Below are 57,671 nucleotides of genomic sequence, written 5' to 3' on the forward strand. Positions count from 1 at the left end.
ACGTCACCAGCGCTGGCGGATGCTGTTGTCTCCCTCGTTGCCGAGATATCCACTCGCGCACCGGTCGTCATCGTCGTCGACGATCTCCAACACGCGGACCAGAGCTCGAAGGAGGTGCTCGACGCACTCGTGATGGCGCGGCTGCCACGTGTGGCGGTGGTGGCAACCGCTCCGGCGCACACGCAGTGCGGGCTCGGCTCGTGCACGGTCATCGACGTCGTGCCACTCGTCGGCGACGCCGCGTCGAAACTCCTCTCTCTGGCCCACCCGAACATGGCACTCGAGGTCCAGCGCCGCATACTGGCACTTGCCGAAGGCAATCCACTCGCGCTGCGCGCGTTGCCCGCCGAACTGCGGCACGACCACCTCGACGGCTCGGCGTCGTTGCCGCCAGTACTTCCAATGTCAACTGTGCTGCGAGACAGACTGTTTCCCGACATGCCGGAGCTTCCCGGTGTGACGCGGCGCCTGCTCTTGATGCACGCGTTGGCGCCCGACATTCCGGTCAACGATCTTCTCGCGGCCCTCGGCAGTCGCACATACTCGGAGGTCGTCACTCCCGCGCTGGACGCGGGGGTCGTCGAAATCAGCGTCTTCGACGGCGAGGCCACGCCCGCGGATTCGCCACGAATCCGCTTCACCCGAGCGCTCTTCGGCTCGGCGCTGATGAGCACGGCAACCGATGACGAGCGTTCGGCGACGTATCGATCGCTGGCTCGGGTTACGTACATCTCAGCCGGGATCGAATCCGACTTTTTCGAATCCGACTTGTCTACGGGAAGAACCAGATTCGACGACGCGCTGGCAACTCGACTCGAAGTGGCCACGGAGGCCGACCTGTGCACCGGCGAGTGGCGTTCGGGGCTGGACCGACTTCAGCGAGCCGTCGAGCTGACCGGTGACCGCGGTGAGCGTCACCGGCGACTGGCTCGCGCAACGCAGGTTGCCGCGCGCGTCGATCGTGAAGTGGCGGCACAGATGTTCGTCGGAATGCAGACAGGGCAGCGGCATTTCGAGAATTCGATCACCGACGCACTCGCCGCGTCGGCTGTCATCGTCATCGACGACGACGGCGATGTCGACACGGCGTATCGAATGCTGATGGATGCCTTCGAACGCACTGCGCCGCACGACGCCGACGATCCGGTGGTTGTCGAGGCCGTCGAGGCCCTGCGCGAATTGTGTTGGCTCGGTGGGCGGGCGGAGTTGTGGGACGGATATCGGCGGGTCGTCGACGAGGTGGCTCCCGAGGCGTCGTCTGCGCTCGGACTTATGGCGGCACTCTGGAGGGGGCCGTCGACGCTGTCAGCCGTGCAGCGGACCACTCTGGACGCGCTGATCGCCGGATTGTCGGTCGATCATTCTCCATTGTGGATCGGCGAGATCGCCGAGATGGCAGCGACATTCGACCGGATCGACGAATGTCGTGCGGTACTCGATGAGCTGATCGACGGCATCGACACCTGCCGCGACGTGACGAGCAGGCCGTCGATCGCGGCGGTGTGGGCGATGCTGCTGCTGGCGCAGGACGCGTTCCACCGTGGTAAATGGTCCACCACAACCGAATTGGCGCGACAGGCCAAGGCGGTCTGCGGCGTCGACGGCCACGATCACCTCGGCTGGCTCGCCGACTACCTGCTCGGTATGGTGGCCGCGGTTCGTGGTGAGGTCGACCTGGTGGAGCAACTCGCGGCGCGCATGCGTGCCTGGGCGATCCCGCGTCGTGCCTTCGTGCTCATCCGGTTCGCCGAACACCTGTGGACGTTGGTCGCCGGTGGGCGAGGGGACGTCGGTTCGGTGTACATACATGCAACGGCGGTCAGTCCGGTCGGTCGGCTCGGACCCTACGTGTCGATGTCGGGAATGATTGCGCTCGATCTCGTCCGATCGGCGACTCGCACCGGTCGTGACGACGACGCGCGGGCGCATGTCGCCGCCATCGAAGAAGCTCAGATCGGTCGAATCTCTTCGCGGCTGAACCTGATTGCGCTGGCGTGCCGGGCGATGATCAGCGGCGACGATTCGGGCCGACTGTTCGAGGAGGCGCTGGCGCTACCCGGAGCCGACCAGTGGGTCTTCGAGTACGCGCGTATCCAGTACACCTACGGGATGGAACTGCGACGTAACCAGGAACTCGTCGCTGCCAGGAGGCAACTGCGAGCAGCATTGTCGACGTTCGTCGAACTCGGTGCCACGCCGTGGGCCACGCGCGCCGAGGCGGAACTCGACGCCACAGCACCGACACGCAACGTGGTGGCCGCAGACTCGGAGCTGACCGCCTACGAGCTGCGCATCGCTGAGATGGCCGCGGCCGGACTCACGAACAAGACTGTCGCAGAACGACTCGACATCTCTCATCGGACCGTCGGCAATCATCTGTATCGGATCTACGCGAAGCTGGGAGTGACATCACGGGTCGAACTGCGAGACGTGCTCGCAGTATCGAAGCCGAGGACCGGCAGCCCCGCCGGCCGACTGGTCAGGTGAAGAGGGCGCAATCACGCAGTGCCGTACGGGATCTGACTCCGACGGTGCGGTATACGTGCGAAAGGTGGCTTCCGACCGTGCTCGGTGCAATGCCCATCCGAGCTGCGATGGCACGGTTCGACATTCCGGATACGGCCATCTCGGCGATGCGATGTGCCGTGGCGGAAATCTGTGGGGATCTACGCGGCGGCGTGAAGGTGGTGACCGACTCGCCGAGCAACCGTAGTTCATCGGCGGTTCGTGCAGACCAGTGGTCGGCGCCGAGCACGGTGAACGTCGAGAGAGCTTGGTAGAGTTCCTCTCTCGCGGCGCGACCGAGGCCGTTCATGCGCAACCGACGCCCGAAGTGTAAGCGCACGCGCGCGACGTCGAACGGCCATCGGTCGGCGCCGGGCGTTGCGATCGCAGAGCGATATGCCTCGACATCGTCGGTGACGATCGCATACGAACCCGCACGCAGGAAAGCGAGCCGGAGATCGGGCCCTGGACCGACTGCGGTCAACGCCTGCGCCACCGACTCTGTTGCCGAACGTGATTCGCATTCGGAGGCGGCCTCGGCGAGGTCGATGATGGCGCGGTCGCCGCGAGTGATGACGTCGGCGGGCCCGTCTTTGGAGGCGCGGAAGATGCGTAGCGCGCTCCGCGGATTACCCGCGCCGAGAGCGGTGACAGCCTGGAGGTGGCCATGGTGTCGCGTGACGCCGACCCCCTTGGATATCCACTCGGGTACCGCGAGGGATGCGGTCGATGTCGAGAGCAGCTCTCCGCGATACGCCGACAACAGTTTTCGTGCACTGACGAGATACGCCTGTGCGTAGAGTTGCAGGCCCGACTCGCGGCAGAGGGCAATCCCACCGTCGAGAATCCGCTGTGCCTCGTCCCAGCGTCCCGCACCGAGATAGTGCGAGCCGAGCATCCACGCGGCACACACCGACGAGGTGACCGACGAGCGGGGGTCGCTCCACACGCGATGCAACGCGGCACGCCACCAGTAGCTGCTGCTGCGCGAGGTTGCGACAAAAGCGCTGCGCACTACATCAGCGCTGTCGGTTGAGTGTTGCAGGGTGTCGATCAGTCGGTCGAGCCGAGTATCGAGGTGCGCATGCGATGCGCGATCGGGCGAAAGTGTCTGCGCCGCAATCAGTGCCCATTCCGGTGCTGTCGCCGCGTGTTGGGTTACCAGGGCGGTGAATTCTGACCAGTGCTCCGGCCGGTCGTCGAGATGGCACAGCTGGTAGTGCGACCAGAGTGCGTCGTCGAGAATGCGGTCGCCCGGAATCGACGGCTGTGCGCGAATCGCCCGCGCGAATGTTCGCTGTGCCTCGCGGATCGACTCCGGCGCCTTCGCCGACAGGTACGAGCGCGCAACGACGGCTTCGAGCGAACGCGTCGCTGTGGCGTCGGTGCTCAGTGCGTCATCGAGAAGTGCACTGGCGGTGGGGATATCGGCGCTCACAGCAGAGACCAGAGCCGACGCCGCCGCCAGTCGTCGAGCCTTGGCGGGCGGGTCTGTCGTGCGGGCGGCGCTGAGCCTGAAATTGTCGGCGGCAGTGTGGGAGTCGCCGTGCCGAAGCGCCTGCGCCGCAGAACGTTGGAGAAGATCTGCGACGTCGTCGTAGTCCAGTCCGACTGTCGAGGAATCGCTCTCGGGAAGTGCTGACTCGGTCGACGCGATGGCGAGATAGCCTGCGCGGACCAGTTCGCGGGGGCGGCCGTCTCCGCGAAGCGTGATGCGACGACGATCAGCGGAATCAAGGCTCGGAAAGTGTAGGCGCAGAAAGCGATCGGACGACGACACGTCGAGCGGATGGACCGCGATCGCGACGTCGACCGCATGGCTGGGAAGGCCTGCGACACCCGGCACGCAGGTGGTGACGAGCTTGACCCGGCTGCCGGTCAGGCGTCGGCACAGGAACGAGAGTGTCTGTGCGGCAGTGTCGTCGAGCTGGTCGGCGTCGTCGAGTCCGATGAGTAGCGAGTGAGATCGCGGCCGACGCGCAAGGCTGAGCAGCGTCTGTCGCAGATCGGTGGCGGCATCGTCCGCGACTGTGTCCGAGTGGGACTCCGATGTGTCGGATTCGCGGAGGTGGGCGGCCAGTTCGGTCAGAACCGACTCGGAGCCGGCGCGGGTGTTCAGCCGCGCGAGTCGGTACCCGGCCTCCGACGCCATACGTTCGGCCGCGGCCAGCAGTGCTGTGCGCCCGGTGCCCGGTGCGCCGACCAGCGCAATCGAATGGTCAGTCGGCGACGAGACGAATGAGCTCAGTGACGCAAGAAGCCGGTCGCGCGCCGTCAGGGTGTGTGACACCACCGCGCGGTGACCTCCCCTGTGAGCTAAGTTACTTGCAAGTACAAACAACAATGTAGCTCACCTCGGAGGCGCCCAGATGTCCGGGTTGCCGGAAGCTGGAGTCGGCACGTCCGGCCTTGCACGGTGGCAGAACACAGCGACGCCCACGACCGTGGTGGTCGTGGGCGCCGCGTTGTTCGTGGAGCTGCTACTTCGAGGCGGAGCCGCTCGTCGACGACGCGTTCGACGCGTTGCTGCTCGAAGCCGACGACGGTGACGACGCGGCGTCGGAGTCGGCCGAGGCGGTGGCGTCGGAACTCGCGGCTCCTCCGGCTTCGGCAGAACCGGCGTCGGCAGAACCAGTGCCCGCAGATCCCTTGCCGGCAGTGTCGGTGCCGCTTGTCGTGCCGGGGTCGGCTGCGGGGGAGTCGTCGGTCGCTCCGGCCGCGTCGTCGCCTGCGGTAGCAGGTGCAGACGCGCCGCCTGAACCCGTCACGCCATCCGTGACACCCGGCCCCGTGACGCTCTCGCTCGGCGGGACCGCACCGGCGTCGGACGAACCGGAGTCGGTGGATTCCGACGAGGTAGCGGTCTCCGCGAGATCGGTTGCGGTCGTTGCGTCCTGGGCATCGGACGCTACCGGTGTCGCAGCCCTGACGATCGGCGCGCTCGCGACCGACGAGGCATCGACGGTGTACGACGTCTTCGGAGGTAGCGGAGCGAGCGCACCCGCGATCGACGTCACGATGTGCTGCAGGGCGCCGAGCGTGCCCGGCAGGAGGATGTTGAGCTGACCGTCCTCGTCGAAGCTGCTGTCGAGCGCGGGGTGCAGCAGACCGCCATTGATGACGGGGAAGTCACCGAGACCGATGATGTTGCCGACGCTCGGGCCATAGCCGCCGTTGAGGAGGCCGTCGAGCATGACGCCCGGAGCTTGCATCAGCGCGGTCGCGACCTGCCCGATATCACCGGCTTCGGCGCCGTCGACCACGCTCTGGACAGCATGCCCGACCGCCCCGAGGCCGCCGGCCAGCGGACTGATGATGCCGATTCCGGCGAAGAGCACGACCTCGGGCACCTGATAGACCAGGCGCTTGCCCGCGGCGAACGGCTCCGACAGCGCAGCGCTGATTCGATCGTTCGGGATCGCCCCGGCGAGCGCCAGTCCGGCGTCGAGCGGCACGTCGAGGATCTTCATCAGTGCGGGCATCACCGATCCGGTGGACGGATTGATTGCCGCGTAGATCGGCGCGACGGCGACCAACAGGATGTTGTTCATCGCCGACTCGATGTCGCCCGCCTTCAGTGCTGCGGTGACGGCGGCGAGCAACTGCGGAACGTCGTTGCGCAGTGCGTCGGCAACGTCGTTGACCGCGCCCGACAGCCCTGGTCCGACGCCGGCGGCGGCCTCGGACGCCTGCTTCCACAGCGCGGCGAAATCGGGGCTGGTGCCCGCCTTCCACTCGCCGTTCGCAGCGCCGTCGGCGACGCCCTTGACGAGATTGAGCTGGTTCTCCAACACCTGGCTCAATATCGGCAGCGCTTTGTCGGGCGAATTGGCTTGCAGCGTTTCGATATTCGTGAGCGCCCGCTGGATCGCGTCCGCGTAGATCTGCGTCGGGTCGGCATCGGCGGCCAGGGTGGTCAACGCATGCGCGCCGACGGTTGCGGTGTCGGCGACGAGCTGCGTCGTCGACGCTGCTCCCTCGGTTGCGGCCACCGTCGCGGCCTGGCTCATCGCCGGGACGGCTGCGATCACTGCGGCACTCGCGATGGACATCCCGGTGAGGGCCAACGCGCCCACCCCCGGGCGAACGACAGCGTTCTTCATGGTCACTCCTTGTCAGTGGCGGCACCAGAACCTCGTCCGCCCCCGAGCGACCCGATTGCGGCGCGCACCACCACCCGACGCGCCGTCGTCGAGGGTGCCTCGTTCGCACAGCGAAATGACGGGATACGCGCAAGCCGGTAGCCGCGTGACTCAGCTTGTGACGCGGAACACGGCGCACAAAAGCGCTCGGCGCCCGCGGAGTAAGTGTCCGCGGGCGCCGAGGCGTCGTGAGTGGTGTGTCGGATCAGAGCGTTAGCTTTCGCTCGACGCTGAGCTCCCTGCCGCGTCGGATCCGGACTTCGACGTTGCGGAGTCCGCAGACTCCGTGGTGTCTGCCGCGTCGGCGTCAGCATCGGCATCAGCGTCGGCAGCCGAGCCGGTTCCCTTCGACTCCGCAGAATTCGAACCCGTGCTGCTCGAACCCGCGCTGCTAGATCCCGCAGAGCTCGAACCCGTGCTGCTCGACGTCGAGTCGGTAGCGGACTCCGAAACGTCTGCGGTGCTGGATGATTCGACGCTGCCCGACTTATCGCCGGAAGACTGCGCGGGTGCCTCTGTGGAATCGGCAACCGTTGCCGTCGGCGCAGCCGCATCCGAAGCAGCCCCATCGGACGCGGTCGCAGCCGCGTCGGAAGCAGTCGCGGTCGAGTCGGTCTGGGCCGCGACCAGCGTGGCCATGTCGGCGCTCACGGTCTTCGGCGGCACCGGCGTGATGGCCTTGAGGATGTCCGCCTGAAGGCGCTGAAGCACCCAGCCCGTGCCCGGAATGATGGTGGCGCGGTTGCCGTCGGCGTCCTTGCCGAAGAGCTGCAGCCCGCCTCCGAGCAGGCCGCCGCTGACGACGCGCACTCCGTTGACGCCCACCAGTCCGCCGACGCTCGGTCCGTAGCCGCCGTGCAGGAAGCCGTCGAGCGTGATGGCAGGCGCCTGGACGAGTGCTGTCAGTGCGCCTTCGAGATCGTTGGTGCCCAGGGCGTCGATCACGTTCTGCACGCCGCGACCGAAGCCGCCGATCCCGCCTGCGACCGGGCTGATGATCCCCATCCCGATGTAGGCGAAGTCGGAGCCGATCACGTTGTTCACCTTGATGGCGTTGCTGATCGGTGTCGAGATGGCGGCGGCGATGTCGGCGTTCGGGATCGCACCCGCGGCGATGAGGCCGGCGTTCAGCGGAACGTTGAGCAGCTTGACGAGCGTCGGGACGACTCCGCCGCCTGCCTTGGTCGGCTTGATCACGGAATACACCGGCGTGACCACGGCAAGCAGGAGGTTGTTCATCGCGCCTTCGATGTCGCCTGACGAGAGCGACGTCGAGACGGCTTCGAGCAGCTTGGGGAGCTGATCGGAGAGTGCCGCGGTGACGTTGACTTCGATGCCCGCGGAGTCCAAGCCGTCGAGTGCGGCCTGGATCTGGGTCCAGATCGGCGAGAAGTCGGCGGCCTTGCCCTCTTTCCACTCACCGGCGACAGCACCGTTGATGATGCCGTTGACCAGCGCGGTCTGGTTCGCCAGCAGCTGGTTGAGGATCGGGTACTCGGTCTTCGACGCCGTCTTCTTCAGCTTCTCGATGGCAGCCTGTGCCTTGGTGAGCACCTGCTGGTAGATCGCGAGCGGATCGGTGTCGGTAGCGGAAGGTGTTGCGGCAGAGGGTGTTGCTGCAGAAGATGTTGCGGAAAGTGGCGTCGCCAGCGCTGCGGCGGCCGCAACAGCGGCGTCCTGCGTCACGGCCGTTGGCGTTGCTGCGGCATACGTGGCTGCCTGGCTCATCGACGGGACGGCCCCGATCACCGCGGCACTCGCCACGGAGAACCCGGCGAGGGCCATCATGCTCGCCCGTGGGCGAACGGCAGCGTTCATCATTGTCACTCCTAGAAACCGGTGGCGAGCAGTCGTGAGTAGTCGGGGTGGCCAGGTGGACCCCGCAGGTGGACGCCGTCGCCACTCGCCGGCGCTCACCGCCGATGACTGTGCATGCCGAATCGACAAAAGGGACGAATCGTCGCAACGCCGTGGACAAATGACTCAGCTTGCGAGGTGGGTCATATCCCGCAGCAGGTGTGTGATAGATCGCAGCACGCTCAGGGCTCCCGCCTTGTCGAGCGGTTCATTACCGTTGCCGCATTTCGGCGACTGCACGCACGACGGACATCCCAGCTCGCAGCCGCATTCGGAGATGGCGTCCGCGGTCGCTGCGATCCACGTCGCGAACTGCGCGTACCCACGCTCGGCGAATCCGGCTCCGCCGAGATAGCCGTCGTAGACGAAGACGGTCGGAAGTCCGGTGTCGGGGTGCAGGTTGGTCGAGAGCCCTCCGATGTCCCACCGGTCGCACGTCGCGACGAGGGGCAGCATGCCGATCGCCGCATGCTCCGCGGCGTGCAGGGCACCGGGCAGGCGCGTGGCGTCGATACCCGCGTCGGACAGCGATTCCGGCGTCAGCGTGTACATGACCGCGCGCGTGTGCAGGGTCTGACGCGGCATGTCGAGTTCGACGGCGTCGAGAACCTCGCCAGACGGAAGCGACCGCAGATATCCGACGACCTGATGGCTGACGTCGACGTCGACGAACGCCACCGATAGCGGCCCGTAGGTGTTCGACGAGACCACGGACGTCACCGACACGTCCGTGGTCTCACGCGCCGACGTCGTCCAGTCCGGCTCCTCGGGATGAGCCAGCGCGAGTCCCTCGTCGAGATCGAGTTCGTCGACGACATAGCTCTCGCCCTGGTGGATGTGTAGCGCTCCGGGATGCACCGTGGCGGGTGCGCGACCGGCGTCGACGGTCCCGAGCAGCTCCGACGTCGTCGCATCGACGATGAGGACCTGCCCGCCGATTCCACCGCGAATGTCTATGTCGCCGTGGGGTTCTACGCCCGCGGCCGGATACCAGCCCGCCTTACGCTTTCGGAGTAGACCGTCGGCGGCGAGTTGCTGCACGGCGTCGCGCGCGCCCCAGCGCTCGATCTCGTTGTCCCCCAACGGGTACTCGGTGGCTGCACACAGCAGGTGCGGCGCGAGGATGTACGGGTTGGTCGGATCGATCACGGGCGCCTCGACCGGCGTGGCGAGTAGCGCGTCGGGATGGTGGACCAGATACGTGTCGAGCGGGTCGTCGCGTGCGATCAGGACGACGAGCGCATCGCCGGATTCACGTTGGCGCCCAGCACGTCCCGCCTGCTGCCAGAACGACGCGATGGTGCCCGGGTAGCCCGCAATGATCACTGCGTCGAGTCCGGTGATGTCGACGCCGAGTTCGAGTGCGTTGGTGGTCGTCACCCCGACGAGCCTGCCGTCGGAGATCGCGGCTTCGAGTCGACGACGATCGTCGGCGAGATACCCCGCGCGATACGCGGCCACCTTGTCGACGAGGTCGGGAGCGCTGTGCGACAACAGATCACGAGCCCGCAGCGCTGCGATCTCGACGCCCCGCCTGCTGCGTCCGAAGCACAGTGTGCGAGCGCCCTCGACGACGAAGTCGGCCAGCAGGCGGGATGCCTCTGCATCTGCGGATCGTCGTACCGGAGCATTGTTCTCGCCGGTCACGCCCGGCACGAAGTCGGGTTCCCACAGCGCGACTGTCCGCTCACCTCGCGGCGACCCGTCGAGTGTGACCCCGACCGCGGGTTCGCCGATGAGTCGTTCGAGTGCGGCGGCGGGATCGGCGACGGTCGCGCTGGCCGCGATCACCGTCGGCTCCGAACCGCACGCACGTGCCAGACGCAACAGTCGACGCAGCACCATCGCGGTGTTGGAGCCGAACACTCCACGGTAGTGGTGACATTCGTCGACGACGATGTATCGCAGGTGTGCGAAGAACTGTCGCCATTGGCCGCGCGACGGGCCGCCGGTGTGTGTGCCGGGCGTTGCGACGCCGGTGAGTATCCCCAGGTGCAGCATGTCGGGATTGGTGAAGATCCACCGTGAATGTGCGCGAGCCCACTGTCGGATCTCGGAATCGGTGTCGCCGTCGTACGCGCACGGTTGGAGGTGGGAAAAGTCGCGGCGCCCGGAGATGATCGACGTGAGTGCCTTGAGTTGATCGGCGCCGAGAGCTTTTGTCGGGCTGAGATACAGTGCGGTCGAGTGTGGTTCGGCGAGAAGTGTCGTCAGAATTGGCATTTGGTACGACAACGATTTGCCAGATGCAGTTCCGGTCGCAATCGATACATGTCGGCCTGCGAATGCGTGGTCGGCGGCCTCGGTCTGATGAATCCACGGTCGTTCGATTCCGCTATCGACGAGAGCGGAGCGGACCTCACTCGAAATCCATTCCGGCCAGGGCGCGAAAGTTGCTGAGCGGGAATCGATTACCGAGAGATGGGTTACCGGACTGGAGTCCGGATCTGTTCCAGCCAGTGAGCGACGAAGAAGTTCGGTGCCGAACGTGGAGTGGTGCATAGACGAAATGTCGTGCTGATCGGGCGATCTCGGTTCGCGAGGCCCCAATCGGTGCGAGTGCGTGATTGTGTCCTAGAGCCAGCCGGTTTTCATTGCATACGATGTTACCTTTCGGTCTCGAACGTCGAAAAATCGGGTGCTTTTGGCTCAGAGTGATTGCGACGACTATCCAAGTCGCCTCGAACATGATTGACTGAGTTCGGCCGCAGCTCCCGGGCGGCCATCGCTGATTGCGGTGATCGCGCGGGATCGGGTTGCAGCCGTGGTACTGAAGTTGTCAGGCCGAATGGTGTTCGTCCACGAACTCTTCCAATCGGCGTTCTCCGAGGTATGGCGGTACGACCGGCCGCGACACGTGACCAGCGTGTCGGGACAGTTTGAATGTATGTAAAGGATTGCAGGAATGGCACAGGGGACTGTGAAGTGGTTCAACGCGGAGAAGGGCTTCGGCTTTATTGCTCCCGATGAGGGCAATGACGACGTGTTCGTCCACTACTCGGAGATCCAGGGCAACGGCTTCCGTACCCTCGAGGAGAACCAGCGCGTGGAGTTCGAGGTCGGACAGGGCACCAAGGGTCCGCAGGCGACGGGCGTCCGCGCCGTCTGAGACTTCGGCTCAACAGACGAGCTTGATCGATGCAACGCTCCCGTCCTCTTTCGAGGGCGGGAGCGTTCGTCTGTCAGCGTTCCTTTATCTCCGAAGACGATCGGTGACGCGGCGTTCGACGTCCCTCTGTTCGACGCCCCAGTAGGCAAGGCACCAGTATTGTCTGGTGCGTGGGCCAATTGGCGTTCTTCTCCGCCGAACTCGACGAGCCGTCGCTCGACGACCTCGGTGGTCTTCTCGCAGCGCACGGACAGTCGTCGCGCATCGCAGGTAGCGGGTCGGGCGCGGGTGGTACGCGCGTATCGATCGTGCTGTCGGCGCCATGGCGCGCGTCGGCCGTCGTGGAGGAGCTGAAGGCCTGCGGTGTCGACACCGAGCGCGCCGAGTCCGACGAGGGCAATCCGCTCGCACGCACCGCGCTCACTCCGCTCCTCGACACTCTGCATGCAGCCTGGTCGCGCGGCGCGGTCAAGGCAGTTCCCGCAGGCTGGGTACCCGGCCCCCGTGCGCTGCGACTCTGGACGATCGCGGCGGGATCGTCGGATGCCGGGCACTACCAGCTCGGACTCGATCCACATGCGCCCGATACCCATGCACAACTCGCGACTGCGCTGATGCGGAGCGGGATTGCACCTACTCTTGTTGGCACGCGAATCCATTCGCCCGCACTGCGGATCTCGGGTCGTCGTCGACTCGCTCGTCTCTGCGAGTATGTCGGCGAGGCGCCGCACTTCGCGGGAGCGCGTGCGGACTGGCCGGACGTCGGGGACTGACGAACGACACACATCGTTTCGCGCTCGGCATATTCAGCGTTGACCTGGCGTTATGGTCGGCAGCGTCGTCGAATCGCGTGGTGGATACCCGCCCATCGTGAATTCCGATGTGCAAATGGCGCTATACATAAGGTACAAACCTCAAACGAGACGAGACCCCACCCGCCGGCCAACCGGCACGCGGCGGGCGGGTCCAAACCGAAGGACACCCGTTGGCCGAGACCAGCACCACCGCACCCGCAAAAGGAGAAGCGATCCGACGACTGGTGATCGTCGAGTCGCCGACCAAGGCGCGCAAGATCGCGGGGTATCTGGGGGGCAACTACGTCGTGGAGTCCTCGCGCGGTCACATTCGTGACCTGCCACGGGGTGCCGCCGACGTTCCGGCGAAGTACAAGGGCCAGCCCTGGGCGCGGCTCGGTGTCAACGTCGACGACAACTTCGAGCCGCTGTACGTGGTCTCGGCAGACAAGAAGTCGACGGTTTCCGAACTGAAGTCGTTGATGAAGGATGTCGACGAGCTCTATCTCGCGACGGACGGCGACCGCGAGGGAGAGGCCATCGCCTGGCATCTGCTCGAGACGCTCAAGCCGAAGATCCCGGTCAAGCGCATGGTGTTCCACGAGATCACCGAGCCTGCGATCCGCGCCGCAGCCGAGAACCCGCGCGACCTCGACATCGACCTCGTCGATGCGCAGGAGACCCGACGCATCCTCGACCGCCTCTACGGCTACGAGGTCTCACCCGTGCTGTGGAAGAAGGTCATGCCGAAGTTGTCGGCGGGCCGTGTGCAGTCGGTGGCAACGCGCATCATCGTCGAACGTGAACGCGAGCGCATGGCGTTCGTGTCGGCCGAGTACTGGGACGTCGACGCCACGCTCGACGCCGGTGAGTCGACGACCCCACGCACCTTCTCGTCGCGGCTCGTGTCGGTCGACGACGCGCGGGTCGCCGCCGGTCGCGATTTCGACTCACGCGGCAACCTGAAGCGCGCCGACGGCGTCGTCGTACTGGATCGGGAGCGGGCGACAGCCCTGGCCACGGCCCTCGACGGTGCCGACATGACAGTCACCTCGGTCGAGGAAAAGCCCTACACGCGCAAGCCGTATGCGCCGTTCATGACCTCGACGCTGCAGCAGGAGGCGGGTCGCAAGCTGCGCTTCACCTCCGATCGCACGATGCGCATCGCGCAGCGGCTGTACGAAAACGGCTACATCACCTACATGCGTACCGACTCGACGACGCTGAGCGAGTCGGCTATCAACGCCGCACGAGCACAGGCTCGCGATCTGTACGGCGCCGACTTCGTGCACGCCACGCCGCGTCAGTACACCCGCAAGGTCAAGAACGCTCAGGAGGCGCACGAGGCGATCCGACCGTCGGGCGAGACGTTCCGGACCCCCGGCCAGGTTGCCGGTCAGCTCGAAGCAGACGAATTCCGGTTGTACGAGCTGATCTGGCAGCGGACCGTCGCGTCGCAGATGGCCGACGCGCGCGGCACCACGCTGAGCCTTCGCATCGCCGGAACCGCGAGCGGGCAGGGCGGCAACGGTGAGCGCTGCACGTTCGCGGCGTCGGGTCGGACCATCACGTTCCCCGGCTTCCTGTCGGCGTACGTCGAGACCGTCGATGAGCAGGCGGGCGGCCAGGCCGACAACGCCGAGACACGGTTGCCGCAGCTCACCGAGGGGCAGCACCTCACCGCCACCGACCTCGAGGCCGACGGTCACTCGACCAACCCGCCCGCCCGCTACACCGAGGCGTCGCTGGTCAAGGTGCTCGAAGAGTTGGGCATCGGCAGGCCGTCGACCTATGCGTCGATCATCGGGACCATCCAGGACCGCGGTTACGTGGTGAAGAAGGGCAGCGCGCTCGTCCCGTCGTGGATCGCATTCGCTGTCGTCGGGTTGATGGAGGCGTACTTCGAGAACCTCGTCGACTACGACTTCACGGCGTCGCTCGAGGACGACCTCGACCAGATCGCGAACGGCAACGAGAACCGCACCCGCTGGCTGACCGAGTTCTACTTCGGCGACAAGGCGGCCGACGAGTCGTCGAGCGGTGATCAGGGCGAAGTGCCGGAGATCGCAGGCTCCGACATCGCCAAACACGGCGGATTGAAGAAGCTCGTCGGCGTGAATCTCGAGGAGATCGACGCCCGCGAGGTCAACTCGATCAAGCTGTTCGACGACGAGCAGGGCCGACCGGTGTATGTCCGCGTAGGCCGGTTCGGGCCGTACCTGGAACGCAATGTGGCGACGTCGCCCGACGCAGAACCGGATCTCCAGCGCGCCAACCTGCCTGCCGATATGACTCCCGACGAGCTGACGCTCGAGGTTGCGGAGAAGCTGTTCTCGACGCCGCAGGAGGGGCGCTCGCTCGGCGTCGACCCGGTCAGCGGACACGAGATCGTCGCGAAGGAAGGACGATTCGGACCGTACGTCACCGAGATCCTGCCGTCCGACGACGACGAGGACGGCTCGGGTGGCGGCGCTGCGCCGTCCACGATTCCCGCAGGTCCGACCCCGCGTGACGGCGGCGAAGGCGGTGTGGTGCCGCTCGACGACGCGCCCGCGGGCGGTGGCACGGCCACCAAGACGGTCGCGAAGAAGACTGCCAAGAAGGCCGCGAAGAAGGCGGGACCCAAGCCGCGGACCGGTTCGCTGTTCAAGTCGATGGACATCTCGACGGTCACACTCGACGACGCACTCAAACTGCTCTCACTGCCGCGGGTCGTCGGCGCCGACCCGGAATCCGGCGACGAGATCACCGCGCAGAACGGCCGCTACGGGCCGTATCTGAAGAAGGGCACCGACTCGCGGTCGCTGGCCAACGAAGACCAGATCTTCGGGATCACGCTCGACGAGGCGCTCAAGATCTACTCCGAGCCCAAGCGTCGGGGACGGCAGGCCGCAGCACCCCCGCTGCGTGATCTCGAGAAGAACGACGAGGTCAGCGACAAGCCGATGGTGATCAAGGACGGCCGATTCGGCCCGTACGTCACCGACGGCGAGACCAACGCCAGCCTGCGCAAGGGCGACGACGTCGCGACCATCACCCCCGAGCGGGCGATGGAACTCCTCGCCGACCGCCGCGCCCGCGGCCCGGCGAAGAAGGCCACGAAGAAGAAGGCCACCGCGAAGAAGACGCCTGCGAAGAAGACCGCCACCAAGACGGCCGCGAAGAAGACCGCGGCCAAGAAGACCACGGCTGCGAAGAAGACGACCGCGAAGAAGACCGCCGCGAAGAAGAGCGCCCCGCCGGCCGAGGAGTGATCTCGACAAGCTCGATCAGCGGGTGGGCGCTCGATCAGCGGGTGCACCCCGCTGGGTGATCTCGACAGGCTCGATCAGCGGGATGCCACCTAGCGCCGGTACGGCGTCAGGTGCGGACGGGCGAGCAGCGTCTCGATGCCGCGGCCACGTAGCTCGACGCCTTCGCCGATGTCCCAGTTCTTCGCCTCTTCGCTCGAGGCGAGGAACACCGCGCGGGCCGAGCCGAGCACGCGGGTCGGTTCGTCCTTGGCCAGTTCAGTGAGGCGGGCGGCCTCGTTGACCGGGTCGCCGATCACCGTGTACTCCAGCCGTTGCTCCGAGCCGATGTGGCCGGCGATGGCCTTGCCTGCGGAGACGCCGATGCCGATGTCGGTGTCGCCGAGTGTCTCGTACAACTCCTGGCGCATCTCCCGCGCCGCGGCGAGTGCCTGACCGGCGAAGTCGTCGAGGTTCAGCGGTGCGCCGAAGATCGCGAGCGCGGCGTCGCCCTGGAATTTGTTCACGAATCCGCCGTGACGTCCGACGACGGCCACCACCACCCGGAAGAACTCGTTCAGCAGGTCGACGACCTCTCGCGGTGGCCGATTCACGGCCAGCCGCGTCGAGCCGACGATGTCGACGAACAACACCCCGACGTAGCGTTCCTCGCCGCCGAGTTCTGTTCCGGTCTCGATGGCCTTGCGCGCGACATCCTCGCCGACGTACCGGCCGAACAGGTTGCGTAGCTGCTGCCGCTCGCGCAGGTCGGCGACCATGTCGTTGAAGCCTGCCTGCAGGAGCCCGAGGTCGGAGCCGTCGTAGATCTTGACGGCGGTGGTCAGGTCGCCTTCGCTCACGCGTGTCTGGGCGGCGCGGAGTTGCTTGATGGGGTCGTTGATGGCGCGTACGACGCGCACGATGGCCAGCAGACTGAACGCCAGCGATGCCAGGCACATCCACAGAATGGGGCGCAGCAGCCCGGTGGCGTCGGTCGCGATGAAGTGGATGCGTTGCAGCAAGATGAGGCCGACGATCACGACCATCGGCGCGACGACGCTGATGACCCAGAAGACGGCGATGCGTGTGGTCACGCCCGGCGCGATCGCGTCGTCGGGGTTGTTGGCCATCGCTGCGACGGTGATGGGGCGCAGCACCTTTTCGGACTGCAGGAAGCTGAGCACGCAGGTCACGAGGGCGCCGATCGCGCTGGCGACGGCAACGATGAACGCATCCTTGTGTGAGACGGTCAGGTTGACCGCGGTGAACAGCACACCGCCGATGACCCACAGACCCAGGTTGACCAGCGACAACGTCACCGGCAGACGCAGCGCTCGCTTGCGGGCCATGTCGTTGTCGAGTCGCGTTCGACGTCGGTGCCACACGAGTACCGGCAGCGACAGTTTGATACTCAGCGCGCCGCCCACGATCATCGCCAGGAGGAGATAGGCGAGGAAGATGCCCTGATTGAGTGCGGTGATGTCGTTGAACTGGAACGAATCCTGCGACGGCATACCGAAGCGAAGAAACGCGAAGGTGAACAGCGCGCCAACGAGATTTGCGCGCAACAGGTCGAGAGCGAGGATCGGCCACGGCGTGCGCGCAAGCCATTTGGCCAGGTGCAAGCCGTAAGACAGCCTGGATCGACGTTCAACCACGACCTTTACGGTATCTGGCTGCTTGCAATTGTTAAACGTTCATCCACAAGCCGGGGTGTCCGAACTGCGGATTACGCTGGTGATGTGACAAATGTCTTCGACCGGCTCACCGGGCAGCGGGCTGTGGCGCAGGAGCTGACCGACGCCGCAACGGCGGCCAGGGTCCTCGCCACGCGCCTCGACGCAGGCCCATCCACCCCCGCTGCTGACTTCGACGCCGCAGAGCTCGACGCGTCGGTCCTGGACGCTGCCGACATCGACGAGCCAGACTTCGACGAGCCAGACTTCGACGACCCGACCTTCGACGGCCCCACTCCGGCGTCCCTCGTCGTGCCGCGGGCGTCGATGACGCATGCCTGGCTGTTCACCGGTCCGCCCGGGAGTGGTCGATCGGTGGCAGCGACGTGCTTTGCGGCCGCGCTGCAGTGCCAACATCCCGACGTCGTCGGATGCGGTGAGTGTCGCGCATGCGTGACTGTCATGGCCCAGACGCACGCCGACGTCCGCCACATCGTGCCGCAGGGGCTGAGTCTTTCCGTCGACTCGATGCGCGAGATCGTGCAAGCCGCCGCGCGTCGACCGGGTACCGGTCGCTGGCAGATCGTTGTCGTCGAAGATGCCGACCGGCTGACGGAGCAGGCGGCCAACGCGCTGCTGAAGGTCGTCGAGGAGCCGCCGTCGCGCACGGTCTTTCTGCTGTGCGCGCCGTCCGTCGACCCGGAGGACATCTCCGTCACGCTCCGCTCGCGATGCAGGCATGTCCCGCTGGCAACGCCGACCGTCGCCGACATCGAACGCGTCCTCATCGACCGCGACGGACTCGACGCTGAGGCCGCGCGGTGGGCGGCGTCGGTCTGCGGCGGCCACATCGGACGTGCCCGACGCCTCGCCACCGACCCCGAGGCTCGCGAGCAACGCGACAAAGCATTGGCACTCGCACGCGCGGCCACCCGCGATTCGACGGCCTACGCGGCCGCGGAGGAATTGGTGAAGTCGGCCGACGCCGCCGCGAAGGCGATCAGCGCCGAACGAGACGAAGCCGAAACCGAGGAGATGAAGACCGCCCTCGGCGCCGGCGGCACGGGCAAGGGGACAGCCCGACCGCCCCGCGGAACGGCGGGCGCACTCAAAGAGCTTGAGAAGCGCCAGAAGTCGCGCGCCACCCGCGTCGGACGCGACACCCTCGACCGTGCACTCGTCGACCTCGCGGCTCTCTACCGCGACGCCCTCGTCGTCTCGATGGGTGCACAGGTCACTGCGATGCACCCGGACAAGGCTGCCGACATCGCTGTTCCGATGGCCGCGTATGCCTCTCCGGAGCAATTGCTCCGCTGTGTCGAAGCCGTGCTGGAATGTCGTGAAGTCCTTGACCAGAACGTGAAGCCGAAGTTCGCTGTCGACGCGATGGTTGCCACCATCGGACAGGTCATGCGCCCGAGCTGATCTCCGGGGCTGCCACTTGTCGCGCTCGGCGCCCGGAGTAACCGCCGGGTAATCACGGTGAAACACAACGCTTCTAGCGTGGCAACTCATGACATCTGCACAGGGGGCGACGTCACGCGCGTCAGAGCGGCCGCCGGGGACCGGCATCGACATCTCCGGATTGACCAAGACCTTCACCAGCCGATCGGTGCGTGGGACCAACACGGTCACCGCGCTGTCCGACGTGTCGTTGAAGACCTCGGAGGGTTCGTTCCTGTCGTTGCTCGGTCCGTCCGGATGCGGCAAGTCGACGGTGCTGCGCATCCTCGCGGGACTCGAGGAACCGACGTCGGGTACCGCGTTGATGAACGGCCAGTCGCCGACCGAACTGCAGCGAGATCACTCGCTGGGCATCGCCTTTCAAGATTCTGCCCTGTTGCCGTGGCGGACCGTCGAATCCAACATCAGGTTGCCGCTCCAGGTCGGACACATGCCCTCCGACGACGCCTTGGTGTCGGATCTGATCGAACTCGTCGGCCTCACCGGGTTCGAGAAAGCCAAGCCGGCAATGCTGTCCGGCGGTATGCGACAACGTGTTTCCATCGCGCGGGCGCTCGTCGTGCGTCCTACCGCGCTGCTGCTCGACGAGCCGTTCGGTGCACTCGACGACATGACGCGTCAGCGCCTCAACATCGAATTGCTCCGCATCTGGACCGAGAAGCCCGCCACCACACTCATGGTGACCCATGGGATCGCCGAGGCGGTCTTTCTCTCCGACGTCGTCGCTGTGATGAGTCCACGACCGGGTCGCGTCGTGGAAGTGGTGCCCATCGACCTTCCCCGCCCGCGCGTTCCCGAGATGATGCGCACGCCGGAATTCCATGCGCTGCATGACCATTTGTCCGGCTTGCTGTTCGGCGGCACGGCATCGGACGGTCCTGTGAAGTCCGCCGAGCCCGAACCCGACAGGGATGTTCCCGACACCGCAGACGCCGACGCGATCTCCGAGGCCACGAGTGGCTAGCGCCGTGGTGGAACGGACGTCGTCGGCGCGCACGGTCGCAGGCGCCGACCGGTGGGCCGCGGGACTCATCGGCATCGTCGCCGTGCTGGTGCTCTGGTCGATGGCCGGAGCGTTGGAATGGTTTCACGGGACGATTCCCACCCCCTGGGCCGTCGTGCAGACCATCGCCGACACCGGGTGGAGCTACTACGCCGAAAACTTCTCGTCCACAATCGGATTGGCGCTCCGCGGCTTCTTCTGGGGCAATCTGCTCGCGATCCTGCTTGCCTTGCTGGTGATCGTGATCCCCCCGATCGAGGGCTTGGCGACTCAACTCGCGATCATCTCCTACTGCACACCCATCATCGCCGTCGCGCCGATCATCCAGGTGGCCTTCGCGCAGGTGCAGACGATGATCATCTTCCTCGCGGCCATCTCGGTGTTCTTCACGACAATGATCGGAACGCTCAGTGGGTTGCGGTCTCCGAACAAAGCAAGCCTCGACCTGATCCGCGTGTACGGCGGTGGCCGTTGGTCGCAGTTGCGGCGCGTGCGGATCGAGGCTGCACTTCCGAACACGTTGGCCGCGATCAAGATAGCTGCACCGGCCGCGGTTCTCGGGGCCGTCCTCGGAGAGTTCCTCGCGATGCCGGACAAGGGCGCCGGCCCGGCGATGATCGTCGCGCAGCAGCGCGGCGACATCCCGCAGGTGTGGGCGATCGCGCTGATCTGTGGTGCCGTCGCGGGCGTCGGCTACGCGATCGTCGCCGTCGTCGCCCGGTTCGCAACGCGTTGGGCCGCGGGCAAGGAGGTGTTCGGATGAGCGCTCCCACAACCGATTCGACGACCGACGTGGTGGTCGCCGGTACACCGACACCATCGAACGGACAGCCAGAAAGCGTTGCTACAGGTCCGAACATCGGAGCGCTGCTCTGGCAGATCACCAAGTTCCTCGGATCACTCGTCACCTCCTTTGTGTTGATCCTGGTGATCTGGTGGCTGTTCCTGCTCGCCTTCCCCGACATCGGACCCATCATCGGACGCACCCCTGTGCAGGTGTTCCAATACCTGTTCACCGAGCCCGGCGCTGCGGACGCAAGGTCGGAGATCTTCGACAATCTCGCGATCACCCTGACCGACGCCGCGATCGGCTTCGTCGTGGGAATGACCGCGGCGCTGCTCGTGGCGGCGCTGTTCGTCGTATCACGGCCTGCCGCACAGACATTCATGCCGATAGCGATGCTGCTGCGCTCGGTGCCGTTGGTCGCGATGACACCGCTGATCACCCTCGTCGTCGGGCGGGGAATCGGGGTGGTCGCCGTGATGGGTGGCATCGTGGTGTTCTTTCCCGCGCTCGTCATGATCATGACCGGCCTGGCGAACGCGCCCACCCAGATCAACGACGTGATCGCCGTGTACGGCGGCAATCGATGGACTGCGTTGCGACGCTCCGCGATTCCCTCGGCGGTGCCCTCGTTGTTCAGTGCCGCCAAGATCTCGGTTCCCGGTGCGCTCGTCGGCGCGACCGTCGCCGAATGGCTCGGCACCAATAAGGGACTCGGTGCAACGTTGCAGCAGGCGCTGCCCGCGGCGGCATACAACGAGCTGTGGGCGTCGGTGCTCGTCATCACCGTTGCGTCGATCATCCTCTACGCGATCGTCGGCGTCGTCGAATCAATTGTCCTGGCCCAGATGGGTATGCAGCAGAACTGAGGCTGCTGATCGTGGCCAGCCCGGTCGGGTGATCCTCGCCCGATCCACCTGAAAGGAAGAACACCCAATGAGTAATTCCGTGCGTAGCGGCGGCGGACTCGATCGTCGCGCATTTCTTCGGTACTCGCTCCTTGCGGGCGGTGCTGCGGGTGCACTGGGCGTGTCCGGGGCGCTCGCGGCCTGTAGCAGTGGCAGCAGTTCGTCCGGCGGGGCGTCGTCGGACAATCCCAAGGTGCAGCTCTCATGGCAGAAGAACATCGAATTCGCCGGGGAATACTGGGCTTTGGAGAAGGGCTACTACAAGGCGGGCGGTCTCGGAACGCCCGAGCTGATCACCGGTGGTGGCGCCGGTACCGGTGTCGAGACCGGCCTGACATCGAACAAGGTGTGGATCGGTACCACCGCACCGCAGCTCACCGCGCCGGTGATCCTGCAGGGCGCCAAACTGATGACCGTCGCGGCCACCTACCAGAAGAATCCGTTCTGCATCGTGTCGTCGGCCGAAAAGCCGATCAAGACACCACAGGACATGGCGGGCAAGAAGATCGGCGTACAGGCATCCAACGAGAATGTGTTCAAGGCACTGCTCACCGCCAACGGGATGAAAGAGTCCGACGTCCAGAAGATCTCGGTGCAATACGACCCGACGCCACTCACCAAGGGCGAGGTCGACGGCTGGGTCGCCTACGTGACCAACGAGCCGATCACGTTGGCCGAAAGCGGTTTTGCCAACACCAACTTCCTCTTCGCCGACTTCGGACTCCCGCTGGTCGCCGAAACACTCGTGGTGAAGCAGGAGACCATCGACAACGAGCGCGACAAACTCAAGGCGTTCCTCAAGGCCGAGGTGCAGGGCTGGAACGACGCCGTCGCCGATCCCGCGGGTTCGGCGAAGCTCGCCGTCGAGAAGTACGGCAAGGATCTCAAGCTCAACCTCGATGAGCAGACCAAGGAAGCGACGGCCCAGAACACGCTCGTCGTGTCGGAGGACACGAAGAAGAACGGTCTGCTGACCATGACCGACGCCCTGATCGCACAGAACATCGAGGCACTCGGCAAGGCGGGCTACACCCTCAAGCCCGAGCAAATCTTCGACATGTCGCTGATCAACGAGGTTTTCAAGGAGAACCCGGACCTGATCAAGGCCTGATCTCCTTCACGACACACCCGCGGGGCGGCGAGCGCGCGACGCGTTCGCCGCCCCTGTGGGTACGAGGACCGTCAGGATCGCGCGGCGGTGAGCTCCGCCGACAGTGCTCGACGCAGCTTGGCGATCCGTCCCGGAGCGTCGACGGCCACCGCTCCGAGCAGCCGGTCGCCGTCGGAGTAGAGCACGACGCCGTCGTCCAGGCTCTCGGTGACCGTGCCCGACGGGTCGACCTCGGTGGCGCCGACGATCTGAATGCGGTGACCGTGCCACGACGACCAGGCGAACGGCACCCCTGCATATGTCTGTTGCGCGCCAACCGCATTCGCGCCCGCGACGAATCCCTGTGCGGTGGCAGAGGTCCAGTGCCCGCCGGCAGCGCCGTCGACCGAAGCGACATCGCCCGCCGCCCACACCGCGGGCACGCTGGTCGCCATCGTCGAATCGCAGATCACTGCACCCGACGTGGGATCGAGTTCGACGCTGCTCGCCGCGAGCCAGTCGGTGGCAGGCGTGGAGCCAATGCCGACCACGACGGCGTCGACCGGGACGTCGCGTCCGCAGGATGTGCGGATCGAGTCGATCCCGTTGTCGCGCGACGAGATACCTGCCAGACCGGAGTCGGACAGGAGTGTCACGCCGGCGTCCTCGTGCAGTGTTGCGAGCATGCGTCCGGCGAGCGGGCCGACGCTACGGGCGAGCGGGAACGACGACGTTCCGATCAGGGTGACGTCGATACCTCGCGCGGCAGCGGCCGATGCGATCTCCGAACCGATGAAGCCGGCACCGAACACGGCCAGACGTGTTGCGTCGCGGAGTGTTTCGCGGATTGTGACCGCGTCATCGAAGTGACGGAGCGTGTGGACGTTGTCGAATCCGTCGAGTCTGCCGATCGTGCGGGCACGATGCCCGGTGGCGAGTACGAGCGCGTGGTAGTCGATTGGGCCCGCGTCGGTGAGCAGTTTCCGGCGCGTGACGTCGATTCCCGTTGCCGTGGTGGACATTCGCAGGTCTATGTCGAGTGCTTCCCAACTCTCTGCCCGTCGCAGGGTGGGCAGTTCGGGTTGCTTGTCGGCGTCGAGCAATGCTTTGGACAACGGCGGGCGGTCGTAGGGGAGGTGCGGTTCGTCGCCGATCATGACGATGGCGCCGGTCCACCCTTCGGCGCGGGCGCCCTCGGCGGCGCGTACCCCCGACAAGGACGCACCGACGATGACGAGCGGAAGAGTGTCAGATGACATGAGTGGTGCGGACACGGCGCACCTCAGTCGAGCATCCGCAGGGCGGATACCGGGCAGGAGTCGACGGCCGCCCGCACGTAGGTCTTGTCGCTGTCAGGGACGTCGGATGTCGCTACCTCGACGATGCCGTCGTCGCCGATCTGGAAGTACTCGTTGGCCTGTGTTTCGCACATGCCGATGCCCTCGCAGGTGGGGCGGTCGACCTGGATGTGACTCATGATTCTCTCCTTCGATAGCGGGCTGGTGAACGACTATCTGTTGTCATCTTGACCGGGAGATGCGTCGCAAACATTGGTCCTAGCACCCAATCTGACGCTATCGACTGTGCAATCACACAGTCTCTGGCAGTTTGGGGTGATGACCGAGATCGCCGACTGGCTGGAGATGTTCGTCGCCGACCAGCAGAGCCCGACTGCGCTCGACGACTGGGTGTCGACCACCGTCGATGCGATCATCGCCGGTGTCGATCTGCCCGCCGACATTCGACCGGTGCTCGTTGCCGCGGTCGAGGAGCACTGGCTCGCGTTCCTCGGCGGCGTGACCGTCGACGCGGACGGGGCAACCGAACTCGTACCGGCAGCGGGAGACCTGTCGATCCAGATCGCGCGGCACCACCTCGGACTGCCGGTGCTGTTGAAGGTCTATCAGAGCGCGCAGGAGGCGTCGTGGGATTTCGCCGTCGACGTTGTCGGGCATGCGCCACAAGATCTCGATCACGAGTCGCTCCTCGTGTGGTTCTGGACCAAGGCCAACCGCTGGTTCGCCACCTCGGTCGAACTCTCCGTCGCGTTGTATCAGGACGAAGTGGAGCGGATTCGACGACGCGGCGATGCGCGACGCTACGAGTTGGTCGCCGATGTCCTCGATGGGAAAAGCGTTGGCTCGACAGAACTCTCGGCGGAGCTGGGCGGCCATCCGATCGCCGGCGTCACACAGGTCGCGGTCATCGCGCACGCGATGGACGCCGACTCCATCGAGCGGCTCGAACCGCCACTCGTCCGCCTCGCGTCGTCGATTCCCGGAGCACGGCTGGCAGTTGTGCGGCCGGGAGGCCGCGAACTGTGGGGATGGCTGGCGCTGAATGTGGCACCAAGCACTGCGGCCCAGTGGGATTCGCGTGGCGTCGATCCCGCACAGATTCGCTTTGCGATCGGAGAGGCAGCCGAGGGTATCGAGGGATTCGTCCGTTCGCATCGCGATGCTCGTGCGGCGCAACGTGTCGCGCTGTCGCCGCGTCGAAAAATCGCGCTGACCGTGTACGAGGACGTCGCCGCGCTGACTCTCCTGACCGGAGATCCCGACGCCGCAGCGCGTTTCGCGCGTGCGGTGCTGCGTGGACTCGCCGGACCGGAACTCGACGAACTGCGCGGCACCGTTCGCTACGTGTTGACCACCGCTGACAGTGCAGACCAGGTCGCGACATCACTTGGTATCCACAAGAACACGGTGCGCTACCGGATACAGCAAGCAGAACGCCTGCTCGGGCATCCCATTCGGGAGCGAGCAGGCGATCTGGTGTTGGCGCTGGACTACTTCGACGCCTTCCTCGGCTGAGGCGGGTCGCGGGGCGACTACGCGCTGGTCTCCTTCAGGGGGATGAAGTCGACCTTCTCGCGCACACCGCAGTCCGGGCAGGTCCAGTCGTCGGGGATCTCCTTCCACGCGGTACCCGCGGCGAATCCCTCGAGTTCGTTGCCGACCGCGACCTCGTAGGTGTAGCCGCAGCCGGGGCAGCGGGCCGCGGCGATGTCGTCGTTGATCGCGCCGGGCGTCGCGTCGTCGAGACGCGACTCGTCGAGCGTCCTCTCGCTGGGGATGGGGAACCTGCGGGTGAGACGGTCGAGCTTTCCGGGAGCGACGTTGGCGAGTCGGACGTCGCCGTCGAAGTGTTCGACGACGCGGTGGTCCATGACCCTGCGCCAAAGGGGTGGGAACAGTGCGAGGACGATCATTCCGGCGTAACCGGTTGGTAGTGCGGGTGATTCGCGATAGTCGCGCAGTGTCTGGTAGCGGCGAGTGGGGTTCGCATGGTGATCGCTGTGTCGCTGCAGGTGGTACAGCAGTACGTTGGTCGCGATGTTGTTGGAGTTCCACGAATGCATGGGAAGCACGCGCTCGTAGCGTCCGGCTTTGGTCTGCTGCCGCAGCATGCCGTAGTGCTCGAGGTAGTTGACGATCTCGAGTAGCGAGAAGCCGACGACAGCCTGCAGCACGAGGTAGGGCAGAATCCCGACGCCGAGCCAGATGATCAGCGCGGCCCACAGCACGACGGTCATCAGCCAGGCGTTGAGTACGTCGTTGCCGATATGGAACGGGTGAGTGTCCCTGCGGCGGTATCGCTTTGCCTCGACCTGCCATGCGCTGCGGAGCGAGCCTGACACGGTGCGGAACCAGAACCGGTAGAAGCTCTCACCGAGTCGCGACGACGCAGGGTCTTCCGGAGTGGCGACCCGCACGTGATGTCCGCGGTTGTGCTCGATGTAGAAGTGGCCGTAAAAGCTCTGTGCCAGTGCGATCTTCGACAGCCAGCGCTCGTGGCTCTCCTTCTTGTGCCCGAGCTCATGCGCGGTGTTGATCCCGATGCCGCCGATGAAACCGAGTGTCACGGCGAGCCCGATGCGATTGATGATCGGCCAGTCCGCGGTGGCGATGAGATACATCGAGAGGATGAAGCCCGCGTACTGGATCGGCAGGAACGCGAAGGTGATGTAGCGGTAGTACTTGTCGTTCTCGAGTTCCTCGATCACGTCGTCGGGCGGGTTGGTCGGGTCGAAACCGGCGACGAAGTCGATCAGCGGGACCACGCCGAGCACGATGATCGGACCGACCCACAGGAAGACACCCCACCCGGTGAGTTCATAACCACCGATGGCGATGAATGCGAACGACGGGACGATCAGACCGATCAGCCACAGATAGCGCTTGCGATCACGCCACCTTGCGGTGCTTCCTTCGGCAACGGTGCCGGTGGCCTCGAGTGCCATGATGTACCTCCTGAACACGGGCTGTATTTCTGAACTGTTGTCAGAATCCACGCGTTCTGGATCACAATCACCGTGCTTTTCACCCAATGTGCGGCGTCACGCTGTGCGATCACACAATCAGGTGGTGGACGCCAGCGCGACGTCGAGAAGCTCTCGCGCAGGTCCGCGCACGGTGATGTGCGAGGTCCACACGGCACGGAGTGGACGCACCATCGACAACCCGTCGACGTTGATGCGCACGAGGCGTCCGGCCGCGATGTCGTCGGCGATCGACAGTCGCGACAACACCGTCACCCCGTTCGACGTCAACACCGATGACCGGATCGCGGTGACCGACCGCAGTTCGATGAGTGGGTCGGCGGCGACGAGTCCGAGTTCCGAGAGCGCCTTTTCGTAGGTGATCCGTGTTCCGGAGCCGGGTTCGCGCTGGATCAGCGGCGTCGACGCCAGTTCGTCTGCCGACACCGTGCCCGTGCGTGACCACCGATGGCCGGGAGCGGCGACCACGTACAGCTCGTCGGTGGCGACGAGCGCGGCGTCGAGGTCGGCTGTCTCGCCGGGACTTTCGACGAACCCGAGGTCGGCATCACCGGACCGCACAGTCTCGATGACCTCGGCGGAATTCATGGGGCGCACCGAGATTCGTGCTCCGGTACGTGAGGTGAGCGTGGTGAGCCAGCCCGGTACCAAATACTCGGCGACGGTCATCGACGCCGCGACGACGAGCGTCGCGTGCCTGTTGCCGACCAGTGTGTCGACGCCTGCGACGAACTCGGCTGCCCGCTCGACGAGCGCGTTGGCCCACTCGAGGACCAGGCGACCGTTCTCGGTCGGTTCGACGCCCGCGGGGGAGCGTACGAAGATTTCGACGCCGAGTTCGTGCTCGACGCCACGCACGCGCGAGCTGACGGCCTGCTGGCTGAGTCCAAGGCCGCGGGCGGCGGCGCCCATGCTGCCGAGTCTGCCGACCGCGACGACGACCTCCAGCGCTGTGATGTCGGGAAGGCGGCGTGCGGGCATGGCGATGACGTTAGGCAACGCCTCGTCTGGTCACAAGCATGATCTGTGGCCTTGTAGGGTGGTCACTGCGCGGCCTGCAGTGGGGTCGTGCGGTTCGTAGGATTCCCGACCACTGACGAGGGAGCGAGATGTCGGACTTCATCAAGAAGATCAAAGACGACGCGAAGGCCGTCGGTGCCGCCATCGACAACGAGCTGACCGTGCTCGAAGGCGTTCCCGGCTACGACCCGCTGGCCGACGACGATTCCGCGGGCGACGAGAGCGCCGGGGACGAGAGCGCGGCCGACACGCCTGAGGCTGAGCCGAAGAATTCCTAGGGTCTCGGACCTCACGCCAACGCGGCGCTCGACTCTCGACGCCGCTGCGGGTCGGGGTACGGCACGGCGTCGAGCAGTGCGCGCGTGTACTCGTCGCGCGGCCGGGTCAGCACGTCTCGCGCAGACCCGTGTTCGACGACCCGCCCGTTGCGCAGCACGTACACGCGGTCGGACACCTGCTCGACGACGGCGAGGTCGTGGCTGATGAACAGCGCCGCGAAGCCCAGCTCGTGCTGTAGTTCTGCGAACAGTTCGAGCACGCGTGCCTGCACCGACACGTCGAGCGCGCTGGTCGGCTCGTCCGCGATGAGGAGCTTGGGCCGCACCGACAGCGCCCGCGCCAGCGCGACACGCTGACGCTGACCGCCGGAGAGTTCGTGCGGAAGTCGGTCGGCGAACGAGCGAGGCAGATGCACCGCGTCGAGCAACTCCTCGACGCGGGTCGATTGCTCTGCGCGCGTTCCGATGTGCTGGATGTCGAGCGGTTCGCGAATCGACTCGGCGACGGTGAAGCGCGGGTCGAGCGACGCCGTCGGGTCCTGCGGCACGAACGCGATGGTGTGGCGCAGCGAGCGCAACTGTGCGCGGTCGACGGCGTCGAGGTCGTGTCCGTCGACCAGGATCTTGCCACCACTGAGGTGGGTGAGCCCGCCGATAGACCGGCCGAGAGTCGTCTTCCCCGAGCCGGATTCGCCAACAACCCCGACAACCTCGCCGGGATCGACGTGCAGCGAGACGTCGTCGAGTGCGACGACGGGCTTGCGTCCGAAACCACCGCGATGCGCCGCGGTGACATGCTCGACGGCCACGATGGGAACGGGTGCCCCAGTATCGGCAGCGTCGGCGGTGTCGGAATCTGATGCCGCCCCGGCACTCTCGTCGTCCGTGGAGTCGACGGTCGGCAGCTTCGGGACCGCGGCGAGAAGTTGACGGGTGTACGGCTGTGTTGGCCGAGCGAAGATGTCGAAGACCGTTCCGCGTTCGACGACCTCGCCGAGCTGGACGACGACGACGCGGTCGGCGATGTCGGCCACGACGCCGAGATTGTGTGTGATGAGTAGGATTCCGGCGTCGATCCTGCCGCGCAGACGCAGCAGCAGGTCGAGGATCTCACGTTGCACCGAGACGTCGAGCGCCGTCGTCGGCTCGTCGGCGAGGAGTAGTGCCGGGTCGTTCGCGAGTGCGAGGGCGATCACCACGCGCTGCTTCTGACCGCCGGAGAGTTGGTGGGGGTAGTAGTCGACGCGCTGCTCGGGGTCGGGGATCTCGACGAGCGACAGCAGTTCGACGGCGCGGCGTCGAGCGTCGCGTCGTGAGATCGATTGATGTGTCCGCAGCGCCTGGCGCAGTTGCCATCCCACGGTCTGGGCGGGGTTGAGTGCGGTCTGCGGCTCTTGGAAGATCATGGCGACACCGGTGCCGCGGATCGCGTTGAGGTCGCGTTCGGAGGCGTTCAACACCTCGACGCCGTCGACCTTGACCGAGCCGGTCGCGACCGCGTGCTCGGGGAGCAGGCCTATCGCCGCGCGGGCGGTCATCGTCTTGCCGGAGCCGGATTCGCCTACCAGGGCGACGATCTCGCGCCGATTGACGCGCAGGCTGATGTCGGAGACGGCCGGACGCGGGTAGTCGAAGGTGACTCGAAGGGAGTCGACCTCCAGTGCGGGTGTGGGATCGACTGCTGTGTGGTCGTTGTCTGCAGCGTTGGTCATCTCACTGCCTCCTGCTGCGCGAAATGGATTGGGAAATCAGGTAGAAACCGAGGACGAGTGCTGTGATCACGATGAGCGGCGCCACCGAGAACCACGGATTGGTCTCGAGGTAGCTGTTTCCCGACGACAGAATGCCGCCGAGGGACGGCGTCGGGGGAGTCACACCGATACCGAGGAAGCTCAGTGCCCCTTCGACGAAGACGGCGAGTGATAGCGACAGCGCGAACTGGACCCCGAGTGACTCGATCGAATTGGGCAGTACGTGGCGGCGTAGGACGTAGCTGTTGCGGGCGCCGCTCACACGCGCCGCCTCGACGTAGGGCAGTTCTCTGACGCGCAGTACCGATGTGCGGGCGAGTCGGCCGAAGATGGGAATCTCCGCGAGCACGATGACGATTCCGATTGTGGTTGCGCCAGGAGACAATACGGCGGTCAGGGCGATACCGAGGACGAGCGCGGGAAAGGCGAGGATGACGTCAAAGGTGCGCTGTGCGATGACATCCGAGATCGGGTGGGAGACGGTGAGGACACCGATCGCGGTACCGAGAAGGGCGCCGATCGGTACCGCGATGAAGATGATCAGCAGATCCACCCGGATGCCGTAGAGCACCCGTGTCGCGACGTCGCGGTTGAGGTCGTCGGTGCCGAACCAGTGGTCGGCGCCGGGCGGCAACAGGTATGCGCCGTCGATCTGCTGGTCCGGTCCGTACGACGTCAGTAGCGGTGCGAGCAGGGCGAGCGCCGCGATGCCGAGCACCAGAACGCTTCCGACGAGGCCGCTCCCGGTGAGGAGACTGCGCCACAACGGCGTTCGGATTCGACGCCGCTCCTTGTCGGTGGGCGACTCCGGGATCAGACCCGGTTCGATATCTACGGCGGAGGCCCCGGTCGCGGACGTCGAGCCGGACGAGGTGGTCAGTGAGGTCGACATCAGTTACCTGCCAATCGGATTCGGGGATCGAGCCACGCATGCAGCACGTCGGCGAGCAGTTGGAGCACGACGAACACCGCGACCGACAGCAGCACGAGTACCTGCACGAGCGGATAGTCGCGGGCGAAGATGCCCTGCTCGGTCAGGAGTCCGAGCCCGGGCCAACCGAAGATGGCCTCGACCAGGATCGCCCCGCCGAGAAGGCCTCCGGTGACCAGCCCGAGTGCGGTCAGACTCGGTGGTAGCGCATTGCGTAGCGCGCTGTGAATGACGATGTCTCGCTTCGACACTCCGAGTGCTCGGGCCGTCGTCGCATACGGTTGCCGGAGTTCGGTGCGCAGCGCCTCGGTCAGGAAGCGGGCGAGTGTGGCGCCTGCCGGGAGCGCCAGGGCGACAGCGGGTAGCAGGAGGTACTGCGCGGTGATGCCTGGTTGGCTGAAGAGTCCGTCCGGCGGTGTGCCGCCTGCGGGGAGAAGTCGGAATTTGACGCCGAACACCAAGATCAACAGTGTGCTGACAACGAAGGTCGGAACCGCGATCGCTACCGCATTCACGCCGGTGACAAGGGAATTCACGAAGCGGTTGTCGTAAATCGTTGCCGACAAGCTCAACGCCAGTGCCAGGAGAACGGCCAGGATCAGTGCGGTGACGGTGAGCAGAATGGTGTGAACCAGTCCGAACGAGACGAGCGAACTGATCTCGCCACCGACCTGGTAGCTCTTGCCGAGATCGAACGTGAAGATGCCTGCGATCCAGGTGGCGTATTGGGCGATGAAGCCGCGATCAAGGCCGAGGTCGTGCCGGATCGCCGCCAACTGCTCGGGAGTGGCGTCGGGACCCGCGAGCGCTGATTCCGGTCCACCCGGGATCAATCGGACGATCGCGAAGATCAGCACGGAGGCCACGAACAGCACCAGGATCGCCGTCGGTATGCGGCGCAACAGATATCCGGTCATCAGGAGTTCCGTCCTTGCGTGTTGAGGTAGGTCTCGCCGAGGTGCAGTTGGGCACGCCTGTCCCAATCGACGTTTCCGACGGCGGGCGACGCCGCGGATTGTTGGAACACCACACCGATCTCGACGAGGAACAGATCGTTCAACCAGATGTCGTCGAGCTGCCGATATGCGGCCAGCGCCGCGGGCGACGTCGGATCGGGAGCATTCCAGGCCGCGTTGGCGGCCTTCGCGTAGTCGGGGTTGACGTAGTTGGAGGAGTTCTTCGCCGCGTTGAACGGGTACGCGGAGACGGCGAGCGTCGACGGCGTGAACTGTGCAAAGGCGTGCTGCAGCAACCAGATTCCGTCGAACTTGCCGCCGATCAGCTTTGACGACTGCACGGTGTTGTCGTTGGGGCGCAGCTCCACCGGGATGCCGACATCCTTGAGGTTCGACTGCACGATCTGCGCCACCACCCGGTCAACTCCCTGGGTGGAGTAGTCGAGAGTGATCGGTGCAACCTGCCCGTGCTCGGCGACGAGCTGGCGGGCACGGTTTACATCGCGTGTGTACGTCGTGTTCTTCGACGCGTCGTATGCGGGAGACCACTTGGGCCAGGGCAGGTTGACGACGTAGCCGCTCTTGCGGAAGACGTCGTTGATGATGCGTTCGCGGTCGATGGCGAAGGCGATCGCCTTGCGCAGGCGGACGTCCGCGAGCGCAGGGTTGGCCACGTTGATTCCCACGTACTCCTGCTGTTCGGCGCCGGTGTAGGTGATGCTGTTGAATCCGTATCTGCGCGTGGCCAATTCCTGGTCGTGATTGTTAAGTCCGTAGGCGAGGTCGATCTGGCCCGTGCGTAACCGGGTGTAGAGCGCCTGCTGGTCGGTGATGATGTTGAGGTCGATGGCGTCGAGATTGGCTCGGGGACCCCAGTAGGAGTCGTTGCGCACCAGGCGAACATCCGAGTTCGGCTGCCACGACGAGAAGCGGAACGGTCCCGTTCCGTTGAACACCTTGCCCGCACGCAGCCCGTCGAGGGTGTTGCCGTCGATGATCGGTGCAGAGTCGAGCAGGTCGAAGACGTTGCTGAGCGGGTGGTCGAAGGTCAGCACCACGCGGTGCGGATTGCTGGTGTCATATCCGGTGATCGCGGCGGCGGTCCGCTTGAACTGCGGTGTCCACGGCCCGGCGGTGTACGCCTTCAGTGAGCTCTCGACGTCGGCGGAGGTGAATGCCCGACCGTCGTGGTAGCGCACGTCGTCGCGCAGATCGAGCGCGAGGGAGCGGCCGTCCGGGGCGAGTTGCCAGCGTGTGGCCAGCGACGGCTGGACGGTGAGATCGTCGCGCGAGTAGCGGATCAGGGTGTCGAAGACGTTCGACACCACGTGGCCGTTCATGCTGCCGGTGCCGATCTGCAAGAAGGTCTTCGGGCTCAGGTCGTTGAGCACGCCGACGCGCAGCGTGCCGCCCTGTGGCGGCTTGTGACCCGGCGGCAGGGCGGTCGCTGTCGAGTTCTGCTGCTGTGAGACAGCGGAGGTGCACGCGGTTGCCGTGGCCATCGTCAGCAGTGCGACGAGCGCGAGCAGTGCGGCTCGTGTGCGAGTGGGCATGGTCTTCGGATTCTCTTCCGTCCGATGGGCTGGGGAATGGGGGCTGGGGTTGGGGGCGTGGTCGGTCATGCGGCAGAAGCCGATCCGGACATCGACCACCCGACGCACGGCCGCGGGTTGGTGTACGTCGTCGAATACGAGCAACTGTGAGGGCATACGGGTGGCGACTTCAAGCTCACGGCGCCTTTCTCGGCAGCGTCGGAGAAAGGGTTGACAGACCGACCCACCGTGCGAATGGTGTGTGATGCGTAACCGCGGACAGCGGCGGTCGCACGATCTTCGAGGAGTGACGATGGCAGACGGCAACAGCGAAATACCTGACTACGCACGAGGTTACGAAGGCTTCGAGGGTCGGGTCGGACGCACGTCGTCGCAGTCGACACCCTGGTGGAAGCCCGAACCGAGTGCGCCGGCGGGTGCTCCGAACATCGTCGTCGTGCTCATCGACGACATGGGCTACTCCGACATCTCGCCGTTCGGCGCGGAGATCGATACCCCCAACATCGCAGCGCTCGCAGAGCGTGGATTCCGACTGTCGAACTACCACACGACGCCGGTCTGTTCACCCGCTCGGGCCGCTCTGCTGACGGGACTCAACCCGCATCGTGCCGGCTACGGCAGTGTGGCGAACTCCGATCCGGGCTTCCCCGGTCTACGTCTCGAACTCGCCGACGACGTGCTCTCCCTTCCGGAGATACTGCGCGCCAACGGCTATGCCACGTACGCGGTCGGTAAGTGGCACCTCGCCCGCGACGCCAACATGAGTCCCGGTCGTACACGCGACTCGTGGCCGCTGCAGCGCGGGTTCGACTCCTATTACGGCTCACTCGAAGGGCTGAATTCGTTCTTCTACCCCAACCAGCTCATCGCCGACAATTCAGTCGTCGACGTCGACGAGTACCCCGATGACTACTACGTCACCGACGACCTCACCGATCGTGCTGTCGCGCAGATCAAGTCGCTGCGGGCACACGATGCCGACAAACCCTTCTTCCTCTACTTCGCGCACATCGCGATGCATGGTCCGCATCAGGTCAAGGAGTCCGACCTCGAGAAGTACCGCGGAAAGTACGCGGACGGGTGGGATGCTGTGCGCCAGAGACGATTCGAACGACAGGTCGCGGAAGGCCTCTTCGACGAGGGCACCCCGATCGCCGAGCGCAACACCGAGCCCGGCTACGACGCGCCACCCTGGGACGAACTCGATGTTGCCGAGCAGGAGCGCTTCGCGAAGTACCAGGAAGTGTATGCGGCCATGGTCGATTCGGTCGATCAGAGCGTCGGGCGTATCGTCGACACCCTGACCGAGCTCGGCGAACTCGACAACACGATCATCGTGTTCACGTCAGACAACGGCGGTACCGCCGAAGGCGGTCCGGTCGGAACCCGTTCGTACTTCAGCCAATTCGTGCACGGCCCGGTGCCGTCGGACTGGGAGCGCGACGTTCCCCACGACGAGGACCTGATCGGTAGTGCGGCTCTCGGGGTGCACTATCCGCGTGGGTGGGGCCAGGCGTCGAACACGCCCTTCCGCTTCTACAAGGGGCAGACCTTTGCCGGAGGTGTGCGGGTGCCGTTCGTGCTGTCGTGGCCAGACGGTCTGCCGCGTGACGCGGACGACAGCGGTGTTCGCCGACAGTATGCCTACGTGACAGATCTGGTGCCGACGCTGCTCGAGTTGGCGGGCGTCGAGGCACCGACCGAGCGGCACGGCAAACCCGCGCAATCGCGCGACGGTGTCAGTGCCGCAGGGTTTCTGCGCGATGGAGCGTCGAACTCGGATCACACCGAGCAGTACGCCGAGTTCGGCGGACACCGCGGGTTCTATCGGGAAGGCTGGAAGCTGCTGTCACTGCACCGGGATCCCGATCGCGTCGACGACCCGGAGTGGGAACTCTACGACGTGACAACCGATCCCGCGGAGACGCACGACGTCGCCGCGGAGCATCCGGACGTCGTTGCCGAGCTGGCGCGCGCGTGGGACGAAGCGGCATGGCGCAATACTGTGTTCCCGCTGTACGATTCGCCGGCCGATCAGGGGCGTCGACGACCCGACGAAGAACGCTACAGCGACCCGGTGCGCATCCTCGCCGGCACACCGACACTCGAGCGGTACCGGTCGAGCAAGCTCATCGCATACCGAGACTTCGACATCGAGATCGAACTGCGCGACTGGACACGTGCCGACGAAGGTGTGCTGGTCGCACACGGCGATCCCCAGGGCGGCTATCTGCTCTGCATCGAAGACGGCACAGCACATTTCGTGTTCAACAGCTACGGCCGTATTGCGCGCGTATCCGGTGAGCTACCCGACGGTGTCGACACACTGGTACTCCGTGCCGTCGCGACGCCCCAGGTGCGGTGGGACTTCGTACTCGAGGCGTCGAGTGGCGGGCAGGTCGAGGTAATCGCCAAGTTGGACAACCAGTTCCAGCTCGTCGGCATGGCCCCGTGGACGGGAATCTCCGTCGGGCTCGACGCGCGCGGTCCCGTCGATCTGGAGCTGCGGGAGCGGCGCGGCGTGTTCCGCTTCGGCAGCGCACTACGCGCGGTGACGTACCAGCCAGGCGCCGTGCGGGTTCCGGCCGCTATCCGCCGCGAGATCGACGAGAGCGCCGAATATCACGCCGACTGAGTATCGCGGCGACGCAAGGTTGTAATCGGTGTGGGCGAGAACCTGTCGCCGCGCGCCGATCAGTGGAGAAATCGAAGTAACGACGAAATCAGCCAAGGAGTACACCCGTGACACTGACCGACATCGAACGACGCACCGACAGCGAGTCCGCTGCGCAGGCCCTTTACGACGACGCGTCGATCACCGTGACCAAGCTCGGCGAGAACATCGGAGCCAAGGTCGAGGGCGTCCGCCTCGGCGGAGACCTCTCCACCGAGCAGGTCGAGGCGATCCGCACCGCGCTCGCCGTCAACAAGGTCATCGCCTTCACCGGGCAGGACCACCTCGACGACGAGACCCAGTATGCGTTCGCGTCGTTGCTCGGTGAACCGACAGCACCGCACCCGACGGTGACGTCGCGCGGCGATCAGCTGCTCACCATCGAAGGTGCCGCGAACAGTTGGCATACGGACGTGACCTTCGTCGACCGCATCCCGAAGGCGTCGCTGCTGCGGCCAATCGTGTTGCCCGCCTACGGTGGTGCGACCACCTGGGCGTCGACCGTCGCCGCCTACGAGCAGTTGCCCAAGCCGCTGCGCTCGCTCGTCGAGGAACTGTGGGCCACGCACTCCAACCTGTACGACTATGTGGGACAGAAGGAGCCGTCCGGCGGCGTCGACGTTGTGCAGAAGGAGGAGCACTACGCCGAGTTCACCAGCTCCGAGTACGAGACGCTGCATCCCGTCGTCCGCGTGCACCCGGAGACCGGTGAGCGCAGCCTGCTCCTCGGCCACTTCGCCAAGGAGTTCCGCGGCCTGAAGGCGTCGGAGTTCGCCAATCTGTACCAACTGCTGCAGGCTCGGATCACCAAGCTGGAGAACACCTTCCGCTGGAATTGGAGCTACGGCGACCTGGTGATCTGGGACAACCGGGCGACCCAGCACTACGGCATCGCCGACTTCGGCAATAAGAAGCGTCAGCTGCATCGGATCACCCTGGCCGGCGACGTGCCCGTCGACGTCAACGGGCAGCAGAGCCAGATCATCCAGGGCGACGCGTCGCACTACTCGTCGGTGGAGCAGCCCCGACGTCTGGCGGTGTTCGCTGCCTGATCCTGCTCGCCGGAGATTCTCCGGAGAGTGCACGATGCGGTCGGACCACGTGCTGGGTCCGGCCGCATCGTGCGTTCTACATTGCGTCGTCTGGCCTGTGGATGACTCCCGTGGCATAGGGCTTTCTGCGCATTACACTCCTCGCATGTCGAAGAGGATAGTGGTCGGAATCTGTTGTGGTGCAGCGCTCGTGCTGTCGCTGGCCGGTTGTTCATTGCCGGGTGAGCCGGTGGCGCAATCGAATTCGGGTGCCACCGATATCACGACGAGCACCGCGGACTCCGCCACGGCTCAGCCGACCGGGCCCTCGGTGGGCACTGCGACGATGAAAGTGGTCGGCGGTCCGACGCCGGTCACCATCCGCTACCGCATCAACGGCGGGCCGGAGACCAGAACCGAGTCCGCCGTAACGCTGCCGTGGAGCAAGGACTACCCGGTGTACAACGAGGTCTCGTCGAGCGTCAGCGTGACCGGCGGTACCGAGGTTGGTTGCGCGATCATGATGGGCAGCAGCCTGGTCCCGTACAAGACCGAGCCCAACCCGACCTGCGAGTTCGCGTACTACGGGTGATCAGGCGCCAGCGCTATTGGGCTGGTGTTCGCGGTTCAGAGCTGGTTCAGCGTGGCACCGAGTCCGCGTCGTTCCAGGCTGATTTGCAGGCTCTTGCTCGGCTCATTGGTTTGCAGCCATGTTCGAACACCTTCGACCTGCTCCTCGCGGGGCGCATCGAGCAAGTGAAGAATGGTCAGCAGTTGACCTGCCATTGCGGGCTGCGGGAGATTGACGTCGACAGGGAGATAGACGCTGTCGTCCCAAAGACGATTCGCAATACCCATGATTCCATCCCGCGGGTCGACACAAACTTCAGATCAAACCCATGTTCTCGTTGATCCATATCGAGCGTACGGCTACACGAATCAGTGCGTCACTATGACGGCGCGAATTGTGGGAAGCGTCCCCGCTTCGTCGACGCCGACAATCTGAAGAACAACATACGACGAGAGCAGTAGCTCGCCTTGGTGCGAGCGCACCGTCGCCCAGCGGAGGTATCCAGAGCGCTGGTGTTCCAGCGGGCACCTCGACCTCGAGCAACGCCGGTCCGTCACCAGACGGTGGACGCGTGAACTCACTGGCGGCGACTGCCCTATGAACCGACGTTGCGAAGTAGCCCGATAGAGGAACGGTCTGGCCAATCAGGTCACTGAGGGCGCTCGTATCCAACCCGAACACCTTTGGAGCGTTGCGAACGCCCCGGTAAACGAGCACTCGTTGCGCCAACCGATGTCGCTCGATCAGTACATCGAGAATGTCGGCCCGTTCGACCATGAGCGCGTCGTCGGACTCCTCGCGGGCGACACGTTGAAACTCCTGATACGTGCGGTCGTCGCGCTGCCAGAGGGAGATTATGTGCCGACTCTCATCGTCGAGAATTGCTGCGTCGGAGGCATACTCGGCATCGAGGACACGAGCGGCAGCCTGTCCGTCTTGCCCGCCTGGACCGCCGATAGGCTGCGGTCCCGGTGGTAGCGTCAGCGTCTGCCCTTCCGGTCGTGATGACCACCAGAAGGTCACCGCGTCCGAAGAATCGTAGCCGTTGGTGTGGCCAGAGGGCACTGGAGCCGCCTAGGAGAATCGAACTCCTGACCTATTCATTACGAGTGAATCGCTCTACCGACTGAGCTAAGGCGGCGTGCTGCGCGAGGCAGCGCTCACGAGTGTAGCGAGCCGCGTCGGTGGAACCAAAACCGGCACCGAGACCGGGCATGGTGGGTGCCCTCAGAATGGGAAGTCGCGGTCGCACGGGACCGCGACCGGCGAGCTCGGGTCGAGTGCATTCTGCACCAGCGCGGCCACGGTCGGCGAGTAGATCATGCCCAGATGCCCGACCGTCGACGCCGGGCACACGTTCTGCACGACGACGTTCGTGACGTTCGGCGCGGGTTCCATCAGTGCGTTACGCAGCGGGAAGACCACTTCGTCGTGCGTGGTGGCCAGGTTGACGTACTTGATGTTCGAGTGGTTGGGCCCGTTGTCGCCCTCGCCGCGCGGCACGGGCTTACCGCCGAACGAGTAGCCGCGGTTCGCTCCGGATATATCGACGATGGTGCCGATCTGTGCGGCTCTGCCGGGCAACTGCGTGACCGACTGCGCAACCGCTGCGCCCTGCGAGTGTCCGACGAGGTCGACGGTGCTCGCCCCGGTCTCGCGACGGACGTGGTCGATGAATGTGGCGAGCTGCTGCGTCGACGTCGCTCTGGGCGCCAGTCCGCCGACCGAACCGCTTCCCGGTACCTGGCCGAACGTGAAGGTGTAGACGCAAAAACCCGCGTTGGCCAGCGTCGGAGCGAGGAATGACCACGCTGACGACTGATTCGAGGTCGTGCCGTGCACCAGGATGACGGGATCGCGGTCGTACCGATCGTGACAGTCGGGTCGATTCGCGCCGGCGGGGGCGGCGTCGGCGGGCCCGGTCAGCCCGTCGCGTTGGGCGGCCACCACGTCGGTGGTCACCGGGAACGGGTCGGCGAGTGCCGCGCCGGCCCCGAATGATGTCCCCACCAGACCTGCTACCGCGAGCACCAGCGCCGCACATGCGCGTGTGTGCATGCCGTCGATCATCCCAGAATGTGCCGTCTCGCGGTGGTCGACGAAGAACTGCGTGAACTCCCGACAACCAGTTCATCTCGATCAGACACAACCGCGACCCACATACGACGATCCGCCGTACCGTCGGGCTATGGCCCCTTCTCCGCGAAAGCCCGTCACCGCAGCAGACGCCAGCACTCGGCTGTCCGACCCCTGGCGGGTCATCGGCAACAGCGTGCGTGCGGGGTACGACACCGGCTCGATGGCTCGCGGCGTGCGCTTCCTCCATCGGATCGCGCAGGAAGCAGAGATCGCCGACCACCACCCCGACATCGATCTGCGTTACGGCACAATCCATCTCACTCTCTCGACGCACAGTGCGCACCGCATCACCGAAGCCGACGTCGGGCTGGCGAACCTCATCGCACAGATCGCTCGCGAGCTTGAACTCGAACCGCTCGCCATGCCGGAGGCCCGCTTCGACGTCGCCATCGACGCCCTCGACATCGACAAGATCCGACCCTTCTGGATCGCTGTGCTCGGCTACAAGCAACTCGACGGCGACGCGCGCGAGCTCGAAGCGGCCGACCTCGTCGACCCCGCCGGACGTCTCCCCGCGATCTGGTTCCAACAGATGGACACCGAACGGGCTGAACGCAACCGGATACACCTCGACCTCTGGATCCCGCACGACGAGGTGGAAGCCCGAATGCGCGCCGCACTCGACGCCGGCGGCACGCTGGTCACCGACGAGTTCGCGCCCTCGTGGTGGGTACTCGCCGACGCCGAGGGCAACGAGCTGTGCCTGTGCACCTGGCAGGAGCGCGACGACAAGGGTTACGTCGGCGCTTAGCACGCCTCACTGCGCGAAAGCGCCCACGATCTCGGTGATGTCGTCGAGGGTTTGCTCCCAGCCGTACAGCACGTCGTCGTAGGTCAGCCGAAGGGTGGGTCGGCCCTGCGTGAGTGATCTGCGGTCGCGGTGCCGATCGTTGGTGTAGTTCGCAGGGCTGAGGTGGTAGAGCTTGCTGTCGCATTCGATCAGGAGCCGGCCGATCCGCAGGTCCGCGTGCTCGGCTTCGGATATCTCGGGTTGTACCTCGACCTCGAAACCGGCCCGGCGACAACGGACTCGGGTCAGACTCTCGGTCCCGGACATCGACCGCGGATCGCATTCGAGAAGCAGGGCCTCGATGAGTGGACTCGTCTGGGGCAGCATCAGGCGAAGGTCATCGACATCGATGTCGAGCGTGTGCATCGCCGAATCGAGCGTGGCGATCGTGTCGTCGTCCTTCATGCAGCCCGCGGCGCACACCAGAGACAGACCGATGGTGTCGGTGATGGTGGTGACGGGAAGTGGCGCGCCGGGAAGTGTGCAGTAGTCCGCGCGCCTCGGTGTCGCGCTCTTGCCTGCGCGCACATGGAGCGATTCGTATCCGGGCGGCACCCACAACTTGTGCTTGGTGAGCGCCGACGCGCAGGAGAGTGCGCCATAGCGTTTGGCTGCAGCCACGGCATCCGGATCGGCTTCGGGCTGGGCGTACCAGCCGCGACGCGGAACGAGGAGTTCGCCGCGACGTACCTTTCTGCGCAGGTCGGCGTCGGTGAGCCCGCGTGCCCTTAGCTCCGGCCGAGAAAAGACGCCGAGGTTGACCGCGTCGGGGTCGATTGCGCCGAGCGGAAGCGCATCGGGAGTGAGGTCGGGGTTCACCGGAGGTCGAATAACCATGGCATTTGGACGTACACCGTCCGCAAAGGTTCCAAGCCGTTCCCGTTTTCAGTCATTTTCAGAGGTGCCCGGCCGCAAAAGCCCAGGTCGGATCGCCGAGACGGTTCAGAAATGACTGAAAACGGGAGACCCCAGAACGTGAGGCCCACAAGCGGGAGAGTCAAGGCGGCCTGGCGTGACGCACACGAGTATGTCGTGCCTCCGCGGAGAAATCGGTGTCGCACCGCCCCGACTAGCTCACAAAGATTCGACTAGCTAAGCAATCAGGAGTACAACTTGTATCTATGTTGGATCTGAGCGCCACATCGGCGGCCGATCGGGTGTACGACGAGGTCAAGGAACTCATCCTGACCAACGCCATCGCCGGTGGTGAGCTGATCAGCGAGGGCGAGGTGGCGCAGCGCTGCGAGGTCAGTCGCACCCCGGTCCGTGAAGCGTTTCTTCGGTTGCAGGCAGAAGGCTGGATGCGGCTGTACCCGAAACGCGGCGCGCTGGTGCTGCCGGTGACCGACACCGAGGCCCGCGACGTTGTCGACGCCCGGATTCTCATCGAGTCTCACGCGGTGCGCGGTCTCGTCGCCCGCGGCCTGCCCACCGGCGACCTGGTGGCGGACCTGCGCCGCAACCTGTCCGCACACGCAAACGTGGGACCCGACGACATCGCCGACTTCTCCCGTCTCGACGCGCAGTTCCACCAGCTCATCGTCTCGGCCGGGGCCAACGGCGTACTCGCCGACTTCTACCTCGGTCTCGCAGAACGCCAGCGGCGCATGACCACCGCGAGCGTGCACCGGGAGCCGACCATGACGCCCCGGATCATTGCCGAGCACACCGCGCTCGTCGACGCCATCGAATGCGCAGACGCCGACAGATTCACATCACTGCTCGTCGACCACGTCGCGGGTGTTCATCGCATCGACGATGTCTACGCCGTCCACGCGACCGACGCGAGCGCCGCCCACACAGAGGAAGGACAACGGTGACTACCACCGCAGACAACGCCACCCCCACGGTGACCGGTCCGACGGTTCGTCGCACCGCGTGGATCGCGGTGGCACTTGCCGTCTTCGCATCGGCCTGGGGTGGAAACGAATTCACGCCGCTGCTCGTGATGTACCGCGAGACTGGCAATTTCGGGGCCGTCGCGGTCGACGCGTTGCTGTTCCTCTATGTGGTCGGCATCGTGCCCTCGCTGTTGATCGGCGGTCCACTGTCGGATCGGTACGGGCGTCGCCCGTTGATGTTGCCCGCACCGGTGTTCGCCGCGGTGGGGTCGCTGCTCCTGGCACTCGGTGCGAATTCTGTTGTGCTGCTGTCGATCGGACGCGTGTTCAGCGGAATCGCGTTGGGACTGTCGATGGCGGTCGGCGGCAGTTGGATCACGGAGTTGTCGGTACGTGGTGGCGCCGGAGCGGCATCAGGGGCCCGGCGCGCCGCGATGAGCCTCACCGCCGGATTCGGCATCGGTGCGGGCGTCGCCGGTGCGCTGGCTCAGTGGGCACCGTGGCCGCACGTGCTCGCCTACCTGGTGAACATCTCGCTTGCGGCCATCGCTCTGGTGCTCCTGCTTGTCCGCGCACCCGAAACGCGTTCGCCCAGTAGCACTCCCGGACGACTCGTCGACGACCTGAAGATCCCGTCGGCAGCGCACCGTCGGTTCCTGTTCGTGGTGCTGCCGGTTGCGCCCTGGGTGTTCGGCGCATGCGCGTCGGCGTACGCGATCATCCCCGCGCTGATGTCGGCGCGCACCGCCGGAGCGCCGATCGCGTTCGCCGCGCTGTGCTGTGTGCTCGGACTCGCGGCGGGTTTCGGCATCCAGTCGCTGGGACGTCGAATCGACAACCCCGACGGTGTGCGCGGCGTCGCCGCCGCCCTCACGGTGTTGGCTGTCGGAATGGCGTTGGCGGCGTTGGCTGCTCACATGTTGACGATCTGGATGTCGCTGATCGCTGCGACGGTTCTCGGCTGCGGCTACGGCATGGCGATGATCGCAGGGCTCCTCGAGGTGCAACGGATCGCGGCTCGCAGCGGCCGCAACGACCTCGCCGGGCTCACCGCGGTGTTCTACAGCGTGACCTACCTGGGCTTCGCGATTCCGGCTGTGCTGGCTTTGATCACCGAGTTCTGGCACGCGGTCACCTACACGCACATGTTCATCTTCGGGATCGTCGCGGCGCTGCTGTGTCTCGCCGTCGCGCTGTACGGGCATCGTCGGCACGCCGTGACAGCCTGACCGATAGGGGTCAGGTCCGCCCAGGGCTCCTGGTGAACATCTTGTGCAGCAGTTCCAGTTCGGCGGTGGAGGCCGTGGTCAGTACGTCGGGCGCCGGATCGTCGACGTCCCAGACGGTTTGGAGAACCTCGCGTCCGGCGTCGGTGATACGTACCTCTTTTCGACGACGGTCGCTCGACGACGGCTCGCGCACCACATATCCCGCGGACTCGAGGTCGGTTACCGCGACCGACGCCGCGGGGGCATCGATGGTGGCGGCGTGAGCGATCTCGGTGATCGTCAGCGGGCCGTTCCGCAACCGCTTCAGCACCCGAATCCTGCTGAACGGCAACCCTGTTTCGGCTACCACCGTGCGTCGCCACGCGTCGCGTGAATCTGTCACGAACGAGGTGAGTTCGCGCCAGACCTGCGCGACGAGTTCGTCGTGGGGGGCAGCGCCGTGCTCGTCGGCTGCTCCGGGTTCAGGCATGGGACATCTCCGGTTCGATCAACCGATCTGAGACGGTCTGCGCGGTGCGTAGCGCCCACGGTGTGGTGGACACGATACCGAGTACGAGAATCGCTGCACTGAAAGCGATCACGATCCACCACATGGCCGTCATCGCCGTCGAGAAGTCGATGGCCGTGTGCGCGGCGGCCAAGCCGGTGACGCTACCGGCAAGTGCCACACCGAGACTCACGCCGATCTGACGGCTCGTCGACGCCACGGCGCTGGCAGCTCCGGCTCGATGTCGGGGCATGCCTGCGACCGCGGAGTTGGTGATGGGCGCATTGATCATCCCGAAGCCCAGTCCGAAGATGAAGAACATGAAGGCCAGCAGGGGGACCGGGGTGGCGTCGTCGATGAACAGCATCATCGACGAACTGATGAGAAGTGCGATCCCGGCGATCACGAGCGACGGTCGGGTGCCCCAGCGACCGACTGCGCGCCCGGAGAGTGGCGAGCAGATCAGGACCGCTATCGCGGGTGGAACGAGCATCGCACCGGTGCCGACGGCGCTGAATCCGCGGTCCTCCTGTAGGTAGAGCGACATCAGGAACAAGAACCCGCCCCAGTTGGCGAACGCGCAGATCGCGATCACGGTTGCCGACGCGAACGGGACGCTGCCGAAGAATCGGAGGTCGATGAACGGGTCGTCGTGGCGTCGTTCCCACAGGAGGAAGCCGACGAAAGCGGCTGCGGCGACCGCGAATACGATTACGGTGCGCGGAGATCCCCACCCGTGGCCAGGGCCCTCGATGAGGCCGTAGACCGCGCCGCCGAGTGCGATCATCGCCAACGCCTGTCCGACGGGATCGAGTGTCCGCATGATGGGCGAGCGTGATTCGGGGACCAGGATGGCGGTGAGCACGATCGCGATCAGACAGATCGGCAGGTTGATCCAGAACACCGCACGCCACCCGATGGTGTCGATGAGCACGCCGCCGACGATCGGGCCGGCGGCCATCGAGATTCCGACCACCGATCCCCACACGCCGATCGCGCGGGCGCGCTCGCGAGGGTCGACGAAGATCTGCGTGATGATCGACATCGCTACGGGGTTGAGCATCGACCCACCGACGGCCTGCAGGGCGCGGGCGGCGATCAGGACGCCGACGCTCGGCGCGAGGCTGCACGCCAGCGATCCGACCGCGAACGTGACCAGACCGATCTGGAACAACCGCTTCCGGCCGTACCGGTCGGCGGTGGCTCCGGACACCATCAACAGACTGGCCAGCACCAGCGTGTAGATGTCGATGACCCACTGCAACGACGACACGCTCGCGTTCAGATCCGTGCGGATCGCCGGCAGGGCGACGTTGACGATGGTGGCGTCCATCGACACGATCAGCAGGCTCATGCAGCAGGTGCCGAGGATCGCCATCTTCCTGCGCGGCGTCAGCTCGACGGAGGTAGTTGTGGACATACAAAGATTGTAGAACTACAAGCATTCGACGTCCAGGGGTCATGGCACACGGTCAACGGTGACAAGAGGGTGGCGCGGTAACCTGCACGAGGTCGACCGGTTCAACGGACCGGGATGAATCCGGTTCGGGCCGGTGAGTGAGAGGACGGGTGTCAGTGCTGCTCGGGGCGTGGGTGAGTGTGGTGACCGTCGTCCTGCTCATTGTTCCCGGGGCGTGTGTCGGTCGTCGGATGACGCTGAGCTGGCCCGTCGCGATTGCAGCGGGCGCGCCGATCACGTTCGCGATCGTGAGCGTGTCCACCGTCCTCTACGGCGCGATCGGTTTCGAATGGAACGTCATCACCGCGCTGGTCGCCGTCCTCGTCGCGTATGCGCTGGCCTGGGTTTATGCCGCGCTGCTGGGCACGCGGGCGGGACGTCGAATCGCTCCTGCACCGGGCGCGACGTCGACCTCGGAGGACGGGACGGTCGACGCCCCGCTGAGCTGGCGTGCGGCGCTGCGCGGGGGCATCGGTATCGCGCTCGGGGCGATCATCATCGCGATCACGTGCATCAGGCCAATCGCCAATACCGCGTTCGCCGGACTCGACAGCATTCCTCAGGTCTGGGATTCGCTCTGGCATGCGAGTTCGCTGCGCTGGATTCACGAGACCGGCGTCGGATCGTCGTTGCGCATGGGCGAGCTCATGAACTACGACACCCACGGCTTCAACTACTACCCGAATACGTGGCACGCGCTCGGCGCTCTTGAGATTCCGCTGACCGGCGCGAACCCGGTGCAGCTGTACAACACCTACTCGCCCGCGACGTTGGCGGTCACGGTCACGCTCGGCGTCGCGTCACTCGCGTACTGGTTTGCGCGCCACCGCTTCGACACCTCGACGTCGGCGTTGATCGCCGGTGTTGCGGGCGCGGTGGCGGCGCTGTTCCCGTCGCTGCCGTATGTCGAGGTGCAGTTGACCTCGGTGCCGAATGCCGTGGGTGTGTCGATGGCGCCTATCGCCGCGGTGCTGACGATCAGTGCGGTGCGCGATCGACGTCGGGTGCTGCCCGCGGCCGTCGCGGTCTCCGGCGTCACGGCGACGCACCCGTCCGGTCTGATCCTGGTGGGTGTGATCGTCGGGGTGTGGTGGCTGTTCGAGGCGCTGCGTCGGCCCGTGCACAGCCGCGTCGGAGACTTCGTCACCCTGGCGATCGCCGGGCTGGCGACGGTCGTTCTGGTCTTCCCGGTGGTACTGGGCACGATTCGCGTCGCCGATACCAACGAACTGCCGTTCTTCGACTTCCGTGTCGACACGGTCGGTGTGCTCGAAGGGCTTTCGCAGGCGCTGTTCAACGGCACGGTGCCGTTGCAGACGCAGGACTATCCGGTGTGGGGTCTGGTGATCCTCACCGTGCTCGGTGCTGTTGCACTGCTGTGGCTACGGTGTTGGGGCGGGCTGGTGACCTGGGCAATCTTCGTTTTGGTCACCGCCAATTCGGTTGTCTCGCTTGGCCCGCTGTCGGCGCCGCTCGGGGTGATCGGCGGCTACTTCTACAACTCGCCACATCGGCTGACGTTCGTGGTGGCACTGTTCTGTGCGGCGGCCGCGGGCGTCGCGTTGGGAATCGCGGCGTTGGCCGTGTCGCGGTGGGTGGCGCGGTCGGGGTCCGGCGACCGCGTTGCGACGCAGCGACGTTGGGCTGTTCCGGTCACGTTTGCCGTCCTGCTGGTGTTGATCGCGGGCGCTGCTGTGTGGCGTTACCCGTCGAACGCGCAGATCGCGTCGAAGGAACGGGGCGAAAAGCTGGTCGGCAGAGACGATCTCGCCGCGTACCACTGGCTCGATCGTCAGCCAGACGCGCACGACGCGCTGATCCTGAACAACCTCGATCAGGGCACCGGGTGGCTGTATCCGGTGACCGGACTGACCCCGTTGTTCTCGTTCTATCGGGCAAACGAGTTCTCCGAACGCCAGCGCGACTTGTACTGGGGGACAGCGCAAATCGGCGCCGATCCGCACGTCGATCAGATCGTCCGCGACATGAACGTGCACTACGTCATCGACAGTCCGCCGAGTTACTGGCCGTTCCAGAACGGTGTCCCCGACCCGGAGCACGGTGTGCAGGGCGACCCGTTCCTGGCGCTCCGGGAGCACGGCGCGCCGGGGCTGACGCCGGTGTTCCGGCAGGGCAACGTGACGGTGTATCGGGTCAACGAGAACGTGCTCACCGCGCCGCGCTGAACCGCTGCGAGCTGTACCCCTCAGGCGTCCGGGTAGCCCTCCGGGTTGTTCGACTGCCAGCGCCAGGTGTCGACGCACATGTCGTCGATTGTCTTGCCCGCGAACCAGTTCAGCTCCTTGTTCGCCCTCGTCGGGTCGGCGTACGACGCCGCGATGTCGCCGGCTCGACGCGGTGCGATCTCGTAGGGGATCGGCTTACCGCTGGCGCGTTCGAAGGCCTGCACCACCTGCAGTACCGAAACACCCTGTCCGGTACCGAGATTCCAGGTCGACATGGGTTCGGACCCTGCGCTGATTCGTTCCAGTGCTGCGACATGCCCCGCGGCGAGGTCGTCGACGTGGATGTAGTCGCGCACGCCGGTGCCGTCGGGGGTGTCGTAGTCGTCGCCGAAGATCGAGAGCTTCTCCCGACGTCCGACGGCGACCTGTGCGACGAACGGCATCAGGTTGTTGGGGATACCGCTGGGGTCCTCGCCGATCTGTCCGCTCGGGTGGGCGCCGACCGGGTTGAAGTAGCGCAGCGCGGCGATGCGCCAGGCGGGATCGCTGGCGGCGACGTCGCGCAGCACCTGCTCGATCATCACCTTGGTCCAGCCGTACGGATTGGTCGCCGACGTCGGGGAGTCCTCGGTCATCGGGAGTACCGGCTCTGCGCCGTACACCGTGGCCGACGACGAGAACACCAACCGGTGCACGTCGTGGCGTCGCATCGCGCGGAGCAGCGAGAATGTGCTGCCCAGGTTGTTCTCGTAGTACTCGAGCGGCTTGGCCACCGACTCGCCGACCGCCTTGAACCCCGCGAAGTGGATCACGGCGTCGACGTCCTCGTGGTCGAAGAACTTCTCCGTCTTGTCGACGTCGGTGAGATCAAAGGAGTGGACCGGTATGTGGACGCCGGTGAGGCCCTCGAGCCGGCCGATGACCGTCGGCTTGGCGTTGCTGAAGTCATCGACGACGACGACGTCGTGTCCTGCTTCGACGAGTCGGATCACGGTGTGTGAGCCGATGTAGCCGGCCCCTCCACTGACGAGTACACGCATGACAATCACGGTAAGCGGTCGGACTGGGATTCATCCACGCGGACCCTGTGAGCTACCCCTCGGTGAACAGTTTGCTGCGAAGCACGCTCTCGGGTTGCGGTGGTCGAGCGCGTGAGGCCGAATGTGGTGATGGAGTCGTATGAACTCGTGAGGCCGAGGGGCGACGTGCGATGCTGACTGCCGAGGTTGCTTCGTTCGACATCGCCGCTGCCGCGGGCTGGTACTCGGCGGTGGCGGGTCTGCTCGCGGGTTTCGCCCTGCTGGCGGTACTGCTACCGCTCGACCATGACACCCGCGACGACGATGCCGAGGCTGCAGGGGCGAGCGGCGTGATCGTGTTCACCAGCGCGTTCTTCTCGCTGCTGATCCTCGCGTTCAGCTATGCGATCCTCTCGGGTCGGTCGAACGGTCCGGTGGCCGCGCATGAACAGCAGCTCAACGGTGCCGCGTTCGGCCTGGCGTCGCTGTTGCTGCTGCTCGGTTTGCGGGAGGTGCTGCGGCTTTACGGCACCAACCGGTCGATCATGCAGCCTGCGCAGAACCTCGTCGCTCGCACCACGGCTTTGTGGGGGCCGATGATCGTGGTGGCGTTGCAGTTCAGCAACACCCTCGACACCGAGGCGCTGCGCGAGGGCGGCCAACTGCGATTGGAGTGGCCATTCTCCAGCGGCATCCTGATCAATCTCGGGGTGTCGATTGTGGCCATCATTCTGATCGTGTTGGTGCCCGTCGTCGGGCGGAACCGGCACGTCGCGGCCAAGACGACGGCGGTGATCGGCAGGGTGACCCTCGGATTCACGGTGGTCGTCACCCTGTGGTGTGCGTTGGTGGTGCCACTGCTGCCGTCGGATTTTGTGCTCGGTGCGGTGCTGGAACATGTGACGCTCGCAGTGGCCGCGGTAGCCGCCGTCGTGTACTCGTGGGCGGCGTGGCTGACCCGTTGAGCCGCTCGAGGTAGGCCGCCGGTTGCTGACACGAAAGACCCGGTCTGACAAGCTGTGCTCACCGGAATCTGGGTCGCGAGCGAGACGAGGGGTCATGGGGTCAGAGCGCACCGATGTGGAGTTCACGTCCGACGGCGTCGTCATCCGAGCTTGGCTCTATCGACCAAATGTGCCGAATCCGCCGATCATCGTGATGGCGCATGGCCTCGGCGGCGTCAAGACCATGAGGCTCGACGCCTTCGCCGAGCGTTTCGCCGACGCGGGGTACGCATGCCTTGTCTTCGACTACCGACACTTCGGCGACAGCGACGGCGAGCCGAGGCAGCTGCTGTCGGTGCACAGACAACTCGCCGACTACGACGCCGCGATCACCTACGCGAAGTCGCTCGACGGGGTCGACGCTGCTCGGGTCGTCGTGTGGGTATCGTCGTTCTCCGGCGGACACGCGCTGACGTTGGCGTCGCGCCATCCCGGGCTCGCCGCGGCGATTTCGCAGTGCCCGTTCACCAGCGGTATCGCGTCCCTGACCGCACTCGACCCGATCTCGTCGGCAAAGGTCACGGCGCGCGCAATCGCCGACCTTGCGTCGAGTGCGGTGGGTCGCGACCCGGTGACGGTGGGGCTGACCGGACACGGTCACGACGCCGCGCTGATGACCGCACCGGACGCCGAGTCGGGCTACCTGTCGTTGGTGCCCGACGGGGCGTCGTTCTCCGATCGTGTCACCGCGCGCACCGGTCTCGCGATTCCGCTCTACTCGCCTGCGCGGAAGGCATCGCGTATCAGCATCCCTACATTCGTCGCGATCTGCGAGACCGACAGTGTCGCCCCATCCGGTCCGACAATGCGTGCGGTACAAAGCAATCCGCACATCACAGCGAAGATCTACCCGTACGGACACTTCGATATCTACGTCGGTGACGCCTTCGAGGACGTCGTCGCCGACGAGGTGGGATTCTTGCGCGACGTCGTACCCGTCAACCCTCAGCGAGCGAGCGCGGCCGACGCTCACGCCGGGCGGTCACCGATCTCGAGTCCCGCCAGCGACGAGGTGCCGTCGTAGATGACGCGACCCCATTCCCGCACGGTGCAGCGCAGGGTCCCGTCGAGGAATTCGTAATCGGTGTCCACGTTGCGCCGCTCGTGCGGTATCGGCACCGGCAGCACGGGCGGTTCTCCGACACCGTGGCCGTCGAGTTCGATGGCGAATCGCACTGTGCGCGCGGTGATGTGCCAGTGCCAGGTGTTCCGGTCGAAGTGGTAGCTGGTCAGTGCGGGCGGGGTGATGCGCAGCACCCGAAAGCCGATGCGCACGACCACTCCGGTGACTTCCTGCTTCACCGGGCCGAGTTCGAGTAGCCCACCGGAGAACGCGACGCACACGTCGTCGTCGCCGAAGTCATGCGCCTCGCCCCACCACCACCGCTGCGGGAAACCGGCACCCCAGTTGCGTTCGCAGTAGAGCCGGGCGTCGTCGAACCGCCAGTCCACGCCGGGTCCGGTGACCGTTGCCGACGCCCGGCCGCCAAGACAGTAGGCGTGCCAGTACTGGTTGAGGAACGGGATCGAAGAGAACACCCCGCCGCCGCCGAACGCCTTCGGCCAGGGTCGGGTGTTGTCGACACGCAGGTCGACGGTGACGTCGTCGATGGTCAGAGCGACGCCGCCTCGATTGGCATCGAGGTAATTCCCCTGTTCCTGCGCGCGGACGGAGAACTCGCGAGGATCGGCCACCGCAGCACCGATCGCTGCCTGGCGCACGACGGCGCCGGGTTCGAGCACGATGGCCGCCGTCGACCAGTCCCCGGCGTCGTGGCGGTTGCAACTGCACAGTGCGACCACTGCGCGGCCGGTTGCCCGGTCGGTCAGCCGCCAGAACCAGCCCTCCATCTCGGTGCCGTGGGACGGCAAGGGGTCGCCGTATGGGACATCGGCACCGGTGCGGCGATAGAGCGCCACGAGTTCGCGGAGCGGCCAGTCGAGGGGGCGCATACCCGAGTGTGGCATCCGGGCGGGATCTGCATGCGAGTCCTGCGTGATGTCGCGTCGAGTCACTTCGGGCAGGTGTGCGTCGCCACGGCACCACCCGCGAGCGTTCCGATCGGCCCGACAGTCGGCGGCGAGAGGCACTGCATCACGCCGCCGAGCGTCGGGGTGAGGGTGCGCGGGTCGAATTGGAATGTCCAACGCAGGTGCAGATCCGGCGACGGTCGTCGACCGGGGTACATGCCGAACGCCTCGGGAAGCGTCGAACCGGGTCCGCGCCCGACGAAGGCATAGCGCCGAGTGCCGGGGGCACCCTGATTTGCACTGTGGAGCTTGCGTAACACCGTGAAGAAGTACGGGGCGCTGCCCGGACTGTCCTGACGGTAGATCCCCGCGAACTCGTAGACCTGGACGCCCGTGGCGAACAGTGCCTGGTAGGGCAGGTTCGCCACGTCGTTGACGATCGATACGTTTGTCGGTGCGGCGTCGGCGTGGGTGCTTTGCGTGAACGTCACGCCGCCGGCCACCGCCACGGCGACCAGCGCCGTTGTGACACGGGTGCCGAGAACCTTGCAGCCGGTACGGCGAGCCGAACCCATGCTGACCTCCGATGGTCGACGCCCCGACAGACCTCCCTCTCGCTCCAGAGTGTCGACGGTCGACGGGTGTGTCATCCCACGCGACTCAATGAAACGAACCTGTTATCGGCGACAAGGGCCTAGCTGACCATCGGTGGCCTTTCGGTCACAGTGGCTCAGCCGCCGCAACGATTTCCGAGGATCGCGGCGCCGCCCGTCAGCGGTCCGATGGGGCCGGAGATGAGCTTCGGGCACGGCAGGGGGTGCGGGTCGTAGCTCAGTGGCTGCAGCGTCCGAGGATCGACCCGGAAGTAGAAGTTGCCGACGTTGTGCGGCTCGGGGCGCAGGCGCGAGTAGAGGGCGAACACCTCCGGCAGCTGTGTGCCGGGACCGAGTCCGACGAACCCGTATCGCAGGCTCCCCGGCTTGCCATCGCGTGGGTTGTTCAGCTTCCGGAGCACGGTGTAGTAGTAACGCGGTGTGATTCCGGTTGAATCGGACGTGCCGCGAACCGTCGTCGCATACTCGTATACCTGCACGCCCGCGCCGAAGAGTGCCTGGTAGGTCAGGTCGCCGAGTTGGTCGACCTGGTGGATGCCGGGTTGTGTCGGCGCGGCGTGCGCGCTGGGTGCTGTTGCTACCGCCGCGCCGCTCGCGATGGTTGCCGCGGCGAGTGCGGCGACGACGCCGCGACGAATACGTGAAGCTGTGACCATGAGAATCTCCGATGCCGAGTGTGCTGGACGAACCCCTGTATTAGGGGATTCGTAGCGGCGTCGAAAATCGTTAGCCTGCGTAATTCAATGAGACGACGGCGGAGGCCTCGGTGTCGATAAATCCCATTCGAAGTGCTCAGTCACCCACCCGGCTCCAGAATTTCCCCTCAATTCCGTTGTCTCGCAGAAACTCCTCCAAATCGTCTGTGTATGTGAACCGATCCTTGATGGTCGGCAGCAGTTCGTCGTCGGATTCGAGGCCGAGTAGGTCCCGGAGCCGTGCGACCGCGTCGGACGAGAACTGCTTCTTGAACTCGTACTCGTAGGCACCGAAGAATTGCTCGACGCCGCCGCCGAGGTCGTGGCCTTCGATCATGAGTCCACCGTCGTCGGTGAGCCGGACGACTCGCAGCATGGTGCCCTTGCTGTCGTGGACGTTGGTGATGACCACACTGTTCGGGGGTTGGGGTCCTGGGTTCATCTGCCGCCTTGCGGTCGAGAGGGATTCAGGATGGGACTTCGCGGGAGAGTGGGGCCTCGGAAGGACTTTTCTCGATTCCGAGAATAGCACTTATCGCAAGTGTGCGTAAAGCGTCCGACCGCGACGCTGACCTGTTGAACATGAGACGACGGGCCAGTCTTCTGGGTGCCCGGCATGCCCGGGCGGTGCGCGGCGTGAGGGCTGATGTCGGCGGCTGTCAGTGCAGCCACCTGATCTGTGTGCAGCCACCTTCGGCAGTGCAGAAGGTAGCTCTGCACGGATGAGGTAGCTGCGCGTCGAGTCGGTGGCTCTTAGACCAGTTGGTGTGCGGCTCGGGCTAGTTCGACGGCTTGTCGGCCCGTCGTCGGGTGCTTCGGGATCGTGGTCGCCGCGCTTTACGCTCGGCGGGCGCGCGCCACGCTCAGCCGATGACCTGCTCGGTGGTGGCGTACTTCGCCTCCGCGTCGCCCTTGGCGGCTTGCCACCATGCGGCGTTGTCGCGGTACCAGTCGAGGGTCGCAGACAGGCCGGAGCGGAAGTCGGTGTAGCGCGGTGACCAGCCAAGTTCGGTCCGCAGGCGCGTCGAATCGATGGCGTAGCGACGGTCGTGGCCGGGGCGGTCGGTGACGAAGTCGAAAGCATCGCGTGGCTGTCCGGCCAGTTCCAGGATCGTTTCGACGACGGTCCGGTTGTCCACCTCGCCGTCGGCGCCGATCAGATAGGTCTCGCCGATCTCGCCCTTCTCGATGATCGTCCAGACGGCGTCGTTGTGGTCGTCGACGTGAATCCAGTCGCGCACGTTGCGGCCGTCGCCGTAGAGCTTGGGACGCACGCCGGAGAGCACGTTCGTGATCTGGCGGGGGATGAACTTCTCGACGTGCTGGTAGGGCCCGTAGTTGTTGGAGCAGTTCGAGATGGTCGCGGGCACCCCGAACGACCGCACCCAGGCGCGAACCAGCAGGTCACTACCCGCTTTGGTGGAGCTGTACGGACTCGACGGGTTGTACGGGGTCGACTCGGTGAACCGCGACGGGTCGTCGAGGTCGAGGTCGCCGTAGACCTCGTCGGTGCTGATGTGGTGGTACCGCACGTCGTGGCGGCGAACCGCTTCGAGCAGGGTGTACGTGCCGACGAGGTTGGTCTGCACAAAGGCCGACGGATCGGCGAGCGAGTTGTCGTTGTGCGACTCCGCTGCGAAGTGGACGACGAGATCGGCGTCGGCGATCAAGCGGTCGGTCAGCGCGGCGTCGGCGATATCGCCCTCGACGAGGGTGATGCGATCCGCGACAGGTGCGAGCGTCGCGGGGCTGGCCGCATAGGTGAGCTTGTCGAGGACCGTCAACTGCACGTCGGGGCGCTGTTCGAGCGTGCGGAGGACGAAGTTCGCCCCGATGAAGCCGGCTCCGCCGGTGACCAGGAGCTTCAACGTCGTTCCCTTCGTACGTAGTGGACCCACGGGATGAGTCGCAGGGTGAGTGCAGCGCCATAAGAGTACCGAGCGTCCGACGAGATGTTCCGACGAGCAGTTCCGTTTAGTCTGATCTGCATGCGTGGAATCATTCTTGCCGGTGGTACCGGGTCGCGGTTGCACCCGATTACGCAGGGCGTGAGTAAGCAACTCGTCCCGGTTTACGACAAGCCGATGATCTATTACCCGTTGTCGACGCTGATGTTGGCGGGTATTCGCGACATTCTGGTGATCACGACCCCGCACGATTCGGCCGCGTTTTCCGGACTGCTGGGCGACGGGAGTCAGTTCGGTATCGACATCTCGTACGTCACGCAACCGTCGCCGGATGGTCTGGCGCAGGCGTTCGTGTTGGGTGCCGATCACATCGGGAACGAGTCGGTGGCGCTGGTGCTCGGTGACAACATCTTCTACGGTCCGGGCCTTGGATCGCAGCTCAAGGGGTTCGAGACGATCGACGGTGGCGCGATCTTCGCCTACTGGGTGGCCAATCCGTCGGCCTATGGTGTTGTCGATTTCGACGCGCAGGGGCGGGCGGTGTCGTTGGAGGAGAAGCCGACCTCCCCGAAGTCGAACTACGCGGTGCCGGGTTTGTACTTCTACGACAACGACGTCATCGAGATTGCGCGTGGCCTGCAGCCCAGCGCGCGAGGCGAGTACGAGATCACCGACGTCAACGCGCACTATCTCGATCAGGGCAAGCTCGCGGTGAAGGTGTTGCCGCGCGGCACCGCGTGGCTCGACACGGGGACCTTTGATTCGCTGTTGGACGCGGGCAACTTCGTGCGCACTGTCGAGCAGCGGCAGGGGCTGAAAATTGCTGTGCCCGAGGAGATTGCGTGGCGGCAGGGGTACCTGTCCGACGACGAGCTGGCGACGCGCGCCGAGAAGCTGCGCAAGTCGGGCTACGGCAACTATCTGCTCGACATCCTGGCCCGCGGTAAGGGTTTCGAGTGAACACGATCCACGAGGTAGGAGAGCGCGAGTGAAAATCCGTCCGTTGTCGATCGACGGCGCCTGGGAGTTCACGCCGGTGCAGCACGGCGACGCTCGCGGCCTGTTCGCCGAGGTGTTCAAGGGAGATCTGCTCGACGACGTGATCGGTCACCGACTCGACCTCGCGCAGGTCAATCTGTCGGTGTCGGCTGCGGGCGTCTTGCGGGGCGTGCACTTCGCCGACGTTCCGCCCGGGCAGGCGAAGTACGTGACGTGTCCGAAGGGTGCGATCCTCGACGTGATCGTCGACATCCGCGTCGGCTCACCGACTTTCGGCACCTACGACACCGTGCTCCTCGACGACGTCGACCGTCGTGCGGTCTACCTCTCCGAGGGGCTCGGGCATGCGTTCTGCGCACTCGAAGACGGGTCGACCGCGACGTACCTGTGCTCGACCGGCTACAACCCCGGCGCGGAACACGGGATCAATCCGCTCGACCCGGAGCTGGGCATCGAATGGCCGACGCTCGCGCGCGACGGCTCGCCACTGGTCTACGAATTGTCCGAGAAGGACACTGCGGCACCGGGTTTGACCGCCGCACGCGAATCGGGGCTGCTCCCGGACTACGCCGATGTGACCGCGTATCTGCGGGCGCTGGCCGAAGAGGCGTCGTAGACGCGGCTCGTTCTGGTAGACGCGGCCGGTACACCAGGCGCGTTTGCACGTTCGGGCGGCGTTTGGCGGCGGGCTCGGGCGGACAACACCCTCAGTCGCGCCGGTTCTCGACCTCGGCGTTCTGCAGTGCGACCGCGCGCGCGAGTCGTGCGTAGCGGATCTCCAGCTCGCGAAACCTGAGATACGTTGCGACAGTGGTGAATGCGAACGCGATCACCAGGCAGTAGAGCACCAGGTCGGTGCCGCGGCCGACGCCGACCCAGCCCGCGACAGTCGTCAGATCGTTGGGGCGGAACATCGCGTAGACGCCGAACACCACGAACGCGACGAACAGAAGCTTCACTCCCGCAGACGATCTCGCGTTGCCACGGTTGGTGACGAAGAACCACACGAGTCCGAGGGCCGCGAGCAGGAGCAGTATCTGGATGACGATCATGGCTATCTCCTCATGCGCCCGTGCAGTAGACCGTCGGCGACGATGTTGACGCCGTTGATCAGCGACTGCCCCTTGGCGCGCGAGTAGTCGGTGTAGAGGATGGTGACCGGCTGCTCCGCGACCCGCCAGTGATGGTGGTCGATGAGCGCGACGAACTCCGACGCGTGGCTCATGCCGGCCATCAGCAGATCGAGCTGGTCGGCGACGGTCTTGTTGAACGCGCGTAGGCCGTTGTGGGCGTCGGAGAGTCCGAGTCTGCGCGTGCGCGGACTCAGGAAGACGACGGTCCGCAGCACGATCCGACGCAGCAGTGGCACCGACTCGCTCCGGCCGTCGGCGAATCGGGTGCCGACGATGATGTCGACGGGTTCGGTGCGGAGTCGGTCGATCATCGCGACGACGTCGTCGACGCGGTGCTGGCCGTCGGCGTCGAAGGTGACGAAGTACTGGGCGTCGCGCCGCGCTCGCGCATATTCGACGCCGGTCTGGATCGCCGCGCCCTGCCCGAGATTGACCGGATGGCGCACGAGATGGATGCTGCCGGTCTGCGTGCGCGCGACGTCGGCTGCTGCCGATCGGATCTGAGCGACCGAGTCGTCGGAGCTGCCGTCGTCGACGCAGACGATGTTCGGAAAGGTTTTCGAGGCGTCGACCAGGACGTCTCTGATCA

The 57,671-nt window shown here is 65.5% G+C and carries 49 protein-coding genes and 1 tRNA gene (2 of these 50 cut by a window edge); 23 read left to right on the top strand and 27 right to left on the bottom strand.

Annotation, left to right across the window (positions count from 1 at the left end):
* A protein-coding gene (locus tag ABW18_RS19170; protein WP_235434453.1) for a helix-turn-helix transcriptional regulator crosses the window boundary here: on the top strand, positions 1 to 2,487 show its 3' portion. It extends 432 nt beyond the left edge of the window; 2,487 of the gene's 2,919 nt are visible here — the last part of the coding sequence; its start codon lies off the left edge, out of view; the stop codon is at positions 2,485 to 2,487.
* Here the strand turns inward: ABW18_RS19170 and ABW18_RS19175 are convergent.
* The 4 genes from ABW18_RS19175 to ABW18_RS19190 all read right to left on the bottom strand — a co-directional run bounded on the left by ABW18_RS19175 (position 2,480) and on the right by ABW18_RS19190 (position 11,006).
* Complete coding sequence (locus ABW18_RS19175; protein WP_235434454.1) at positions 2,480 to 4,795, bottom strand: helix-turn-helix transcriptional regulator; 2,316 nt, start codon at positions 4,793 to 4,795, stop codon at positions 2,480 to 2,482. The genes ABW18_RS19170 and ABW18_RS19175 overlap by 8 nt on opposite strands.
* Before the next feature lie 190 nt (positions 4,796 to 4,985).
* Positions 4,986 to 6,608, bottom strand: coding sequence for a hypothetical protein (locus ABW18_RS19180; protein ID WP_049700587.1), 1,623 nt, complete (start codon positions 6,606 to 6,608; stop codon positions 4,986 to 4,988).
* Positions 6,609 to 6,860: 252 nt separating this feature from the next.
* Positions 6,861 to 8,468: a hypothetical protein gene (locus ABW18_RS19185; protein WP_049700588.1), complete on the bottom strand. Its 1,608-nt coding sequence runs from the start codon at positions 8,466 to 8,468 to the stop codon at positions 6,861 to 6,863.
* A gap of 162 nt (positions 8,469 to 8,630) precedes the next feature.
* Positions 8,631 to 11,006 (bottom strand): DEAD/DEAH box helicase, encoded by a 2,376-nt coding sequence (locus ABW18_RS19190; protein WP_049700589.1) that lies wholly within the window; start codon positions 11,004 to 11,006, stop codon positions 8,631 to 8,633.
* A 403-nt stretch (positions 11,007 to 11,409) separates the two neighbouring features.
* On the opposite strand from ABW18_RS19190, the gene ABW18_RS19195 reads away from it, so the two are divergent.
* The 3 genes from ABW18_RS19195 to topA all read left to right on the top strand — a co-directional run bounded on the left by ABW18_RS19195 (position 11,410) and on the right by topA (position 15,661).
* The gene (locus ABW18_RS19195; RefSeq protein ID WP_005171662.1) at positions 11,410 to 11,613 is read left to right on the top strand and encodes a cold-shock protein; all 204 of its coding nucleotides are present in this window, start codon (positions 11,410 to 11,412) and stop codon (positions 11,611 to 11,613) included.
* A gap of 170 nt (positions 11,614 to 11,783) precedes the next feature.
* The gene (locus tag ABW18_RS19200; protein WP_049700590.1) at positions 11,784 to 12,386 is read left to right on the top strand and encodes a hypothetical protein; all 603 of its coding nucleotides are present in this window, start codon (positions 11,784 to 11,786) and stop codon (positions 12,384 to 12,386) included.
* A gap of 212 nt (positions 12,387 to 12,598) precedes the next feature.
* Positions 12,599 to 15,661, top strand: a complete 3,063-nt coding sequence (gene topA, locus ABW18_RS19205; RefSeq protein ID WP_049700591.1) for a type I DNA topoisomerase — start codon at positions 12,599 to 12,601, stop codon at positions 15,659 to 15,661.
* An 89-nt stretch (positions 15,662 to 15,750) separates the two neighbouring features.
* On the opposite strand, the gene ABW18_RS19210 is transcribed toward topA, so the two are convergent.
* Complete coding sequence (locus tag ABW18_RS19210) at positions 15,751 to 17,295, bottom strand: adenylate/guanylate cyclase domain-containing protein (protein ID WP_049700592.1); 1,545 nt, start codon at positions 17,293 to 17,295, stop codon at positions 15,751 to 15,753.
* 84 nt (positions 17,296 to 17,379) lie between these two features.
* Here ABW18_RS19210 and ABW18_RS19215 point away from each other — a divergent pair, with 84 nt between their 5' ends.
* The 5 genes from ABW18_RS19215 (at position 17,380) to ABW18_RS19235 (ending at position 22,583) form a co-directional block, all read left to right on the top strand.
* Positions 17,380 to 18,738: a DNA polymerase III subunit delta' gene (locus ABW18_RS19215; protein WP_049700593.1), complete on the top strand. Its 1,359-nt coding sequence runs from the start codon at positions 17,380 to 17,382 to the stop codon at positions 18,736 to 18,738.
* A gap of 88 nt (positions 18,739 to 18,826) precedes the next feature.
* Positions 18,827 to 19,741 (top strand): ABC transporter ATP-binding protein, encoded by a 915-nt coding sequence (locus ABW18_RS19220; protein WP_049700594.1) that lies wholly within the window; start codon positions 18,827 to 18,829, stop codon positions 19,739 to 19,741.
* A complete protein-coding gene (locus tag ABW18_RS19225) occupies positions 19,734 to 20,543 on the top strand; it encodes an ABC transporter permease (protein ID WP_049700595.1) in 810 nt (269 codons plus the stop codon). The genes ABW18_RS19220 and ABW18_RS19225 overlap by 8 nt, the downstream gene beginning before the upstream one ends.
* Entirely contained in the window at positions 20,540 to 21,433 is an 894-nt protein-coding gene (locus ABW18_RS19230) for an ABC transporter permease (RefSeq protein WP_197494536.1), read from the top strand. Before ABW18_RS19225 ends, ABW18_RS19230 begins: the two co-directional genes overlap by 4 nt.
* Before the next feature lie 67 nt (positions 21,434 to 21,500).
* Positions 21,501 to 22,583: an ABC transporter substrate-binding protein gene (locus tag ABW18_RS19235; RefSeq protein ID WP_049700596.1), complete on the top strand. Its 1,083-nt coding sequence runs from the start codon at positions 21,501 to 21,503 to the stop codon at positions 22,581 to 22,583.
* Between the two features lie 71 nt (positions 22,584 to 22,654).
* On the opposite strand, the gene ABW18_RS19240 is transcribed toward ABW18_RS19235, so the two are convergent.
* A complete protein-coding gene (locus ABW18_RS19240) occupies positions 22,655 to 23,836 on the bottom strand; it encodes an NAD(P)/FAD-dependent oxidoreductase (protein ID WP_083444463.1) in 1,182 nt (393 codons plus the stop codon).
* 8 nt (positions 23,837 to 23,844) lie between these two features.
* Positions 23,845 to 24,039, bottom strand: a complete 195-nt coding sequence (locus ABW18_RS19245; RefSeq protein WP_049700598.1) for a ferredoxin — start codon at positions 24,037 to 24,039, stop codon at positions 23,845 to 23,847.
* 139 nt (positions 24,040 to 24,178) lie between these two features.
* On the opposite strand from ABW18_RS19245, the gene ABW18_RS19250 reads away from it, so the two are divergent.
* Complete coding sequence (locus ABW18_RS19250; protein WP_049700599.1) at positions 24,179 to 25,375, top strand: PucR family transcriptional regulator; 1,197 nt, start codon at positions 24,179 to 24,181, stop codon at positions 25,373 to 25,375.
* Positions 25,376 to 25,392: 17 nt separating this feature from the next.
* On the opposite strand, the gene ABW18_RS23415 is transcribed toward ABW18_RS19250, so the two are convergent.
* The gene (locus ABW18_RS23415; RefSeq protein ID WP_049700647.1) at positions 25,393 to 26,805 is read right to left on the bottom strand and encodes a fatty acid desaturase; all 1,413 of its coding nucleotides are present in this window, start codon (positions 26,803 to 26,805) and stop codon (positions 25,393 to 25,395) included.
* A 117-nt stretch (positions 26,806 to 26,922) separates the two neighbouring features.
* Positions 26,923 to 27,825: a LysR family transcriptional regulator gene (locus ABW18_RS19260; RefSeq protein ID WP_049700600.1), complete on the bottom strand. Its 903-nt coding sequence runs from the start codon at positions 27,823 to 27,825 to the stop codon at positions 26,923 to 26,925.
* Positions 27,826 to 27,953: 128 nt separating this feature from the next.
* Here ABW18_RS19260 and ABW18_RS19265 point away from each other — a divergent pair, with 128 nt between their 5' ends.
* Positions 27,954 to 28,142 carry a hypothetical protein gene (locus ABW18_RS19265; RefSeq protein ID WP_049700601.1) on the top strand — a complete coding sequence of 63 codons (189 nt, stop codon included), beginning with the start codon at positions 27,954 to 27,956 and terminating at the stop codon, positions 28,140 to 28,142.
* A gap of 11 nt (positions 28,143 to 28,153) precedes the next feature.
* Here the strand turns inward: ABW18_RS19265 and ABW18_RS19270 are convergent, their stop codons facing one another.
* The 4 genes from ABW18_RS19270 to ABW18_RS19285 are packed head-to-tail and all read right to left on the bottom strand — an operon-like array spanning position 28,154 to position 33,333.
* Positions 28,154 to 29,854 (bottom strand): dipeptide ABC transporter ATP-binding protein, encoded by a 1,701-nt coding sequence (locus ABW18_RS19270; protein WP_049700602.1) that lies wholly within the window; start codon positions 29,852 to 29,854, stop codon positions 28,154 to 28,156.
* 1 nt (position 29,855) lies between these two features.
* Entirely contained in the window at positions 29,856 to 30,785 is a 930-nt protein-coding gene (locus ABW18_RS19275; protein ID WP_049700603.1) for an ABC transporter permease, read from the bottom strand.
* Positions 30,785 to 31,741: an ABC transporter permease gene (locus tag ABW18_RS19280; protein ID WP_049700604.1), complete on the bottom strand. Its 957-nt coding sequence runs from the start codon at positions 31,739 to 31,741 to the stop codon at positions 30,785 to 30,787. The genes ABW18_RS19275 and ABW18_RS19280 overlap by 1 nt, the downstream gene beginning before the upstream one ends.
* Positions 31,741 to 33,333 carry an ABC transporter substrate-binding protein gene (locus tag ABW18_RS19285; protein WP_049700605.1) on the bottom strand — a complete coding sequence of 531 codons (1,593 nt, stop codon included), beginning with the start codon at positions 33,331 to 33,333 and terminating at the stop codon, positions 31,741 to 31,743. The genes ABW18_RS19280 and ABW18_RS19285 overlap by 1 nt, the downstream gene beginning before the upstream one ends.
* 292 nt (positions 33,334 to 33,625) lie before the next feature.
* Here ABW18_RS19285 and ABW18_RS19290 point away from each other — a divergent pair, with 292 nt between their 5' ends.
* From ABW18_RS19290 to ABW18_RS23245, 3 genes are all read left to right on the top strand, one after another.
* Positions 33,626 to 35,968, top strand: a complete 2,343-nt coding sequence (locus ABW18_RS19290) for a sulfatase family protein (RefSeq protein WP_049700648.1) — start codon at positions 33,626 to 33,628, stop codon at positions 35,966 to 35,968.
* 107 nt (positions 35,969 to 36,075) lie between these two features.
* The gene (locus ABW18_RS19295) at positions 36,076 to 37,059 is read left to right on the top strand and encodes a TauD/TfdA dioxygenase family protein (RefSeq protein ID WP_049700606.1); all 984 of its coding nucleotides are present in this window, start codon (positions 36,076 to 36,078) and stop codon (positions 37,057 to 37,059) included.
* Between the two features lie 145 nt (positions 37,060 to 37,204).
* On the top strand, positions 37,205 to 37,630 hold the full coding sequence (locus tag ABW18_RS23245) for a hypothetical protein (RefSeq protein WP_235434455.1): 426 nt from the start codon (positions 37,205 to 37,207) through the stop codon (positions 37,628 to 37,630).
* 35 nt (positions 37,631 to 37,665) lie between these two features.
* Here the strand turns inward: ABW18_RS23245 and ABW18_RS19305 are convergent, their stop codons facing one another.
* Positions 37,666 to 37,896, bottom strand: a complete 231-nt coding sequence (locus ABW18_RS19305) for a hypothetical protein (RefSeq protein ID WP_049700607.1) — start codon at positions 37,894 to 37,896, stop codon at positions 37,666 to 37,668.
* 433 nt (positions 37,897 to 38,329) lie between these two features.
* Between ABW18_RS19305 and ABW18_RS19310 the strand changes: the two genes are divergently transcribed.
* Positions 38,330 to 38,587 (top strand): hypothetical protein, encoded by a 258-nt coding sequence (locus ABW18_RS19310; RefSeq protein ID WP_152930149.1) that lies wholly within the window; start codon positions 38,330 to 38,332, stop codon positions 38,585 to 38,587.
* A gap of 87 nt (positions 38,588 to 38,674) precedes the next feature.
* Here ABW18_RS19310 and ABW18_RS19315 read toward each other — a convergent pair.
* Together ABW18_RS19315 and ABW18_RS19320 are read right to left on the bottom strand one after the other, a co-directional pair.
* A tRNA-Thr gene (locus ABW18_RS19315) sits at positions 38,675 to 38,750 on the bottom strand.
* Between the two features lie 86 nt (positions 38,751 to 38,836).
* Complete coding sequence (locus ABW18_RS19320) at positions 38,837 to 39,667, bottom strand: esterase/lipase family protein (protein ID WP_049700650.1); 831 nt, start codon at positions 39,665 to 39,667, stop codon at positions 38,837 to 38,839.
* A 130-nt stretch (positions 39,668 to 39,797) separates the two neighbouring features.
* Between ABW18_RS19320 and ABW18_RS19325 the strand changes: the two genes are divergently transcribed.
* On the top strand, positions 39,798 to 40,499 hold the full coding sequence (locus tag ABW18_RS19325; protein WP_049700609.1) for a VOC family protein: 702 nt from the start codon (positions 39,798 to 39,800) through the stop codon (positions 40,497 to 40,499).
* 6 nt (positions 40,500 to 40,505) lie between these two features.
* Here the strand turns inward: ABW18_RS19325 and ABW18_RS19330 are convergent, their stop codons facing one another.
* Positions 40,506 to 41,375 (bottom strand): type IV toxin-antitoxin system AbiEi family antitoxin domain-containing protein, encoded by an 870-nt coding sequence (locus tag ABW18_RS19330; protein ID WP_083444464.1) that lies wholly within the window; start codon positions 41,373 to 41,375, stop codon positions 40,506 to 40,508.
* A gap of 284 nt (positions 41,376 to 41,659) precedes the next feature.
* Between ABW18_RS19330 and ABW18_RS19335 the strand changes: the two genes are divergently transcribed.
* Both ABW18_RS19335 and ABW18_RS19340 read left to right on the top strand, forming a co-directional pair.
* On the top strand, positions 41,660 to 42,358 hold the full coding sequence (locus ABW18_RS19335) for a GntR family transcriptional regulator (protein ID WP_049700610.1): 699 nt from the start codon (positions 41,660 to 41,662) through the stop codon (positions 42,356 to 42,358).
* Positions 42,355 to 43,608: an MFS transporter gene (locus ABW18_RS19340; RefSeq protein WP_414651986.1), complete on the top strand. Its 1,254-nt coding sequence runs from the start codon at positions 42,355 to 42,357 to the stop codon at positions 43,606 to 43,608. The genes ABW18_RS19335 and ABW18_RS19340 overlap by 4 nt, the downstream gene beginning before the upstream one ends.
* 10 nt (positions 43,609 to 43,618) lie before the next feature.
* Here ABW18_RS19340 and ABW18_RS19345 read toward each other — a convergent pair whose 3' ends face one another.
* A complete protein-coding gene (locus tag ABW18_RS19345; protein WP_049700611.1) occupies positions 43,619 to 44,077 on the bottom strand; it encodes a MarR family winged helix-turn-helix transcriptional regulator in 459 nt (152 codons plus the stop codon).
* The gene (locus tag ABW18_RS19350) at positions 44,070 to 45,473 is read right to left on the bottom strand and encodes an MFS transporter (protein WP_083444465.1); all 1,404 of its coding nucleotides are present in this window, start codon (positions 45,471 to 45,473) and stop codon (positions 44,070 to 44,072) included. Before ABW18_RS19350 ends, ABW18_RS19345 begins: the two co-directional genes overlap by 8 nt.
* A 197-nt stretch (positions 45,474 to 45,670) precedes the next feature.
* On the opposite strand from ABW18_RS19350, the gene ABW18_RS19355 reads away from it, so the two are divergent.
* Positions 45,671 to 47,740, top strand: a complete 2,070-nt coding sequence (locus ABW18_RS19355; protein ID WP_049700613.1) for a DUF6541 family protein — start codon at positions 45,671 to 45,673, stop codon at positions 47,738 to 47,740.
* Positions 47,741 to 47,760: 20 nt separating this feature from the next.
* On the opposite strand, the gene galE is transcribed toward ABW18_RS19355, so the two are convergent.
* Positions 47,761 to 48,780 (bottom strand): UDP-glucose 4-epimerase GalE, encoded by a 1,020-nt coding sequence (galE, locus tag ABW18_RS19360; RefSeq protein WP_049700614.1) that lies wholly within the window; start codon positions 48,778 to 48,780, stop codon positions 47,761 to 47,763.
* A gap of 170 nt (positions 48,781 to 48,950) precedes the next feature.
* On the opposite strand from galE, the gene ABW18_RS19365 reads away from it, so the two are divergent.
* A complete protein-coding gene (locus ABW18_RS19365) occupies positions 48,951 to 49,724 on the top strand; it encodes a hypothetical protein (protein WP_049700615.1) in 774 nt (257 codons plus the stop codon).
* A 94-nt stretch (positions 49,725 to 49,818) separates the two neighbouring features.
* Positions 49,819 to 50,787, top strand: coding sequence for an alpha/beta hydrolase (locus ABW18_RS19370; RefSeq protein WP_049700616.1), 969 nt, complete (start codon positions 49,819 to 49,821; stop codon positions 50,785 to 50,787).
* Here ABW18_RS19370 and ABW18_RS19375 read toward each other — a convergent pair.
* From ABW18_RS19375 to rfbB, 5 genes are all read right to left on the bottom strand, one after another.
* Complete coding sequence (locus ABW18_RS19375; protein WP_049700653.1) at positions 50,733 to 51,731, bottom strand: tocopherol cyclase family protein; 999 nt, start codon at positions 51,729 to 51,731, stop codon at positions 50,733 to 50,735. The genes ABW18_RS19370 and ABW18_RS19375 overlap by 55 nt on opposite strands.
* Positions 51,732 to 51,775: 44 nt before the next feature.
* The gene (locus ABW18_RS19380) at positions 51,776 to 52,384 is read right to left on the bottom strand and encodes a hypothetical protein (protein ID WP_235434456.1); all 609 of its coding nucleotides are present in this window, start codon (positions 52,382 to 52,384) and stop codon (positions 51,776 to 51,778) included.
* Positions 52,385 to 52,464: 80 nt separating this feature from the next.
* Complete coding sequence (locus ABW18_RS19385) at positions 52,465 to 53,004, bottom strand: hypothetical protein (RefSeq protein ID WP_049700617.1); 540 nt, start codon at positions 53,002 to 53,004, stop codon at positions 52,465 to 52,467.
* A gap of 136 nt (positions 53,005 to 53,140) precedes the next feature.
* Entirely contained in the window at positions 53,141 to 53,485 is a 345-nt protein-coding gene (locus ABW18_RS19390) for a hypothetical protein (RefSeq protein WP_049700618.1), read from the bottom strand.
* Positions 53,486 to 53,906: 421 nt separating this feature from the next.
* The gene (gene rfbB, locus ABW18_RS19395) at positions 53,907 to 54,911 is read right to left on the bottom strand and encodes a dTDP-glucose 4,6-dehydratase (RefSeq protein WP_049700655.1); all 1,005 of its coding nucleotides are present in this window, start codon (positions 54,909 to 54,911) and stop codon (positions 53,907 to 53,909) included.
* Between the two features lie 120 nt (positions 54,912 to 55,031).
* Here rfbB and rfbA point away from each other — a divergent pair, with 120 nt between their 5' ends.
* The gene (gene rfbA / locus ABW18_RS19400; RefSeq protein ID WP_049700619.1) at positions 55,032 to 55,910 is read left to right on the top strand and encodes a glucose-1-phosphate thymidylyltransferase RfbA; all 879 of its coding nucleotides are present in this window, start codon (positions 55,032 to 55,034) and stop codon (positions 55,908 to 55,910) included.
* Between the two features lie 28 nt (positions 55,911 to 55,938).
* On the top strand, positions 55,939 to 56,565 hold the full coding sequence (locus tag ABW18_RS19405) for a dTDP-4-dehydrorhamnose 3,5-epimerase family protein (protein ID WP_049700620.1): 627 nt from the start codon (positions 55,939 to 55,941) through the stop codon (positions 56,563 to 56,565).
* Between the two features lie 91 nt (positions 56,566 to 56,656).
* On the opposite strand, the gene ABW18_RS19410 is transcribed toward ABW18_RS19405, so the two are convergent.
* Both ABW18_RS19410 and ABW18_RS19415 read right to left on the bottom strand, forming a co-directional pair.
* Positions 56,657 to 57,001 (bottom strand): DUF2304 domain-containing protein, encoded by a 345-nt coding sequence (locus ABW18_RS19410; RefSeq protein WP_005206720.1) that lies wholly within the window; start codon positions 56,999 to 57,001, stop codon positions 56,657 to 56,659.
* Between the two features lie 2 nt (positions 57,002 to 57,003).
* Positions 57,004 to 57,671 carry the 3' portion of a glycosyltransferase family 2 protein gene (locus tag ABW18_RS19415; protein WP_049700621.1) on the bottom strand. The gene runs 64 nt beyond the window's last position, so 668 of the gene's 732 nt are visible here — the last part of the coding sequence; the start codon falls outside the window, past its right edge — the gene reads right to left on this strand; it ends in the stop codon at positions 57,004 to 57,006.

Origin of the sequence: Gordonia jacobaea, from assembly GCF_001186365.1 — a bacterium.
In the GTDB taxonomy this organism is placed as follows: Bacteria; Actinomycetota; Actinomycetes; order Mycobacteriales; family Mycobacteriaceae; genus Gordonia; species Gordonia jacobaea.

Coding starts and splice junctions, on each gene's coding strand:
- ABW18_RS19365 (WP_049700615.1), top strand. CDS start 48,951: ATGCTGACTGCCGAGGTTGCTTCGTTCGACATCGCCGCTGCCGCGGGC.
- ABW18_RS19190 (WP_049700589.1), bottom strand. CDS start 11,006: ATGCACCACTCCACGTTCGGCACCGAACTTCTTCGTCGCTCACTGGCT.
- ABW18_RS19380 (WP_235434456.1), bottom strand. CDS start 52,384: ATGACACACCCGTCGACCGTCGACACTCTGGAGCGAGAGGGAGGTCTG.
- rfbA (WP_049700619.1), top strand. CDS start 55,032: ATGCGTGGAATCATTCTTGCCGGTGGTACCGGGTCGCGGTTGCACCCG.
- ABW18_RS19235 (WP_049700596.1), top strand. CDS start 21,501: ATGAGTAATTCCGTGCGTAGCGGCGGCGGACTCGATCGTCGCGCATTT.
- ABW18_RS19250 (WP_049700599.1), top strand. CDS start 24,179: ATGACCGAGATCGCCGACTGGCTGGAGATGTTCGTCGCCGACCAGCAG.
- ABW18_RS19385 (WP_049700617.1), bottom strand. CDS start 53,004: ATGGTCACAGCTTCACGTATTCGTCGCGGCGTCGTCGCCGCACTCGCC.
- ABW18_RS19230 (WP_197494536.1), top strand. CDS start 20,540: ATGAGCGCTCCCACAACCGATTCGACGACCGACGTGGTGGTCGCCGGT.
- ABW18_RS19290 (WP_049700648.1), top strand. CDS start 33,626: ATGGCAGACGGCAACAGCGAAATACCTGACTACGCACGAGGTTACGAA.
- ABW18_RS19335 (WP_049700610.1), top strand. CDS start 41,660: ATGTTGGATCTGAGCGCCACATCGGCGGCCGATCGGGTGTACGACGAG.
- galE (WP_049700614.1), bottom strand. CDS start 48,780: ATGCGTGTACTCGTCAGTGGAGGGGCCGGCTACATCGGCTCACACACC.
- ABW18_RS19245 (WP_049700598.1), bottom strand. CDS start 24,039: ATGAGTCACATCCAGGTCGACCGCCCCACCTGCGAGGGCATCGGCATG.
- ABW18_RS19280 (WP_049700604.1), bottom strand. CDS start 31,741: ATGACCGGATATCTGTTGCGCCGCATACCGACGGCGATCCTGGTGCTG.
- ABW18_RS19370 (WP_049700616.1), top strand. CDS start 49,819: ATGGGGTCAGAGCGCACCGATGTGGAGTTCACGTCCGACGGCGTCGTC.
- ABW18_RS23245 (WP_235434455.1), top strand. CDS start 37,205: ATGTCGAAGAGGATAGTGGTCGGAATCTGTTGTGGTGCAGCGCTCGTG.
- ABW18_RS19390 (WP_049700618.1), bottom strand. CDS start 53,485: ATGAACCCAGGACCCCAACCCCCGAACAGTGTGGTCATCACCAACGTC.
- ABW18_RS19375 (WP_049700653.1), bottom strand. CDS start 51,731: ATGCCACACTCGGGTATGCGCCCCCTCGACTGGCCGCTCCGCGAACTC.
- ABW18_RS19410 (WP_005206720.1), bottom strand. CDS start 57,001: ATGATCGTCATCCAGATACTGCTCCTGCTCGCGGCCCTCGGACTCGTG.
- ABW18_RS19305 (WP_049700607.1), bottom strand. CDS start 37,896: ATGGGTATTGCGAATCGTCTTTGGGACGACAGCGTCTATCTCCCTGTC.
- ABW18_RS19330 (WP_083444464.1), bottom strand. CDS start 41,375: ATGGTTATTCGACCTCCGGTGAACCCCGACCTCACTCCCGATGCGCTT.
- ABW18_RS19345 (WP_049700611.1), bottom strand. CDS start 44,077: ATGCCTGAACCCGGAGCAGCCGACGAGCACGGCGCTGCCCCCCACGAC.
- ABW18_RS19180 (WP_049700587.1), bottom strand. CDS start 6,608: ATGAAGAACGCTGTCGTTCGCCCGGGGGTGGGCGCGTTGGCCCTCACC.
- ABW18_RS19325 (WP_049700609.1), top strand. CDS start 39,798: ATGGCCCCTTCTCCGCGAAAGCCCGTCACCGCAGCAGACGCCAGCACT.
- ABW18_RS19185 (WP_049700588.1), bottom strand. CDS start 8,468: ATGATGAACGCTGCCGTTCGCCCACGGGCGAGCATGATGGCCCTCGCC.
- ABW18_RS19350 (WP_083444465.1), bottom strand. CDS start 45,473: ATGGCGATCCTCGGCACCTGCTGCATGAGCCTGCTGATCGTGTCGATG.
- ABW18_RS19270 (WP_049700602.1), bottom strand. CDS start 29,854: ATGACCAACGCTGCAGACAACGACCACACAGCAGTCGATCCCACACCC.
- ABW18_RS19285 (WP_049700605.1), bottom strand. CDS start 33,333: ATGCCCACTCGCACACGAGCCGCACTGCTCGCGCTCGTCGCACTGCTG.
- ABW18_RS19220 (WP_049700594.1), top strand. CDS start 18,827: ATGACATCTGCACAGGGGGCGACGTCACGCGCGTCAGAGCGGCCGCCG.
- ABW18_RS19265 (WP_049700601.1), top strand. CDS start 27,954: ATGTCGGACTTCATCAAGAAGATCAAAGACGACGCGAAGGCCGTCGGT.
- ABW18_RS19275 (WP_049700603.1), bottom strand. CDS start 30,785: ATGTCGACCTCACTGACCACCTCGTCCGGCTCGACGTCCGCGACCGGG.
- ABW18_RS23415 (WP_049700647.1), bottom strand. CDS start 26,805: ATGGCACTCGAGGCCACCGGCACCGTTGCCGAAGGAAGCACCGCAAGG.
- ABW18_RS19260 (WP_049700600.1), bottom strand. CDS start 27,825: ATGCCCGCACGCCGCCTTCCCGACATCACAGCGCTGGAGGTCGTCGTC.
- ABW18_RS19195 (WP_005171662.1), top strand. CDS start 11,410: ATGGCACAGGGGACTGTGAAGTGGTTCAACGCGGAGAAGGGCTTCGGC.
- ABW18_RS19320 (WP_049700650.1), bottom strand. CDS start 39,667: ATGCACACACGCGCATGTGCGGCGCTGGTGCTCGCGGTAGCAGGTCTG.